The following is a 57,671-nucleotide window of genomic DNA, read 5'->3' on the forward strand; positions in this document are numbered from 1 at the left end:
CGCCGCCGCGCCCGCCGAGGTGTGGCTTTCGCACCGGCCCTTCCTGCCCGCGCTCGGCTGGCCCATGCTGGCCCTCGTCCTGCTGGCCCAAGGGCTGCGCTGGTGGTGCATCCGCACCCTCGGGCACCGGTGGAACACCCGCGTCGTCGTGGTCCCCGGCCTGCCGCTCGTCGACCGGGGGCCGTACCGGTGGTTCCGGCACCCCAACTACGTGGCGGTGGTCGCGGAGGGCATCGCGCTGCCCCTCGTCCACACCGCCTGGGTGACCGCCGCGGCGTTCACCGCCGTCAACGCGGCGCTGCTCGCCGTGCGCATCCGCGTCGAGGAGCGGGCTCTGGCACTCTGAGGTGCCATGAACGACGTGCTGACCATGATGCGCGAGGCGGCGGGACGCACCGCCGACCTCGTCGAGAGCGTGACCGGCGACGAGCTGTCGCTGCCCACGCCCTGCTCCGACTACGACGTCAAGGGCCTGATCAACCACCTGGAGTGGGCCATGACCCTCTTCGAGTCGGTGGGCGAGGGCGGCGGGTTCCCGCCGCAGAAGGAGTACACCGGCGACTTCCGCGCGCGGGCCGAGCGCATGCTCGCCGTCTGGGAGCGTCCCGAGACGTGGGAGGGCGCGTGCGAGGCCATGGGCGGCCTGCCCAAGGCGACGCTGGCCCGCATGGCGCTGACCGACCTCGTCGCCCACGGCTGGGACCTCGCCAAGGCGACCGGCCGCGACTTCGAGGCGTCGCAGGAGGCGGCCGAGCTGCTGGCGGAGTTCGCCGCGCGGCAGGCGCCGACGGGGCGGAAGATGGGGGCGTTCGGGCCCGAGGTGAAGGTGCCGGACGACGCACCGGCGCTCGACAGGTTCCTCGGGCTCATCGGACGCGACCCGGCCTGGAAACCGTGACGTCCTGAGCGCACGGACCTCACCCGTCACAAAGCATCACGTGATGATCGCGGTTTGTGCTCGCTTGCATCACCGGCCCGGCCGGGCCGTGCGGCATTCCGTCGTACGGCTCGGAGGTGTTGAGATGAAATTTCGGCCTTTAGCGGCGAGCATCGGCCTGGTGGCGCTCTTCGGCCTGGCGGCCTGTGGCGGTGGCGGCGCCACGAGCAGCGACATGCCCGCGCCGGCCCGGCAGCCGGGCGTACCGGAGAGCCGGATGTCCGTCCCACCCGGCAAGCAGGCTGAGCGGGACGCCGAGGACACCACGACGGCGCAGATCTCCACGTTCGCGCTGGACGTGGACACCGCCTCGTACGGCTACGCCCGCCGCGCGCTCGAGGAGGGCCGCCGGCCCGCTCCCGCCGAGATCCGCCCCGAGGAGTGGGTCAACGCCTTCAGGCAGGACTACGCGCAGCCCTCCGACGACGGCTTCACCGTGCACGTGGACGGCGCCATGCTGCCCGGCCGCGACGAGGCCGTCATGCGGGTGGGCCTGCAGACCCGCGCCTCCGACCCGGCCGCCCGCCGGCCCGCGAACCTCACGTTCGTGGTGGACGTGTCCGGCTCGATGGCCGAGCCGGGCCGCCTCGACCTGGTGAAGTCGGCCCTGCTCAAGCTGCTCGACCAGCTCGCGCCCGGCGACCAGGTCTCCATCGTGTCCTTCAGCGACGACGCCGACGTGCTGGCCAGGATGACCCCGCTCACCGCCAGGGAGGAGCTGCGCGCCGCGGTCGACGAGCTGGCCATCGGCGGGGGCACCGACCTGGAGTCCGGCCTGGTCGCCGGCTACCAGGAGGCCGCGAAGGCGTACCGGCCCGCCGCGACCAACCGCGTCATCGTGCTCTCCGACGGCCTGGCCAACCAGGGCGACACGCAGTGGCGGTCGCTGCTCGACCGGGTCAAGGACTACGCGGCCAAGCAGATCACGCTGCTCACCGTCGGCGTCGGCCGCGAGTACGGCGACGAGCTGATGGAGCAGCTCGCCGACAACGGCGACGGCATGGCCGTGTACGTCAGCACCCAGGAGGAGGCCGACAGGCTCTTCACCACGCAGCTGCCCGCCACCATCGAGCTGCGCGCCCGCGACGCCAAGGCCCAGGTCGTCTTCAACCCCTCCGTGGTGGAGAGCCACCGCCTCATCGGCTACGACAACCGCACCATCGCCGCCGAGGAGTTCCGCGACGACACCCGCGACGGCGGAGAGATCGGCCCAGGCCACTCCGTCACCGCCCTGTACGCGGTCAAGCTCAAGCCCGGCGCGCGCGGCCAGGTCGCCCAGGCCACCGTGCGCTGGCAGGACCCCGACACCAGGGCTGCGTCGGAGGCGAGCGAGACGCTGGCCTCAGCCGACCTGGCCGGCGACCTGTGGACGGATGCGTCGCCGCGGCTGCAGGTGAACGTCGTGGTGGCGGGGTTCGCCCTCTACCTGCGCGACAAGAAGGCGTTCGGCATGGACCTGCCCGAGCTGGCCGAGCACGCCGGCAGGCTCGCGCCCGTGACCGAAGACCCGATGGTCTCCGAGCTGGCGACGCTCATCGAGAAGGCCAGGTCGATCGCCTGATTCCGGGCCCGGGGTCCCGTCTCCGGCCGGGGCCCCGGGAAAAGGCGTGCAGAGAGGGTCTCAAAGTCGGATACACTCGTACCGGCACGCGGGGCTATGGCGCAGTTGGTAGCGCGCCTCCATGGCATGGAGGAGGTCTGGGGTTCGAATCCCCATAGCTCCACAGCGCGTGACGAGGCCGCTCCCGGGGTTCGGGAGCGGCCTTTTTCACGCCTTCTTGCCCGGCGGAGCCGTGGCGGGCTTTTCACGCCTTCTCTTTCGGAGCCGTAGCGCGTCCGCGCTGTTTCGAAGCCGCGGCCTGGACGTGGCCGGCGGCGCGGAACGTGCGGCGGTAGGCGAGCGGCGCGACCCCGACGGCCGCGTGCAGATGCTGGCGCAGCGAGACCGCGGTGCCGAAGCCCGCCCGCCTGGCCACCTCCTCCACGCCGAGGTCGGTCGTCTCCAGCAGGTGCCTGGCGTGGCGGATCCGCTGGCCGGTCAGCCACTTCGCCGGGCTCTGCCCGGTCTCCTCGCGGAAGCGCCGGGTGAACGTGCGGACGCTCATCTTGGCGTGCTCGGCGAGCGCGGCCAGGTCGAGCGGGGCGTCGAGGTTGGCGAGCATGTACTCGCGGGTGGCCGCCGTGCCGCCGCCGGGTTCGTCGGGCAGCGGCCGGTCGATGTACTGCGCCTGGCCGCCCTCGCGCCACGGCGGCATCACGCACCGCCGGGCCGCGGCGTTGGCCACCTCGCTGCCGTGGTCACGTCTGATCACGTGCAGGGACAGGTCGAGCCCGGCCGCCACGCCGGCCGACGTCAGCACGTCGCCGTCGTCCACGAACAATACGTCGGGGTCGAGCTCGACCTGCGGGAAGAGCCGGGCGAAGCGCGGCGCCTCGGCCCAGTGCGTGGTGGCGGGACGGCCGTCCAGCAGCCCGGCCGCCGCCAGCACGAACGAGCCCGTGCAGATCGACATGACGCGTGGCCGCCCCTGCAGCGCGGCGCGGAGCGTGCCGGAGATCGTGCCGTCCCGCAGCACCGGGCCCCCGTGGACGCCGGGCACCACGATGGTGTCGGCGGTGTCGAGCACGTCGAGGTCGTGGTCGGGCAGTACGGTGTAGCCGGCCGCGCAGCGCACCGGCATGCGGCCTTCCGAGCAGGTCACCACCTCGTACAGACGCTCGCCCGACGGCGCGCGCGCCGCAGGGAAGACCTGGCCGGGCACCCCGAGGTCGAGCGGCGCGAAACGGTCGAGCACCAGGACGGCGATGCGATGAAGCATGGCCGGATTCTTGCACATATTGGCTTTCCGGCCACTCGTGGCGATGAGCGGCGATCCTCCAGGATGTCCGCATGACTGTGCGCACCACCCCCGCCACCCGCCGCAGGGTGCACCGGGCCTGGTACGTGGCGGCCGTCGCGTTCGTGGCCATCCTGGGCGCGGCCGGCTTCCGCGCCACCCCCGGGGTGCTGATCACCCCGTTGCAGGAGGAGTTCGGCTGGTCCGCGGGCACGATCTCGTCGGCCGTCTCGATCAACCTCGTGCTCTACGGGCTGACCGCCCCGTTCGCCGCCGCCCTCATGGACCGCTTCGGCATGCGCCGCGTGGTCGCCGCCGCCCTGCTGCTGATCGCCGCGGGCAGCGGGCTGACCGTGCTCATGACGGCGAGCTGGCAGCTCCTGCTGTTCTGGGGCCTGCTGGTGGGCCTGGGCACGGGGTCGATGGCGCTGGTGTTCGCCGCGACCGTGGTGGACCGCTGGTTCGTACGGCACCGCGGGCTCGTCACGGGCGTGCTGACCGCCGCGGGCGCCACCGGGCAGCTCATCTTCCTGCCCCTGCTCGCGCACCTCGCCGAGGGCCCAGGGTGGCGCGTCGCCTCGCTGACCGTGGCCGGGGCGGCGCTGGCCGTGGTGCCGTTCGTGTGGTGGCTGCTGCGCGACCGCCCCGAGGAGGTCGGCACCACCGCGCTCGGAGCCGAGCCGGGCGCCGCGCCTCCCGCGCCGCCCACCGGGGTCAACGCGGCGGTCAGGGCCGTCACCGTGCTCGCGAGCGCGGCGCGCACCCGCCCGTTCTGGCTGCTCGCCGGCGGCTTCGCGATCTGCGGCGCCAGCACGAACGGCCTGGTCGGCACCCACTTCATCCCCGCCGCCCACGACCACGGCATGGCCGAGCCGGTCGCCGCGAGCCTGCTCGCCGTCATCGGGATCTTCGACATCGTCGGCACCGTCGCGTCGGGCTGGCTCAGTGACAGGATCGACCCCAAGGTGCTGCTCGGCGTCTACTACGGGCTGCGCGGCCTGTCGCTGATGGTGCTGCCCGGCCTGTTCGCCGCCACCACCGAGCCCAGCATGCTCATCTTCATCGTCTTCTACGGCCTCGACTGGGTGGCCACCGTGCCGCCGACCGTCGCCCTGTGCAGGAAGATCTACGGCGCCGACGGTGCCGTGGTGTTCGGCTGGGTGTTCGGCTCGCACCAGGTGGGCGCCGCCATCGCCGCCGCCGGCGCCGGCCTGACCCGCGACCACCTGGGCGCCTACGACCTCGCCTGGTACGCCGCGGGCGCTCTGTGCCTCCTCGCCGCCGGCATGTCACTGGCCATCGGGCATGCTAGAGGGCGATGAACGCCGAGCTTTATGTGTTGCCGCTGGTCGTGCGGATCGAGCGCGCCACGCCCCCCGAACGCACCGACGCCCTCGAGGCCGCCGCCAAGGCGGTGCTCGACCTGCTTGCCGACCCGGGGGAGTGGGCCGCCGAGGTGCACGCCTGGGAGGCGACAGGAAAGATCCGCAAGGTGGTGCGCAGGGCCAGGGGCGCCGAGTGGCGCCGCGCCGTCGCGCTGCCCGGCCGTACGATCGAGCACCGCACCGCCGAGGTGCGCGTGCACCCGCCCGTGCCGCTCGACGGCTGGCCCCGCGACCTCGCGAGGCTCCAGGTCAAGGGCACCGAGCTGACCGACACCGCACCACCCGGCCCCGCCGAGCCGCCCACCCTGTGGGAGAACCCGGCGCTGGAGATGTCCGCGGGCAAGGCCATGGCGCAGGCCGGGCACGCCGCCCAGCTCGCCTGGTGGGCCAGCGACGAGGGCGAGCGGGCGGCCTGGCGGGAGCAGGGGTTCCCGGTGACCGTGCGCAGGGCGGAGAGCGCGGCCGCTTTCGAGGCCATGGCGGCGGCCGGGCTGCCGGTGGTGCGGGACGCGGGCTTCACGGAGATCGAGCCGGGCTCGTGCACGTTCGTCGCCGACGCGCCGTGGCTGGCCGGCCGGGTGGCCCGCTCCTGATCGGCCCTTGACCGGCCGGGCGGCCTGCCCTGAGGGGACCTGGGCCGGCCGGGAAGTGGCCGTTTTCGCCCCGGTCGGACCGAAAAGGCGCATTTCCGGAAACGCCAAGATTGCACTTCGGTAGCTTCGAGGGCGCAATGCCGGGATATGTCGTACGCTCCCGTCGTGCTCCATGGGGAAGATGAGGTCAAGGGTTCCCAAGTGAGACCGCCCGTGCGTCGCGGGATCCCGGCTTCTCCCCCCAAACGCTCCCGCATCGGTGACATTCGGATGCGGGTGGTGTACCGGGGGCTGGCCGTGGCCGGCGCCGTCGTGGTCGTCGCCGCGACGCTGGCCGTGGTGCTCCCGTCCGAGCCGGACGAGGTCGCGGCGGGGCCGGTTACCGCGCCGCCGGCCGCACCGTCCTCGTCCGGCTCCGCACCTGTGCCGTCGGTCACCGCCTCGCCGTCGGTCACCGCCTCGCCGTCGGTCGCTCCCGCCACGGAGCGGGCGACGCCGCGTCCCGGCACCTCGCTCGCGCCCGGCTACACGGCCATGGAGGCCCTGTACGCCGACCCGCGCGTGCCCAGGCTGACCCGATCCGTCAAGCGCATGCCCCTGCGCTCCCCGGGCAAGCGCTTCATCAAGGACCGCAGGGCCGGCCTGCGGGTGCCCAAGCTGCCCCGGCCGTGGAAGAGGTACGGGGCGGCGCCGTTCACCACCAAGCAGGTGCTGCCCAAGCAGCGCGGCACCGCGCTACGCGGCGTCTTCGTCACCTGCCCGCTTCCGATCATGAAGCAGAAGTCCCCGCGCGACACGGCGCTGCTGGCCGCCCGCTGGACGCTCAACCACCACCCCAAGGGCTCGCGCATCACCTGGCTGGCCTCCCAGCCGGTCAAGCGCGGATGGATGCTCGCCTACCGCGTCACGTACGGCAAGCACAGCTCTCGTGCCGCCGTCGTCGTGGTCGACGGGGGAATGAGCAAGCCGGGACTTGCGTTCGTCTCAGTGCCGGATTCGCAGCGCAAGTACTGGCGCGACATCGGCCGCGTGGCCTCAGGGGTGCGTGTTCTAGGCTAGAAAGATCATGGAAGCGGCGATGTTGGGGAGTGACGCCGTGGAACGCTCTGGACCGCCGCAGGCGCCGAATAAGGGCAAGGGGAAACCGCCCTGGCGTTCGGAGGGCCTGCCCGGCACGCCCGGAGGCCGGCCCAAGATCAACTGGTGGCGCTTCATCGTCACACTGCTCGTGGTGTACGCGGGTTTCTTCGTCGTGTCGTCGTTCGTCGACAGCGGCTCGGTCGAGACGATCTCGTACACCGAGTTCACCAAGCAGGTGAACGCCAAGAACGTCAAGGACATCTACGCCCAGGGCCTGTCGGTCGAGGGCGACCTGCGCACGCCCGCGAAGAACCCCGACGGCGGCGCCACGTACACGCGCTTCGCCACCGAGATCCCCGCCTTCGCCAACACCGACCAGCTCGACGAGCAGCTCGCCAACGGCCAGGTGGAGATCACCTCCAAGCCCATCACCCGCGGCTTCTTCTCCAACCTGCTGCTGTCGCTGCTGCCCGTGCTGCTGCTGGCCGGCCTGTGGATCTGGATCATGCGGCGCGGTGCCAGCATGATGGGCGGCGGCCTCGGCGGGCTCGGCAAGTCGAAGGCGGCCAAGCCCGTCGACGCCAACCAGGTGCGGGTCACGTTCGAGGACGTCGCGGGCATCGACGAGGTCGAGAACGAGCTCGTCGAGATCGTCGACTACCTCAAAGACCCCGCCAAATACCGCAGGCTGGGCGCCAAGCTGCCCAAGGGCGTGCTGCTCGCCGGTCCTCCGGGCACCGGCAAGACGCTGCTGGCCAGGGCGGTCGCCGGTGAGGCCAAGGTGCCGTACTTCTCCGCCAGCGCCTCCGAGTTCATCGAGATGATCGTCGGTGTGGGCGCCTCACGGGTGCGCGACCTGTTCGAAGAGGCGCGCAAGGTGGCGCCGTCCATCGTGTTCATCGACGAGATCGACGCCATCGGCCGCGCCAGGGGCGGCGCCGGCGGCATCGGCGGCCACGACGAGCGCGAGCAGACGCTCAACCAGATCCTCACCGAGATGGACGGCTTCTCCGGCGCCGAGGGCGTGATCGTCATCGGGGCCACCAACCGTCCCGAGATCCTCGACCCGGCGCTGCTGCGTCCGGGACGCTTCGACCGTACGGTGCAGGTCGGCCTGCCCGACGCGGCCGGGCGCACCGCGATCCTCGCCGTTCACACGCGCGGCGTGCCGCTCGACGGCGAGGTCAGCCTCGAACAGATCGCCAAGACCACGCCCGGCATGACCGGCGCGGACCTGGCCAACCTCGTCAACGAGGCGGCGCTGCTCGCCGCCAAGCGCGGCCGCGAGAAGGTCACCATGTCCGACTTCGCCGACGCGCTGGAGAAGCTGCAGCTCGGCGCGGCCCGCAGCATCGTCATGCCGGAGGAGGAGCGCACCCGCACCGCCTACCACGAGGCCGGTCACGCGCTGCTCGGCATGCTCCAGCCCGGCGCCGACCCGGTCAGGAAGATCTCCATCATCCCGCGCGGGCGGGCGCTCGGCGTCACGCTCTCCACCCCCGACACCGACCGCTACGCCTACGACGAGCAGTACCTGCGCGGGCGCATCACCGGCGCGCTCGGTGGCATGGCGGCCGAGCAGGTCGTGTTCGGCGTCATCACCACCGGTGCCGAGAACGACCTCGAACAGGTCACCATGATCGCCCGCGGCATGGTGGGCCGGTGGGGCATGTCGGAGAAGGTCGGCCCGCTGACCATCCTGCCCAACGACGGCCAGCAGCCGCAGGCCTCGCCCGCCACGCTCGCCATGGTCGACGAGGAGGCGCGGCGGATCGTGGACGAGTGCTACGAGCGGGCCATCCAGATCCTCACCGACAACCGCGACAAGCTCGAGGCCATCGTGGCGGCGCTGCTCGAGCACGAGACGCTGGACGAGACCGAGGCGTACGCGGCGGCCGGGCTGCCGAGGCCGGATGAGGACGGCAAGCCGGCTCCCGTCGAGGGCGGCAAGCCCGCCGCCGTCGAGAGCGGCAAGCCGGCCGCGCCCACCGGCGGGGATGGCCTGCCGACCGCCTCGTCCGGCGAGGGCGGGAAGCCGGCCGCGTCGCCCAACGGTGACGGCCGGCCGGCCGCGCCCGCCGACGGGAACGGCAAGCCGGCCGCGCCCGCCGGTGAGGAGGGGAGTACGGCCGCCGCGCCGCGCCCGCCGGCCTCGCCGCAGCGCCCGCCCGCCGAGGTGCGGCGCGCGGCGGCGGAGGGCCGCTGACGACTCCGCGAAGCCCGTGCCGACGTCTCGCGCAGAGCCCTGCCGCGTTGCGGCGGGGCTCTGCTGACGATCACCGCGCGGCTTGTCGCCGCTTTCCGCAGGCATGGCCCCGCCGATGCTTACCGCAGGGCGTGGCTCGGCTGATGCTTCTCGCAGGGCTCTGAGCGACGGGGCGACGGCGTGTCCTTTCCCAAGAATTAGGACATTCCGGACGTTGCTTGGAGTCCGGCTCGGGAACGTCCTTCGAGACAAGTGTGATCGGGGGACCGTCGTGACACTTAATGACGAGCTTCTCGCCGGACTCGGAGCCCCAGGGCTGGAGCAGATCGCCGGGATGCTCGGTACCGACCAGCTCACGGCCCGCAAAATCACCGAAGCCGTGTCCGGAACGATCGTGGGCGGACTGGCGCACAACGCCTCGTACCCGGACGGCGCCGAAGCCCTGCGCGGAGCACTCGACGACCACTTGGACGCAGACCCCTTCAACGGCGACGTCGCCTCGCTGATCCGCGACGGGCACAGCATCCTCGGTCACATCTTCGGCGCCCAGGGCACCGAGCACGCCGCCGCCCGGCTCGCCCAGCTCGCCGGCGTCGGCTCCGCACGCATCATGAAGCTGATGCCCCTGCTCGCTCCCATGATCATGTCCCTGCTCGCCAACCGCGCCGTCGAACGCGCCATGGACTCCGCCGCCCTCGCCGACGACCTCGACCGGGAACGCACATCCCTCTCGGGCGGGCTGGGGCAGCTCATCGGCGAACTGCTGGGCGACGTCCTCGACGGCAGCGGCGTGCCCCGGCCGCCCGCGCCGTACCCGATGTACCGGACGGAACGGGAAGTGACGCCGGGGAGCACGTACAACGCCGACTGGTGATCTTCGCGCGCTGTTCGTTCCCCGGCCTGCCTCCGCTTCCCCGACGCCCACGGATCCCCGCACACCGTCCGGCTCATCGACGGAGATCGAGCATGCCCGCCGCCTCCTCGGCGGCGAGGACCGGCCGAACCCAGGCCATGGGAACGCTCGTCAAGTCCCCGCCATCCCCCACCACCTCTACCGCAGGCGCCCCCTCGGCGGAGCCTCAAGCGGCGCCGGCGCGCCCGCGTCATCACGCCGCGACCGGCCGCACGTGACATCGGCTGCTCGCGATGTACCTGACGTGCGGTCGCCTGGTCGTTCCGTGGCGGCAGCGATCGCCCGTCCCAGACCGCCGGCGGGGTGGAAGACATGGGCGACCCGCGCGGATGACCGCTTGACAACCGAGGCCGGGAGTGACATAGCGCCATCCTGCGGCCGGTAGGCTGTTATGGTGATCGTTCTGGCTTCAGCCTCCTCCGCACGCCTGGCACTCTTGCGCAGCGCCGGGCTCGACCCGAAAGTGATCGTCAGCGGCATCGACGAAGACTCCTACTCCGCCTATTCCCCCGCCGCGCTCAGCCTCGTGCTGGCCAAGGCGAAGGCGGAGGCGGTGGCGAGCGGGCTCGACGAAGGACTGGTCATCGGCTGCGACTCGATCCTGGAGCTCGACGGCCGCCCGTACGGCAAGCCCGCGACCCGCGAAGAGGCCATGGAGCGGTGGCGCCTCCTGCGCGGCCGCACGGGCCGTCTCGTCACCGGTCACTGCGTCATCGACGTCGCCGCGGGCCGCCAGGCGGCCGAGGTCGGCACCACGGTGGTGCGCTTCGCGCAGCCGTCCGAGGAGGAGATCGCCGCGTACGTCGCCACCGACGAGCCGCTCAACCTGGCCGGGGCGTTCAGCATCGAGGGGCGCGGCGGCTGGTTCGTGGACAGCATCGAAGGCGACCACGGCAACGTGCTCGGGATCTCCCTGCCGCTGCTGCGCGAGCTGTTCGCCGAGCTCGGTTACTCGATCACCTCGTTCTGGCGCTAGCCTGCCGGGCATGCGAGCAGTGCGTGACTTCACCGGCGGGGTCGGATTCTTCTTCGAAGGGCTCGGGTGGGTCGCCAGACACGGCAGATGGTGGCTGTTCGGGCTGATCCCGGCGCTGATCGCGTTCGTGGTGTACGTGGTCGCGTTAGTCCTGCTGGGGACGAACGCCTCCGACCTGGCCGCGTTCCTGACACCGTTCGCCGACACGTGGAGCTGGCGGGAGATCTTCCGCGGAGTGGTGGCCGTCGCGCTGGTCCTGGGCGGGCTGGCGGTGGCGGTGCTGACGTTCACGGCGGTGACGCTGACCATCGGCGACCCCTTCTACGAGCGGCTGTCCACCGAGGTGGACCCCCTGGAGTCGGAGGACGACCAGCCGTGGTGGCGTACGCTGCCGCGATCCATCCGCGACAGCCTGGTGACCCTGTTCTACATGCTGCTCTTCACGGTCCCGCTGTTCTTCCTCGGGTTCGTGCCCGTGGTCGGCCAGACCGTGGTGCCGGTCCTGGGTGCGATCGTGTCCGGCTTCTTCATGACCGTCGAGCTCACCACCTTGGCACTGGAACGTCGGGGCATGGAGCGCAAGGAGCGTTTCGCGTTGTTGCGGGCCAATATGGCGAGTGCGCTGGGGTTCGGGGTGGCGGTCTTCGTGCTGTTCCTGGTGCCGTTCGTGGCGGTGATCGCCATGCCGGCGGCGGTGGCGGGGGCGGCTCTGTTCGTACGGAAGCGGCTGGCGCCTGTCGCCTGACCCGCGTACGGCGCTGTTGTCGCGTAATCCGTGTTCGGTGCTCTGACTCGCGTGCGGTGTAGGTGCCGCGTGGCCTGCGTGCGGCGCTGTTGTCGCGTAATCCGTGTTCGGTGCTCTGACTCGCGTGCGGTGTAGGTGCCGCGTGATCCGCGTGCGGCGCTGTTGTCACGTAATCCGCGTTCGGCGCTGTTGCCCGTAATGCTCGTGCGGCGCGTTGTCGCGTGATTTGCGTGTGGCGTAGATGTGGCGATCTGCGTGCGGTGTGGACGTGGCGATCTGCATGGGAACAGGTGCCGCGTGATCTGCGTGCGGCGCCGGTGTCGGGGTCGCTACCGACTTATCCACAGGGTTGCCTGCCGTCTCCCTCACCGTCCACAGAACCGCGTTCGGTCGTTCGAAGGCCCCTCACCACCCGGCACCCTATGGGGCCATGACGACCAACCGCTCGCCCCGTTCGGCCCCTCGCACCTCCTTCACCTCCAGCTCATCGCCGGCGTACGTCCCGGCACCACGCCCGCCCATCGCTGGTCCCTCCACACCCACGACGGCAGTCACCGCCTCAAGCACCGCCACGTCAGACCCCGCGATCTCGGAGCTGAAGAGCCTGAGGTCCATGACCTCAGCGCTCGAAAGCACAGCCCCCGGCAAGACCGCTTCCGAGACATCAGCGCCAGGCTCCTTCAGCCCGACCGCCCTGTGCGCTGTAACGACCGACACCGTCGAGACCGACAGGAACAGACCCGACACTGATAGGCCCGACGCCGATGGGTCGGCTTCTGGCACGGACAGATCGAGCGCAGACGGGTTCGGCCAGAGCAGAACCGATGCGAACCCGATCGCCAAGGACGGCCAGAACGGCAGGACCAGCAGAGACACGAACGGATCAGAGAGAGACGGCAGGAATAAGGACGGATCAGAAAAGGGCGCCAGGAACGCGGACGGATCGGATAGGGAAGGACGGAGCAGGAGCGGAACGAGCAGGGGCGTCGGAGCGACGAAGGACACCAAGGAGTGCGCCTCGGGAACGCGCACCAGGAAGGATGCATCGGACAGGGACCCTACCGAGGACGCCTCGGACGGGGGCTCTAGCGTGGACGCCTCGGACGGGGGCTCTAGCGTGGACGCCTCCGACAGGGCCGTTAGGGAGGGCGCCTCGGACAGGGGCGCTGAAGAGGACGCCTGGGATTCCGACACCTCGGATCCCTTCAAGTTCTCAGCCGAGCCCTGCCTCACGCTCACCAGCCCCACCGACATCCTGGCCGCCGTTCCGTACCTGGTCGGCTTCCACCCCACCACCAGCCTCGTCGTGGTCGGCCTGGCGGACGGGCGCGCCAAGATGGTGGCCAGATGGGGCCTGCCCTTCCCGCCCGGCACCCTCAATGCGATGGCCGCGATCATCGACCGCGAGGCGATCACTGACCTGGTGATCGTCGGCTACGGCCCGGGCGACCTCGTCACACCGGCGGTCGACGAGGCAAGGAACCTCGCGGTGGCGACCGGCGTGCACGTGGGGGAGGCCCTGCGGGCACACGAGGGCCGCTACTGGTCCTACATCTGCGACGTACCGACCTGCTGCCCGGCAGAAGGCACCCCGTTCGACCTCACCACGAGCCCGATCGCGGCCCAGGCGACCGTACACGGGCTGGTGGCCCTTCCCAACCGCGAAGCGCTCGAACGTACCGTCGCCCCTGTGACGGGCCCCGAGCGGATGGCGATGCGCAAGGCCACGTCGAAGGCGATAACCGCGTTCAGAGCGGGCCTCATGGCCGCGACCGACCTCGACACCTTCACCCGGGACTTCGTCGCCGACGGCCTGGCCAGGGTCCGCTCCGCCCTGGAGATCCACACCGGAGGCGGCAGGCTCAGCGACGAGGAGGCGGCGAAGCTAGGCCTGGCCCTGGCGGTCATGAGAGTCCGCGACGAGGCGTGGACCCTCATGCACGACTCCCACGCCTCGCTCTGGAAGGACCTGACCTGCCGCCTGGAGCCCCGCTTCGTGCCCCCGGCCGCGACCCTGCTCGCCATGGCCGCCTGGCACACCGGCGACAGCGTCCAGGCCACGATCGCCCTCGAACGCGCCCTGACGACGGACCCCGGCTACTCGATGGCCAACCTGCTCATGCACGCCCTCCAAAACCTGCTCTCCCCGTCCGTCCTCCGCAACCGCCTCCCCACCCCCGAGGAACTGGACGCCGCCATGGGCCCCGTCAGCCCCGCCTGGCTCCTCCCGCTGATCAACCTTCTGGACGAAGAAGATCTGGACCCCACGGAGTAACGCACCTGGAAGGCCGCCACGGCACGCCTCGGAGCCATCCACCCCTCAACACTCAGCGTGCTCCCAAGACCCGGCTCACCCACCCTCAACTTCGGCTCAGACCTCATCGCCTGGCTCATCACTGGCGGGAGGACCCACGCAACCCGCCAGAGGAGGTCCCGGGCGGGTTTCGGGCATGGCGGCAGGCGAGACGGCGCCCGGCGGTGGAGAGGAGGTCAGAGGGAGCCTTCTTCTCTCTTGCGGCGCTCGTTGTAGGTGCGCATCCGCTGCGGGTACCCGGTTAACTGCACGTCGTACACCGGCAAGGCGAGATCGCGGGCGACTTTGTGGATCACGGCGGGGGAGCCGACCCTGCGCCTGGTCCACTCGCCGTCGTCGGCCACCGCTACGGCGGTGGTGTCGGTGGCGAACGTTTCAGGTTCGACGTAGAACTCGACGCCTCGCCGCGAACGGGCAAAGGCGATGAGCGCCTCGATGTCGGCGTCTGTCGCCTCACGGTCGAACTTCGCGATCTTGCGGCCGCGCAGCCGACGAATGCCGTAGCGGTCTCGCCATCTCATGAATCCTTTGTATACCGTCTCGGGCTCGAGCGCGTCGGGGATGATCTCGGGGGCGTATCCGGGATTCTCCTGATGCACGAACCGCTCGGGCGACGCAGTATGTCAGTGTCAGCTTGGTCATCAGAGGGAGAGGCATGGCGATTATGGCTGGGGTACCGAAAACCCCCGGGCCGGGACGGATGCCGCCAGCTCATCTGCGCGTCACCAACCAGGACCGCGAGCACGTGGTGGAGCACATCAAAGCCGCCTACGCGGACGGGCGCTATGACAAGCTCGAGTTCGACGACCGTTTGGAACGCGCGATGACCGCGCGTACGCACGGCGACCTCATGCCCATCATGGATGAGATTTACGGTCCGAACGCCGTGCCGCAGCTCGCCCCCGCGCCGTCCGCTCCGGTGCCGCAGGAAGGGCCGGCCGAGAGCCACGAGCGCCTCGGCGGCGCGTTCGCTCATCTGGTCCCGCTGCTCGGGTTCCCGATCGTCGGCCCGCTGCTCCTGCTGGTCACCGGCGCGAAAACCTCGCCTTTCATGCGCAGGCACGTTCTGGAATCGCTCAATTTCCAGATCACCGTCTTGGGGGCCACGATCGTGCTGTCCGTGACGGTCGTCGGGCTCCTGCTCCTGCCGTTCATCATGGTCGCGGCGTTCGTGCTTTCCGTGGTCGGCGGCGTCTCGGCCCTGAAGGGGGAAGAGTTCCGTTATCCGATGACTCTCCGTCTGGTGAAGTGACCGGGCCGGGGGCGCCGCCTTCGTTTCCGGATCTTTTTCGTACGTCGCCGAGCCGTCCCGACGAGGTGGCCGAACCTCGATGGGTTTACCGCTTTTGGTGCGATTCAGGGGTCGGGTGAGTCTGTGTCCCTGACATGTATCGGGGACGGTTTTCGGTAAATATCCTGAACGGGCCGTGATCGGGTCTTCTGTTGTGGCGGTGAGCGCTGCCCGGTGTGGATCGGCAGCATGTCGGTCGGCGGAGCGTTGATCGGCAGCGTGTCGGTCGGCGGAGCGTTGATCGGCGGAGCATTGATCGGCAGTACGTACGGGTTCACGCGCTCACGACACCCACGGGGTATGAACTCGCGACGCCTTGCGGCTCGCGTGCCGGCGAACGCGCGGGCTTGCAGCGGGGCGGGTCCGGAGGCGTTGTGCCGGATTCTGTGTTCTCCTTGGCCCCTCGCTGGGTTCCTTCTCCGGTGCAGCGCCGCCTTGCGTGTGATCACCGAGGCGGTGTCGCAGGCCATCCGCGATCTTTCGCGATCCGCGTCAGCGGCAAGTTCTCGCGCGGTCCCGCCGGTTGTCGTGTTCTATCGGCTGAGTTCTGGTGTGGCTCTGCCGGTTGTCGTGTTCTGCTGGCTGAGTTCTGGTGTGGCTCTGCCGGTTGTCGTGTTCTGCTGGCTGAGTTCTGGTGTGGCTCTGCCGGTTGTCGTGTTCTACCAGCCGAGTGCTGGCGTGGCTCCGCCGGTATTCGTGCTCTAACGGCCGCGCACCATGTCGGCCTCTGTCAGGCCGTACCGTGTCAGCGCTGCGCATGCCGGACCTTGCGGAAGGGTCTTGCCTCGCGAGCGTGACGTACTTTGCCCCGAGGCGTCGGCTGGTCAGGGCGGCGGGTGGGGCGTTCCGCGTGGGTGTGGGCTGTCGGCGCGATCGCTGGCTGCGGAGCCGGAACGTCCTGGTCAGCGGGCGAGGACCTCGTACCTGACCTGCATGACCCCCGCGCTGGTGTTGCCGATGGCGGCGAACGCGGCGGTGGAGAGGTCGAGGCAGCGGCCTCCGACGTACGGGCCTCGGTCGTTGATGCGGACCGTCACCGACTCGCCGGTCCTGGGGTTGGTGACGCGGACCCTGCTGCCCAGCGGGAGGGTCTTGTGGGCGGCGGTCATGGCGTTGGGGTTGAAGCGTTCGCCGCTGGCCGTCATCTGGGGCTCGCCGTAGTAGGAGGCGCCGCAGGTGCCGGACGAGATGACGCGGAGCTTCGGCTTCCTGGGCTTCGATTCTGCTGGTCGCTTTGCGGAGCTCTGCCTGGGGGAGGTGGTGCTCTGCCTGGGGGAGGTGGTGCTCTGCCTGGGTGAGGCGGTGCTCTGCCTGGGGGAGGTGGTACGGGTGCCGCTCGAGGTTCGCCGGGCGGTGGATGAGGACCGTGCGGGCGGCGAGGGGACTGCGGCCTTGGGGAGGGCGGTCGAGTTCTGATGGCCGGGGGTTGTCTGGGTAGCTCCGGTCGCGTCCTTACGGGTGGTCCCGGCTGCTGTGGGCGACTGGGGTGCTTTGGTGGCCGGGGAGGATGGTGCAGGGGCCGCTGCGGGCTTGGAGGAGTCGTCGGCGCCGATCGTGGCCCAGGCGGTGGCCGAGGCGGCTGCCGCGATGGCCGCGCCGGCTGCGATGGCGGCCCAGCGGCGCCGGCTCGGGGAGAGCTTGCGGGTCTGCGGGGACGGCTTGCGGGAGTGCTGGCCCAAGGTAAACCACGGTCCTGGATAGGGGATAGGGCGGTGAAAGGCCGGGCCGGCAGGGGGTGGATGGCGTACGGCGGCCGATCGACGGCGGGGCAGGGGCCCGCACGGACGGGCAAGAAGATATGCGACAAACAGCAGGTAAAGGCAACTTAATGGGACATTCAGTGATGTTTCTCACCGAGGTCAAGCCGGTGCCAAGGGGATGCGCGAAGGTCGCTCTCCGGTCGTGGGGTGCGGGAAGTCGTCCGATGGCCGCATCGTGAACGCGGGTGCCGTCGGCCTCGTCGCGTGGCTGGTGGGCTGAGCGTCGGCTGCGGTGATGGCTGCTCGAAGGCGCTCGTCGCTTGCCGAGGCGGGCAACACGGCCCGGGGCGGCCATGGGTGCGGGCGCTTTGAGCGGGTGGAGGTCCTGGCGCGCCTCTCACACGGCGGCCTGATCCTTAAGCAGGCTCCGCAGTCGGTGGGCTGAGTCTCGTGTGGGCTGCGCAGCTGGTGGGCTGAGTCTTACCTACGCACCACACTCGGTGGGCAGCTCTTGAAGTGCGTTCCGCACTCGACGGGCCGGTCCTGGAGCGTGGCGCTGACGAGGGTCCCCCGCGTGTTCAGAGGAGGAGGGAGCGGACCGTGTCGACGGTGTCGGCTTCCTCGGGGCGTTTGTCCGGGCGGTAACGCAGGACACGGGCGAAGCGGAGGGCCATGCCGCCGGGGTAGCGGGGCGAGCGCTGCACGCCGTCGAACGCGATCTCCACGACCAGCTCGGGACGCAGCCGTACGGTCCACGAGTCGGTGGGCCCCTCGGCGAGCTCCAGGAAGCGCTCGGTCTGCCAGGCGAGCAGCTCGTCCGTGAGCCCCTTGAACGTCTTGCCGAGCATCACGAACCCGCCCTCCGGGTCGCGGGCGCCCAGGTGGAGGTTGGAGAGCTTGCCCTCGCGGCGGCCGTGGCCCCATTCGGCGGCCAGGACCACCAGGTCGAGCGTGTGGCGGGGCTTGACCTTGATCCAGCCCGCGCCGCGCCGCCCGGCCGCGTACGGCGAGCCGAGCGACTTGACCACGAGCCCTTCATGCCCCGCCTTGACCACGTCGGTGAAGAACTTCTCCGCCTCCGCCACGTCCGCCGTCACCAGGCGCGGGGTCAGCAAAGCCGGTGGCACCGTACCGGCCAGGGCCTCCTGGCGCTGCGAATAGGGAAGATCGAGCAGGTCGGCGCCGTCGACGCGCAGCGCGTCGAAGAAGAACACGCTCAGCGGCGTGCGCTCGCGCAGCTGGGCGACGTTGGTCTTGGAGGAGACGCGGGCGGAGGTCACCTGGAACGGATGCGGGCGGCCGTCCGGGCGCAGGGCGATCACCTCGCCGTCGAGGACGAGGTCGCCGGACGGCATCTCCAGGACCGCCTCGACCAGCTCCGGGACCTGCGGGGTGATGTCGTCGAGCGTACGGGTGAAGACCCGAACCTCCGCGCCGGAGCGGTGGGCCTGCACGCGGATGCCGTCGAGCTTCCACTCCAGCGCGGCCGGGGCGCCGGCCTTGTCCAGGGCGGCGGCGACATTGGGGGCGCTGCCCGCCAGCATCGGAGAGACCGCCCGCCCCACCTCCAGCCGGAACGCACGCAGCGCCTCCACCCCGCCGCTCAACGCCGCCGCACCGACGGCGGGCAGCGAGCCGCGCAGGGTCAGTGCCCGGCGTACGTCGGCCGACGGCGCACCCGACGCCTTGGCCACCGCTTCGATCATGACGCCGTCGAGCGCCCCCTGCCGCAGCTCCCCGAACAGCAGCCGCCGCATGAACTGCTGCTCCTGGCTCGTCAGCCCCGCGAACAGCTCGGCCACCAGCGCCTTGCGCGCCGCCTGCGAACCCTGGCCCGACACCGCCTTGATCCGGCTGAGCAGCGCGTCGACCGACGTCAGCGTGGCGGTGGCGGCCAGCTTGGGCTGCGGGATCTCCTCCAGCGTGCGCCAGCCCACGCCCACCTGGCGCTGGGGCAGCTCGCCCGACAGGTACGAGATGGCGATCTCCGCCTCGTCCGGGCCGACCCGGCCCAGCAGCTCCGCCAAGTGGCCGATCTTGCCTAGTCGGGCGGATGTGCGCGCCACCGCCTCGGAAACCCGGACCACGTCGATCAGAAGCACACGCCTATGGTGCCTCACGAAGGTGACATTTCCCCACCTGATATCGGCATAACTGCAGAGTGTGTCGGTAAAGCGGGCAAAGGGCATGGATGTGGTGCTGTGCTGAAAAAGGGGTCTGGTCGGGGGTTGGGGCGTTAATACTCCGTTTCCGTGCTACTCCGCTTCCTGTGCGCGGGGGAAATGCAAGGGGAGGGTGGGTGGATACGGGGTGCCGTGGGCGGGCGAGGGCGGCGTCGTGTACGTGCGAGCGGGGCGCGGACGCCGCCACGGAGAGCGTCAGCGGCGAGACCGGTGTCGGTGACGGGGCAAGGGCCCGGGCGGGACGGAGTCGTGGGCGCGCGTGGTCCGATGCAGAGCGCTGGAAGGCCCAGTGCCCGGGAGATCAGCCCGTGGGAGTAGGTGCGCAGCCGGGCTGGGGCGCGAGAAGTGCAGATGCGCGACCAGAGCGGACGCGCAGGGGAGGGGGTCGGGTGCGCAGTGAGGGCGGTGGGCCGCGGGCAGGTGCGGGGTGTGTGCTGGGGCTGTGCGGGCCGGGGCGTCCTTGGGGTGAGGGCGCCCCGGCTCAGGCGGGTGTCAGTTCACGTCGAGCAGGTCGACGACGAAGATGAGCGTCTCGTTCGGCTTGATGCGCGGCGGAGCGCCGCGGGTGCCGTAGCCGAGGTGCGGCGGGATGACCAGCTTGCGGCGGCCGCCCACCTTCATGCCCACGACGCCCCGGTCCCAGCCGCTGATGACGCGGCCGGCGCCCAGCGGGAACTCGAACGGCTGGCCGCGGTTCCACGACGCGTCGAACTCCTCCCCGGACGAGAACGAGACGCCCACGTAGTGGACGCGTACCTGCTGGCCGGCCTTCGCCTCGGGGCCGTCGCCGACGGTGATGTCCTCGATTTCGAGGTCGGCGGGCGGGTTGCCACCGGGGAAGTCGATCTCGGGCTTTTCGAGTGCCACGAATAGGCTCCTGTTGTCGTTGAACACGGACCCGACGACTCTATGCGGTGGCGCGGCACGGTCGTGCAGAGCCACCCGCTCCCCGGACGCCTCCCGATCATGGACGCCGGACGCCTCGCGGCCCGGACACCACAGGTCCCGGACGATCGTCAGGTCCCGGACGGCGCCAGGCCCCCGGACGATCGTCAGGTCCCGGACACCGCCATGGTCCCGGACGATCGTCAGGCTCCGGACGATCGTCAGGCTCCGGGCGATCGTCAGGCTCCGGACGGCGCCAGGCCCCCGGACGACCGCCAGGTCCCCGAGCGTCGCCACGTCCCGGACGTCACCGGGTTCCCGCGGTCACCGGGGACCCTGGAGGTTCACCAGCTCTGGTGCAGCGGCATGCCCTCGGCGTACCCGGACGTGCTCTGGATGCCGACCACGGCCCGTTCGTGGAACTCTTCCAGGTTGGACGCCCCCGCGTACGTGCACGCCGACCGCAGCCCGGCCACGATGGAGTCGATCTGGTCCTCGACGCTGGGCCGCTTGGGGTCGAGGTACATGCGCGAGGTGGAGATGCCCTCCTCGAACAGCGCCTTCCTGGCCCGTTCGAAGGGGGTGTCGTCGGCGGTCCGCAGCCGGACGGCGCGCGCGGAGGCCATGCCGAAGTTCTCCTTGTACTTGCGGCCGTTGGCGTCGGTGTGGGTGTCGCCGGGCGACTCGTACGTGCCGGCGAACCAGGAGCCGATCATCACGTTGGAGGCGCCGGCGGCCAGGGCGAGCGCCACGTCGCGGGGGTGCCGCACGCCGCCGTCGGCCCACGCGTGCCGCCCGAGCCTGCGGGCCTCGGCGGCGCATTCGAGCACGGCGGAGAACTGCGGCCGGCCGACGCCGGTCATCATGCGGGTGGTGCACATGGCGCCGGGCCCGACGCCGACCTTGACGATGTCGGCTCCGGCGTCGATCAGGTCGCGTACGCCGCCGGCGGTGACGACGTTGCCGGCCGCGACCGGCACGCCGGGGTCGAGGGCTCTGACGGCGCGCAGGGCGGAGATCATCTTCTCCTGGTGGCCGTGCGCGGTGTCGACGACCAGGCAGTCGATGCCGGCGTCGAGGAGTTCTTTGGCCTTGGCGGCGACGTCACCGTTGACGCCGACGGCGGCGGCGATGCGCAGCCGGTTATGGGCGTCGACGGCGGGCTGGTAGAGGGTGGCGCGCAGCGCGCCGGTACGGGTGAGGATGCCGACCAGCCCCCCGTCGCCGTCGACGATGGGCGCGAGGCGGTGGCGGCCCTCGTGCAGCCGCTCGAACGCGGTGCGCGGGTCGAGCCCGGCGGGCAGCGTGAGCAACTCGCTCGACATGACCTGGGAGAGCTGGGTGAACATGTCGACGCCCTGGCAGTCGGCCTCGGTGACGACGCCGACGGGGCGGTTCTCCCAGTCGACCACGATGACCGCACCGTGCGCCCGCTTGGGCAGCAGCTGCAGGGCCTCGCCGACGGTGGCGTGCGGGGTGAGGGTGAGCGGTGTGTCGTGGACGAGGTCGCGCTTTTTGACCCAGTCGACCACGTTGGCGACGACGTCGAGGGGGATGTCCTGCGGGATGACGGCGATGCCGCCCCGCCGTGCCACGGTTTCGGCCATGCGCCGGCCGGCGACCGCGGTCATGTTGGCCACGACGATGGGGATGGTGGTGCCCGTGCCGTCGTTCGTCGAGAGGTCGACAGCGAGCCGCGAACCGACCGCGGAACGCGACGGCACCATGAACACGTCGCTATAGGTCAGGTCGTAATGGGGCTCGAGGTCGTTGAGAAATCTCACGTTCATCCATCTTATGTGCTGACTGGTCAACAGGGGTTTTCCCCCTTTCCGGGGGCCTTATGATCGGCCCGGACACTTTTGGGGGAGGGAGGGTCTGTGAACGTCACGGAAAGGGCCGAGCTGATCGTTGTCGGCTACGTCGTTCGCACCACCAATGCCGACGAAATGGATCCGGCGCGTGCCAAACTGCCGGCGGTCTGGCGGCGGGCGGGCGCTCCTGGGGCCTTCGCCCACGTGCCGGGCCGGGTGGACGAGAACCTGTACGTGGTGATCACCGACTTCGAGAGCGATCACCACGGGGCTTTCACGAAGATCGTCGGTACGGGTGTGCGCACGGTTCCGCGCCTGCCGGAGGGCATGGTCGCGGTCCGCGTGCCGGCCGGGCAGGCGATGAAGATCGAGGTGCGTGGGCCGATGCCGCAGGCGTTGATCGACACCTGGCAGCAGGTGTGGAAGCACACCGAGTCGGGCGGCGCTCCGGCGCGCGCCTTCACCACGGATCTCGAGGTGCATCACCCCGAGGGCGTGGATCTGTACATCGCGATCTGAAGGAACGGATCTCCATCGGTGCATCGCGGTCCGGCGGATCGGATCCGGGGGTGCACAGCGGTCTGACGGGACCGCATCCCGTCCGACCGAGGACGGGGTTCAGAGACCGAGCGCGGCGGCCGCCGCCTCGACGGCCGCCGGCTTGACCTCTTCCAGCGGCAGGTGGGCGTATTCGACCGCGCAGTCGGACAGCCCTCCCAGCGCCACCGTGGCCCTGATGTGCTGGGCCTGTGTGGGGTCGCCGCCCATCAACATGACGATCAGCTCGCGCCGCCACTCGAACATGCGCGTGCCGAGGTCGAGCTGGCTCAGGGTGGACAGCTCGCGGACCATCATCACGATGACGTCGCGGTGCCGCCAGATCATGTCGAAGTAGGCGTCGAGCAGCTCGTGCGGCGTGTAGCGGGGGGCGAGGTCGCGTACGAACCGCTCCATGTCGTCGATCATCGGCCGGACGATGCTGCGGACCAGGTCGTCGCGCGATGAGAAGTGGTAGTACAGCGCGGGCTTGGTGATGCCCAGGCGTTCGGAGATCTGGCGCAGGCTGGTGTTCTGCACGCCCTGCTGCACGAACAGCTCGCGGGCGACCGCCTGGATGCGCGCCTTGGTGTCACTGGGCATGAACCAAGATTACTCCTTACCTACCGTTAAGTCAGTCCTCGTGCTAGCGTCCTTACTTAACGATAGGTAAGGAGATGTCATGAGGGTCCTCATCTCGGGCGCGAGCATCTCGGGGCCCGTCCTCGCGTACTGGCTCGTCCGCCACGGCTTCACCGTCACCGTCGTCGAACGCGCCCCGGCACTGCGCAAGGCGGGCGGCCACGCCGTCGACCTGTTCCGGCCCGCCCTGGAGATCGTGGAGCGGATGGGCGTGCTGGATCGGGTGCTCGCCGCCAAGACCGGCACGGAACGGCTCACGCTGCACGTCGAGGGCGGCCGGCGCCCGGTCGGGGTGAGGATCAGCAGCATCGTGGACGCGTTCTCGGACCGGCACGTCGAGATCATGCGGGACGACCTCAGCGAGATCTTCTACGAGGCCACCCGACACGACGCCGAGTACGTCTTCGGCGACTCCATCACCTCGATCTCCGAGAGCGGCGAGGTGACGTTCGAACGCGGCAGGCCCGAGCGGTACGACCTGGTGATCGGCGCCGACGGCCTGCACTCCAACGTGCGCCGCCTGGTCTTCGGCCCCGAGGAGCGCTACACGAGGTGGATCGGCGCCTACCTGGCCGTCGCCTCGATCCCCAACTACCTGGACCTCGACGGCCACATGGAGGTCTTCGCGGGCATCGGCAGGATGGCGGGCGTCTACGGCGCGGCGCGCATGCCCGACGCGCGGGCGGTGTTCATGTTCAGGACGCCGGAGCCGCTCGACTACCACCACCGCGACACGGAGCGGCAGAAGGAGCTGCTGCGCGAGCGCTTCGCGGACGCCGGCTGGGAGGTGCCGAGGCTGCTGGAGGAGGCCGGGCGCGCGAGCGCCTTCTACTTCGACTCGATCACCCAGCTCCACCTCGGCACGTGGTCGCGCGGGCGGGTGACGCTCGTGGGCGACGCCGGCTACTGCCCCGGTCCCGCGGTCGGCGGCAGCACCAGCCTGGCCGTCGTGGGGGCGTACGTGCTGGCGGGGGAGCTGGCCGCGTACGGGGGCGACCACGCGCGGGCCTATCCGGCGTACGAGGCGGAGATCGCCCCCTACGCACTGCAGAGCCGCGCGTTCGCCGTCGGCGCGGCCCGGCGGCTGGTCCCGCAGGGCCGGTTCGACCTGTGGGCGCTCGCCCGCGCGGCGCGCCTGGCCGATCTGCTGCCCACGGCCGTCACCAGGGCCGCGGCCCGGCTGGGCGGCAAGAGCGCGCGGCTGCACGAGACGATCGCGCTCAAGGGCTACGCGCCCGCCGCCCGCGAGCACTCCGGCTGACGATCAGGCGAGCACCCCCTGTTCGCGGAGCTTGGCCGCCTGCTCGGCCGAGAGCCCCCAGCCGGACAGGTCCTCAAGGCGGGTGGCGGGGGACAGGTCGGGGGCCGGGACGCCGAGCAGGCGCGGCGCGGGCATCGGCTGGACGACGCCGCCGACGTCGGTGAACGAGCCGCGCGCGACGTTGTGCGGGTGCGCGGCCGCCTCGGCCATCGACAGCACGGGCGAGACGCAGGCGTCGGAGCCGTCGAAGACCTCCTCCCACTCGGCGCGGGTGCGCTTGCGGAACTCCTGCGCCAGCCGGTCGCGTAGGGCCGGCCACTGAGCGGGGTCGTCCCTGTCGGGGAGGTCGGAGTCGCCGTCCAGGCCCATGCGGCGCAGCAGCTCGGCCCAGAACTTCGGCTCGAGCGCGCCGACGGCGAGGTACTGCCCGTCGGCGGTCTCGTACGTGTCGTACTGCGGGGCCCCGGTGTCGAGCAGGTTGGTGCCGCGCGGCCCCCAGGCGCCGCTCTGGACGGCCTGGTAGAACATGGCGAACAGCACGGCGGCGCCGTCCACCATGGCCGCGTCGATCACCCGGCCCTTGCCGGTGCGCTCCCGCTCGTACAGGGCGAGCAGCACGCCGTAGGCGAGCATGAGGCCGCCGCCGGCGAAGTCGCCGAGGGTGTTGATCGGCGGGGTCGGCTTGCCGCCCGCGCGGCCGAGCATCGACAGCACGCCGGAGATCGCGATGTAGTCGATGTCGTGCCCGGCGGTCGGGGCGAGCGGGCCGTCCTGGCCCCAGCCGGTCATCCGGCCGTAGATCAGCCGTTCGTTGACCGCGTGCAGGTCCTCGGGGCCGATGCCGAGCCGTTCGGCGACGCCGGGCCGGAAGACCTCGATCACCACGTCGGCGTTCTTCGCCAGCTCCTTGAACGCGGCCACGCCCTCGGGCGACTTCAGATCGAGCCCGATCGTGTGCTTGCCGCGGTCCATGACGTCTCTGCGGGGAGCGTCGCGCACGGCGCCGACCCGGTCGACGCGCAGCACGTCGGCGCCGTGGTCGGCGAGCATCATGCCGGCGAACGGTCCTGGAGCGAGCCCGGCGAGCTCCAGCACGCGCACGCCGGTCAGCGGACCTCGGCTAGTCTCGGGCATCAGCCTCTCCTTGGTCGGGACATCTGACCAAGTAGAACAACATTCGGTGATCTTCTGCAAGCGGCCTTGCCGACCTCCCCGCGAAGTCCGGGCAGGTATGGGAAACTTGCCCACTGTTCGGGTGGTCTACAGGCGGCCGTCGATGGCGGCTGCCTGCAGCAGGCGCACGCGCGCCGCTACAGGGGTAGGACATGGTTTCGGAGAGCAACCGGCTCATCGCAGGGCGCTACCAGTTACTGCGCGAACTGGGCCGCGGCGGGATGGGTGTGGTCTGGGAAGGCCGCGACACGCTGCTCAACCGGCAGGTGGCCATCAAAGAGGTGCTGCTGCCGGACAGCCTGTCACCGGCCGACAAGGAACGCCAGCTCCTGCGGACCGCTCGCGAGGCCCGTACGGCGGCCAAGCTCAACCATCCCAACGTCGTCGCCATCTACGACGTGGTCGAGGAGGGCGGCCGGCCGTGGATCGTGATGGAGCTGGTCAGCCACCCGTCGGTGGAGGAGGTCGTGCTCACCACGGGTGCGCTCCCGGTGCGGGAGGCGGCGAGCCTGGGCCGCCAGGTGCTGTCGGCGCTGCGCGCCGCCCATGAGGCGGGCATCCTGCACCGCGACGTCAAGCCCAGCAACATCCTGTGGTCGGAGAAGGACGGCCGCGCGGTGCTCATGGACTTCGGCATCGCGACCGTCGAAGGCGACGCCTCGCTGACCAGCACCGGCATGGTGACGGGCTCGCCGAGCTTCCTCGCGCCGGAGCGGGTGCGCGCCGAGAACGCGGGCCCGGCCTCCGACCTGTGGTCGCTGGGCGCCACGCTGTACGCCTGCATGGTCGGCCGCTCGCCCTTCGACCGCGGCGACGCGATGTCCACGCTCAACGCGCTCCTCACCGAGGAGCCCGACTACCGGCGCATCCCGCCGATCATGCACCCGATCCTCAAGGGCCTGCTGCAGAAGGAGCCCGAGGACCGGGTGGACGCCGACGAGGCCGACCGGCTGCTGCAGGCCATCATCGCGGCCAAGCCGGCGCCCGTGGACTACGACGATCCCGACCGCAAGAGCGGTGGTCGCGGCCGCGCCCTGCTCGCCGCCGCGGCGACGGTGGTGCTGGTGCTGACGGGCGGCGCGGTCGCGTACTTCAGGACGGCATCGCCCGCCGAGGGCACGCCGCGCGCCACCACGCAGCCGGCCGCGGCGACCAAGCCCATCACGCCGTCGGCCACGCCCACGGTGGCGCAGACGAGCGCGACGCCGACCCCCACGCCCAGCGCGACCAGGCGCGCCCCGCTCGTACGGGTGTGGAAGTCGCGCGACGGCTGGGCCATCCTGCGGCCCATCGGCTGGCGGGGTGCGCTCGGCGAGGCGTACACCGAGTGGACCCGCCGCGACCGCAACGCCCACCTCGGCGTGGAGGCCGTCTACGGGCGGCTCGACCCCCACGAGCTCATCCGCGACGCACAGGAGGTGTTCCGGCAGAACGCGCGCACGGTGGTCAACCGCGGGCAGCGGACGGTCATGCACAAGGGCGTCAAGGCCGTGGAGTGGGAGTTCACCTGGATCGCGGGCGAGCAGAACGACTCCCCCTGGGTCCGCCCCGGCATGCGCTACCACGAGATCCGCAGGGCCGTGCCGAGCGACGACGCCGCGTACGTGCTGTCGTGGACGGTCGCCGAGGACCAGTGGCTGCGCAACAGAGCGCTGATGCAGCGGGTGATCGGCAGCTTTACTGTGGGGGCATGACCCCCTGGAACCTGCTGGCCCTGCCTCCGCTTCCCGAAGAGCTGCTCCGCGGCCTGCTCGCGCCGCTCGGCGACCGGGTGGAGGTCAGGGTGCCCGCATCCCGCGACCGCGCGGCGCTGCTCGCCGCGCTGCCGGAGGCGGAGATCGTGCTGGGCGACTGGACCGGCGAGCTCGTCATGGACGCCGAGGCCGTCGAGGCGGCGCCGCGTCTCGCCTTCGTGCAGCAGCCGTCGGTCGGCGTCGACGGCCATGACCTCGACGCGCTGGCGGCGGCCGGGGTGCCGCTGGCCAACACGCCGGGCGTCAGCGCCGTGGCGGTCGCGGAATGGTGCCTGGCGGCCACGCTGGCGCTGCTGCGCAAGCTGGGCGAGGCCGACGCCGCCGTACGCGCGGGAAAGTGGCCGCAGCAGAGCCTGCAGCCGCGCGAGCTGCGCGGACGGCGCGTCGGCGTGGTCGGCTACGGCCCGATCGGCGCCGGCTGCGCCGCGATGTTCCGCGCGCTCGGCTGCGAGGTGTCCTACTGGACCCGCACGCCGCGCGAGGACCCCGGCTTCACCGACCTCGGCACGCTCGTGTCCGCCTCCGACGTCGTGGTCGTCGCGATCGCGCTGTCGGAGGAGACCCGCGGCCTCATCGACCCCGGCCGCATGAAGCAGGGCGCGCTGCTCGTCAACGCGGCACGAGGCGGCGTGGTGGACCAGAAGGCGCTGGTGGCGGCCCTGAGCGAGGGCAGGCTCGGCGGCGCCGCGCTCGACGTGTTCGACGTCGAGCCGCTGCCGCCCGGCGACCCGCTGCGCGAGCTGCCGAACGTGCTGCTCTCCCCGCACGTGGCCGGCGTGACCGCCGAGTCGACCGGCCGCCTGCTCACCGTCACCCTCGGCAATCTCACCGCCGCCGTCGAGGGCCGCGAGGTGGACGGCGTGCTGAACGGCGTCCACCCGGTGATCTCGCGAAAACTTCCGCAATCACCTACCAATTAGGTGATTCACCTGGCACGATGAAGTGTTTTCGTGTCTTTAACGCACCCCGGTCTGTTCGGGCCGGGCGGGTGGAGATACCGTGCTACGGACGATCTCTACCAGCTCAAGGGGGTGCTACGTGAACGAGCGACGCGTGCCTGGAGGGCGCGGCGCCGGCACGGCACCGACGGAGGAGGGGCCGTGACGACGACGATGTCGACACACCGACGGGCAGTAGAGCAGATCCGGCAGTCGTACGCCGAGATCCCGGGCGACGCGGCGCCCCGGCTGGCCAAGGCGACGTCCAACCTCTTCAGGTTCCGCGACGGCGGCAGGACGGCCAAGCTCTCGGCCAAGGACCTCGACGAGGTCATCAGCGTCGATCCCGAGACGCTGACCGCCGAGGTGCAGGGCATGACCACCTACGAGCACCTGGTGGACGCCACGCTGCCGTACGGGCTCATGCCGTACGTGGTGCCGCAGCTCAAGACGATCACGCTGGGCGGCGCCGTGACCGGGCTCGGCATCGAGTCCACGAGCTTCAGGGACGGCCTGCCCCACGAGTCGGTCGAGGAGCTGGAGATCCTCACCGGCGACGGTCGCATCGTCGTCGCCCGCGACGACAACGAGCACCGCGAGCTGTTCCGCGCCTTCCCCAACTCCTACGGGACGCTGGGCTACGCGCTGCGCATCAGGATCAAGTTGCGCAAGGTGCAGCCGTACGTGCACCTCACCCACGTCAGGTTCACCGACGCGGGCAAGTGCATGCTGGCCATGCAGGAGATCTGCGACAGCATGGTGTACGAGGGCGAGAGCGTCGACTTCGTCGACGGCGTCTACTTCTCTCCCGGCGAGATGTACATCACGCTCGGCCGCTTCGCCGAGCGCGCCCCTTACGTCTCCGACTACACCGGCATGCGCATCTACTACCAGTCGATCAGGCAGCGCAGCCGCGACTGGCTGACGATCCGCGACTACCTGTGGCGCTGGGACACCGACTGGTTCTGGTGCTCGCGCGCGTTCGGCGTGCAGAAGCCGGTGGTGCGCTCGCTCATGCCGCGCCGCTGGATGCGCTCCGACGTCTACCGCCGCCTGGTCGCGCTGGACAGGAAGTTCGGCCTGACCGCCCGCATCGACCGCTGGCGCGGCAAGCCGGTGAGCGAATCGGTCATTCAGGACGTCGAGACGCCCGTCGAGCGCGGGGCCGAATTCCTGGAGTTCTTCCACGAGAAGGTGGGCATGACTCCCGTGTGGATGTGCCCGCTGCGCGCCGGGTCACGGTGGCCCCTCTACCCGCTCGAGCCGGGCAAGCTCTACGTCAACTTCGGATTCTGGGGAATGGTGCCGCTGCCAAAGGGCCAGTTCGACGGTTACTACAACCGGCTCATCGAGCGTTCCGTGCACGATCTCGACGGCCACAAGTCGCTCTACTCGACCTCGTACTACGCGCGTGAGCAGTTCTGGCAGCTGTACAACGGCGACGCCTATTGGCCGGTCAAGCAGGCATACGACCCCAACGGACGCCTGCTCGACCTGTACGAAAAGTGTGTGCGGGGAAGGTGAGCAGATGGCTCTGGCAACCATCTTTGAGAAGATCGTCGGCCCTGAGGCGAACATCGCGTTCACGGCCTACGACGGCAGCAAGGCCGGGCCCGACGGCGCCGACCTGGCCATCGAGGTCAAGTCGCCGATCGCGGTGGCGCACCTGGCGCACGCGCCGGGCGAGCTGGGCCTGGCGAGGGCGTACATCTCGGGGCACATCGACGTCCAGGGCGACATGTACACGCTGCTGGACCGGATGTGGAACATCACCACCAACGACCTGACGACCGCCGAGAAGATCGCCGCCGTCCGCTCGCTGGGCATCAAGCCGCTGCTCATGCGGGTGCCGCCGCCTCCGCAGGAGATGCGGCAGAGCACGCTGGCCAGGCTCGGTTCCCGGCACGCCAAGCAGCGTGACGCGGAGGTCATCCACCACCACTACGACGTCTCCAACCGCTTCTACGAGTGGGTGCTCGGCCCGTCCATGGCCTACACCTGCGCCTGCTTCCCGAGCGAGGACGCCACGCTGGAGGAGGCCCAGTTCGCGAAGTTCGACCTGGTGGCGCGCAAGCTCGGGCTCGAGCCGGGCATGCGCCTGCTGGACGTCGGCTGCGGCTGGGGCGGCATGGTCATGCACGCCGCCAAGCACTACGGCGTCAAGGCGCTCGGCGTCACGCTGAGCCGCCAGCAGGCCGAGTGGGCGCAGAAGGCCATCGCCGACGCGGGGCTGCAGGACCTCGCCGAGGTCCGCCACATGGACTACCGCGACGTCCAGGAGACCGGCTTCGACGCGGTCAGCTCGATCGGCCTGACCGAGCACATCGGCAAGGCGAACGTGCCGCGTTACTTCGAGTTCCTGTACGGCAAGCTCAAGCCGGGCGGCCGCCTGCTCAACCACTGCATCACCCGGCCCACCGGCAAGGAGAAGGCGATCAACAAGGGCGGCTTCATCAACCGCTACGTCTTCCCCGACGGCGAGCTGGAGTCGGTGGGCTGGCTGATCCGGCAGATGGAGGACCTCGGCTTCGAGATCCGCCACCAGGAGAACCTCCGCGAGCACTACGCCAAGACGCTGCGCCACTGGTGCGACAACCTTGACGCGAACTGGGACGACGCGGTCGAGGAGGTCGGCATGGGCACCGCCCGCGTGTGGGCGCTCTACATGGCCGGCTGCATCGTCGGGTTCGAGCGCAACAAGGTGCAGCTGCACCAGGTGCTCGGGGTCAAGCTCGACGAGAACGGCCGCTCCGGCGTGCCGCTGCGCCCCGCCCGCGACTGGCCCTGATCCTGATGTGAACCGGCATGGCGCCGGGCGTGCCGGCCGCGCGCCCGGCGCTGATCCGGTTCATGGCCCCGATCGCAGGACGGCTCCCGGGCCGTGTGGCCCGGGAGCCGCGGTGACGCCCCCGTGACGTCAGGAGACGGCGGCCTGCTCGCCCGTCGTCGCCGTGCAGCGGTGCCGGTCTTTGGCGTGGCGCTCTTTCGCGTGCCGCCCCCGGCTCGGAGGGAGCTCCTTCTGGGCGTCCTCCAGCGTCTCCTGTGGCTGCTCCTTCGGGTTGTGGGGCTTAGCGTGCCTGCCCACGTGCTGTCTCCTTCGTTGTCCCCCAACTGCTTAAAGTGACCGTATGGCTACCCTCAGCGCCGGGGCAAGGGGGTTATCCGGTAAAGGAGAAGTCGTTACCGACAAGCGACCAAGCCCTGCGCACGTCCGCGCCGGTCAGGAGGAGCAGGCGGTGCCGTTCAGGGTGAAATCGGTGGGCTTGCCGGTGTCGCCGCTGTGCGTGGCCTGGAAGCCGAACGACGCCGAGCCGCCCGGTGCTATCGATCCGTTATAGGAGACGTTGCGCGCCGTCACCTGGCCGCTGTCCGGCGTGATCGTGGCGTTCCACGCCGACGTGATCGTCTGACCCGCGGGCAGGGTGAAGCCCAGCGCCCAGGACGACAGCGGCGACTGGCTGGTGTTCGTCACCGTCACCTCGGCGGTGAAGCCGGTGTTCCAGGTGTTCATCGTGTACGTCACCTGGCAGTCGCCCGGCGGCTCCGGCGTGATCGTCGGATCCGGGTCCGGGTCGGTACCGGGGTCGTCGTCGGAGAGGCCGAAGAAGTCGATGACCATGGCCGCCATCCCGCTCTGCGGCAGGGTGTGGCCGACGCCCTGCACGCTGATCGCTTCGACCGGGGCCATCGTGCCGGTGCCGCCGTAGCGCGTCCTGGTCCAGCCCGAACGCGGCTGGTCGGTGGAGCTGGGCGTCTGGCTCAGGCCGTGGACGTCGGTCCACTGCTTGATCTGCTCCTGGAAGTTGGGGTAGCGCAGCGTGTCGTCCTCGGTGCCGTGCCAGATCTGCATGCGCGGGCGGGCGCCGCTGTAGCCGGGGTAGGCCGCGCGTACGAGGTCGCCCCACTCCTGCGGGGTCTTGATGATCTGGCCGTTGGCGCAGGCGCTGTTCCAGCTCGACCCGTCGGTGGTGGCGAAGCAGCCGAACGGCACGCCGCTGAACGCCGCCCCCGCCGCGAACACGTCGGGGTAGGCGCCCAGCAGCACGTTCGTCATCATGGCGCCGGAGGAGGCGCCGGTGACGAACGTCCGGGCCGGGTCGGTGTTGTAGTGCTGCTGGACGTACCTGACCATGGAGACGATCCCGACCGGGTCGCTGCCGCCGTCGTGCCGCAGCGCCTGCGGCGACGAGACGTCGAAGCAGGCGCCGCTGCGCGTCGCCGACGGGTAGATGACGATGAACTTGTGCTGGTCGGCGAGGCGGGCGAACTCCGTGCCCGAGTAGAAGGCGGGGCCCGACCCGGTGCAGTAGTGCACGGCCACCAGCAGCGCGGGACGGGAGGGGACGCCGTCGGGAACGTACAGGTGCATGCGGAGGTTGGTGGGGTTCGTCCCGAACCCGGTCACCTCGGTGAGCTGCGCCGAGGAGGCCGGGGGTGCGGTGATGAGGCCGGTGACCACGAGCGCCGCGAGGGCGATCAGGGCGCCGGCCAGTCGAGCTCTCAGCTTCATCGAGATCCTCTCGCAACTGTGGCCGAAATATTGCGAGTGTGATCCGAAATTTTCGGTGCCGCAATGGGCCTCGTGCGCACCGCCCGGCTGCGAGGCCGTGAGCTGCCGCGAGAGCGTCTCGAGAGCGAGAACGTTATGAAACTTTCGGCCGTCAGTCCTCGCCGGCCAGCTTCTCCAGCGTGTCCTTGAGCCCCTGCCAGGCCACCGCGGCGTCGGGAGTGCGGGCGTGCGGGCCACGGAACCACCGGACGAAGTCGGCCACGTCGTCCAGCGCCCAGCGCAGCCGGTAGAGCGTCATCAGCCGCTCGTCGGGGATGTGGCCGGTGGCCTCGGCGTACCGCGCGCGGTCCTCGGCGGTCTTCGCGACCAGCCACAGGTCCCGCTCGGGGGCGGCCAGGCCCACGGTTTCCCAGTCGACCAGCAGCAGCCGGCCGCGCGAGCGCAGCAGGTTGCCGGGATGGGGCTCGCCGTGCGTCACCACCGGCTCGCCCGGCTTCTCCGCCAGCAGATCGAACTCCTCCAGCGCGCGCCGCAGCGTCGCCGTGTGGCTCGTGACCAGCTCCCTGGCAGGCTCGGAGTAGGGGCCGCCGAGCCAGGGCAGGTCGCCGTCCTCGCCTGAGGCCAGCCGCTCCAGCAGGGCGCGGCCCGGCGGCTGCACCGGGGCGGGCGGGGCGGACAGCGGCGGCGGGGTGGCGTGCAGCGCGGCGAGCAGGTCGATCACGGCCGCGCGCTCGGCGTCGTCCTGCGCGTCGCCGAACTCTCCCGGGCGTCCCTCCACGTACGGGTACACGCTCATGGCGTAGCGGCGGCTGTCGAGCCTGCGCAGGGTGGCGCCCTCGTCGTCGCGCAGCGGCGACACCACGAAGTCCAGCCCTGCCTGCTCGCGCAGCTCCGCCGCCGTGTCCAGGGCGGCCCGCACCTCGTCGTACGCCCGCCGGCGCACGTCGACCACGGTCACGAACCAGGGCCCGCCCCGGCCCTGCGCCACCCAGTGGTAGTCGCCGAACCCGACGGGTGCGTACTCGAGCGTCGTCGCATCGGCGCCCCACGCCTTCAGCGCGGGCCGCAGCATCGCCTCATCGAAGTCCTGTGGCCGATCCCGCATGCCCAGCAAGCTACCGGGACCGGCCCTGCGCCTTCATCCCGGTTGTTCGGATCGTTCGATCAGCTCGATGGCGGCGAGCACGTCCGTGACGGCGTGATCGGCCTCGGCGGGCCGAGGGGCGTGCCCGTGGTCGATCCAGATCGTGGTCAGGCCCGCGCCCCGGCCGCCCGCGATGTCCTTCTCCGGGTCGTCGCCGACCATCCACCCGCCGCCGTCCGGCGACGCCCCGCAGGCGGCCGCGCCCGCGGCGAACAGCCGGCCATCCGGCTTGGCCACGCCCTCCACCCCCGAGATCACCCAGCCGTCCACGCATCCGCGCCCAGGCGGTGTCGCGCGGCGAACTCCGCGGTCCCCGGGCCCGAGGGCGACCCCCGTCGAGCGCCCTGGAAGCGCCCGGAGCGCCGCCCGCACATACGGGCGGCGCCCCGCACGCATGGCGCGGTCAGCCGATCAGGCAGGGGAGCGCAGCTCGCGCTTGAGGATCTTGCCGGTGGCCGTCATCGGCAGCGAGTCGCGGAACTCGATGATGCGCGGGTACTTGTAGGCCGCCATGTTCTCCTTGCACCAGGCGATCAGCTCGTCCTCGGTGATCGTCGAGCCGGGGGTGCGGATGACGTACGCCTTGATCTCCTCGCCGTGCGAGTCGTGGGGGACGCCGACGACGGCGGCGAGCGAGACGTCGGGGTGCGTGACCAGCACCTCCTCCAGCTCGCGTGGGTAGACGTTGAAGCCGCCCCGGATGATCATGTCCTTGGCGCGGTCGACGATGGAGTAGTAGCCGTCGGCGTCGCGGGTCGCGATGTCGCCGGTGCGGAACCAGCCGTCCCGCATGACCTCGGCCGTCGCCTCGGGCCTGCCGTAGTAGCCCTTCATGACGTTGTGGCCGCGGATGGCGATCTCGCCGGGCCCCTCGCCCTCGATCGTCTTCCAGTCGCCGTCCACCAGCTTCATCTCCACGCCCCAGATGGGGGTGCCGATGGTGCCGGGCTTGGCGGGCCTGCCGGGCTGGTTGAAGCTGGCGACGGGCGAGGTCTCGGAGAGCCCGTACCCCTCCAGGATGCCGACGCCGAAGGTGCGCTCGAAGTCGTTGAGCACCTCGACGGGGGAGGCCGCGCCGCCCGCGACGGCGACCCGCAGCGAGCGCGGCACCTCCATGCCGTCGGAGTGGATCTTCGTCAGCATGCCCCAGTACATGGTGGGCACGCCGGCGAAGAACGTCACCTTCTCCTTCACCATCGTCGCCAGCGCCTCGGCAGGGTCGAAGCGCGGCATCAGCACGACGGTCGCGCCGCGCAGGAAGCCGGTGTTCATCACGACGGTCTGGCCGAAGGAGTGGAACAGCGGCAGCACCGCGAGGTAGACGTCGCCGCCCTCCTCGGCGGGGAACATCTTGTCGCTGACCATGGCGTTCATCACCATGTTCTGGTGGCTCAGCTCGGCGCCCTTGGGCTGGCCGGTGGTGCCGGAGGTGTAGAGGATCACCGCCGTGTCGTCGGGGGCGGTCTGCACGGTCTCGAACTCGGTCGGCAGCCCGTCGAGCGCCGCCCAGATCGACTCGCCGTACGGAGACTCGGTGGCGAACGGGGTCGCGGGCAGCACGAAGAAGTGCTCGCAGCGCTCGGCCGCCTCGAAGCCCGCCTTGCCGCGCTCGCCGAGCGGCAGTTCGGGGTTGCCTTCGAAGCAGAACAGCGCCTTGGCGTCGCTGTCGTCGAGGTGGTAGGCGATCTCGCGCGACTGCAGCAGCACGTTGAGCGGTACGACCGTCGCGCCGGCCTTGAGGATGCCGAAGTAGACGAAGGGGAAGTACGGCAGGTTCGGGCAGGCGAGGGCGACCTTGTCGCCCTTGGTGATACCGCGCGCCACCAGCAGGTTCGCGACCTGGTTGGCCACTGTGTCGATCATGGAGTACGGCAGCCGCATGTCGCCGAAGACGATCGCGGTGCCGTCGGGGGTGTTCCTGGCGCTGTCCTCCAGGACGATCGACAGGTTGAGCATGACGCCTCCCTCTAGAACGGCTTCGCGGTCATCTTGTCAGGACCTCCATACCGACCGGTAGGTAGCGCGGGTCACAAGTGGATATGGACGCCTTCCCCGGCCGTGGAGTAAGCAAGGGGCAGGTGATCGAGCCCCGTGGAGGAGACCAATGGAGTACGACTACGTCATCGTCGGGGCCGGCTCTGCGGGGTGTGTGCTGGCCAACCGGCTCTCTGCGGATCCGGGGCTGTCGGTGGCGCTCATCGAGGCCGGCGGTAAGGACGACAAGCTGGAGATCCGCATGCCGGCGGCGTTCTTCAAGCTCTTCAAGACCGAGTACGACTGGAACTACTCCACGGTCAAGCAGGGCGAGCTGTCCGGCCGCGAGCTCTACTGGCCGAGGGGCCGGGTGCTGGGCGGCTCGTCCTCGCTCAACGCCCAGATGTGGGTGCGCGGCTGCCAGCAGGACTACGACCAGTGGGGCATCCCCGGCTGGGCGTACGACGACGTGCTGCCGTACTTTCACAAGGCCGAGCACCGCGTCGGCAGCAACCGCGGCGGCGTCTACGGCACCTCCGGCCCGCTCTACATCTCCGAGCTGCGCAGCCCCAACGAGACCACGGCCGCCTTCCTGCGGGCCTGCGAGGAGCTGGGCATGACCCGGCTGCCCGAGCTGAACGGCCGCTCCAACGAGGGCTACAGCCCCACCCCGGTCACCCAGCTCAGGGGCCGCCGGTGGAGCTCGGCCGACGCCTACCTGCGCCCGGCGGGCAACCGGCCCAACCTGCACGTCCTCACCGGCGCCACCGTGTCGCGGGTGACGTTCGACGGCAGGCGGGCGACCGGCGTCGAGCTGAGCGGCGGCCGCACGGTCAAGGCCAGGCTGGAGGTGGTGCTGGCGGCCGGGGCCATCGGCTCGCCGTACCTGCTGATGCGCTCGGGCGTGGGTGCGGCGGGCGAGCTGCGCGACGCCGGGGTGCCGGTCGTGCACGACCTGCCCGAGGTCGGCAAGAACCTCCAGGACCACCTGGTGACCGGCGTGTACGTCGAGTGCCGCAAGCCGGTGACGCTGACCAAGGCGGAGTCGCTGCCCAACCTGCTGCGCTACCTCGTGCTGCGCTCCGGCATGCTCACCACGAACGTGGGCGAGGCGGTGGCGTTCATCAGGACCTCGCAGGACGAGCCGGCGCCGGACATCGAGCTGCTGTTCGCGCCGGTGCCGTTCAAGGACCACGGGCTCACCCCGCCGACCGGACACGGCCTGACCGTCGGCGTGGTGCTGCTGCAGCCGGACAGCCGCGGCAGGGTCGGGCTGAACGGCCGCGACGTCGTCATCGACCCCGCCTACCTGACGGCGGAGGCCGACCTGCGGCGGCTGGTCGCGGGGATGAAGCGGGCCAAGCAGGTGGTCGCCGCGGAGGCGATGAAGCCGTACGCGGGCGGGCCGATGGAGCCGTACTGGGCGCCGGAGACGGACGAGGAGCTGGCCCGGTGGGTACGCGAGAGCGCCGAGACCCTCTACCATCCGGTCGGCACATGCCGGATGGGCACCGACGACGGCTCGGTGGTGGACCCGGCGTTGCGCGTGCGCGGCGTGGAGGGCCTGCGGGTGGCCGACGTGTCGATCATGCCGAGGCTCAACCGCGGGCACACCCACGCCCCCGCCATCATGATCGGGGAGAAGGCGGCCGACCTGATCAGGGGGCATAAGGCCTGAGCCGTCCACCCTGCGGCCGGGCATCGACACGGCTGTGATGTCGCTCTTCGCCGGCGGGCTGTCCCGCCGGTCGGGTCGCGAGAAGCCCGGGTCGGGCGGCAGGTGGCGTGCTAGGTTTCGCTCTCATGGAGATCAGGACGATCCACGCCAACGGTGTGGAGTTCGCGTATCTGACACTGGGGGAGGGGCCGCTGGCGCTGTGCCTGCACGGCTTCCCCGACACCGCGCACACCTGGCGGCACCTGATGCCCGCGCTGGCCGAGCGCGGCTACCGCGCGGTCGCGCCCTTCATGCGCGGCTACGCGCCCACGGAGGTCCCCGCCGACGCCGCGTACGAGGTCGCCGCGCTGGTCGCCGACGTGCGCGCCCTCCGCGAAGAGCTCGGCGGCGGCGAGGACGACGTCGTCATCGGCCACGACTGGGGCGCCTTTCCCGTCTACGCCACCGCAGGCCGCTTCCGCCGCGCCGTCGCGCTCGCCGTGCCGCCGCCCGGCGCGATGGGCGCCGCTTTCCTCGACTACGAGCAGCTCAAGCGCTCGTTCTACATCTATCTCTTCCAGACCCCGATGGCCGAGCGGGCCGCCGCCGTGCCCGGCTTCTTCGAGAACCTGTGGCGCGACTGGTCGCCCGGCTACGACGCGAGCGAGGACCTCGACTTCGTCCGGCGCAGCATCGGCGAGCCCGCCAACCTGTCCGCCGCCATCGGCTACTACCGCGCCATGCTCGGCACCACGCCGCCGTCCGGCCGCTATCCGGACGTCGAGCCCTCCGTCACCGGCCCCGTCCTCTACCTGCACGGCGCCCAGGACGGCTGCCTGGCCGCGGGCCTCGCCAAGGACGCGATCAACCACCTGCCGGAGGGCTCACGGGCCGAGCAGATCGACGGCGCCGGGCACTTCCTCCACCTCGAACGTCCCGCCGAGGTCAACCGCCTCATCCTGGACTGGCTGGGATCCGCCTCCTGAAGACGCCCCTTCGACGCCGCCTGTCGCGGCCCGCCGGGTGTTACGTACGCCGTACGTACGAAGCATTGACGTAAGTGGATGCTTTTCTCATGATTGCCACATGAGCGTCCTGGACTTCGACCTGTCGGACCGCGACTTCTGGGCCCGGCCCATGAGCGAGAGGGAGGAGGCGTTCGCGCGGCTGCGCGGCCTGGACGCTCCCGCCTTCTTCGAGGAGATGGAGATCTCCTACGCGCCCAAGGGACCCGGCTACTACGCCCTGGTCAAGCACGCCGACATCCTGGAGGCCAGCCGCAACCCCGAGATCTTCTGCTCGGGCGACGGAGGCGCGACGAACATCCCCGACATGCCGGCGGAGTTCGCCGAGTACTTCGGCTCGATGATCAACATGGACGATCCCCGCCACGCGCGGCTGCGCAGGATCGTCTCCCGCGCCTTCACCCCGAAGATGATCAAGCAGTTCGAGGCCGACGTGGAGGCCGCCGCCGCGGGCATCGTGGACGATCTGCTGGCCAAGGGTCCGGGCTGCGACTTCGTGACCGAGGTGGCCGCCCGCCTGCCGCTGAAGATCATCTGCGACATGATGGGCATCCCCGAGCGGGACTACCAGTACGTCTTCGACCGCTCCAACATCATCCTCGGCGGCTTCGACCCCGAGTACACCGGCGGCGACATCGACCAGATCGCCGAGCGCCTGCTCACCGCCGGCATGGAGCTGCAGCAGCTCGTCCAGGACCTCGCCGCGCACCGCGCCGAGCACCCCACGGACGACCTCACCTCGTCGCTGGTGAACGCCAACATCGACGGCGAGCGGCTGACCATGCAGGAGCTGGGCTCGTTCTTCATCCTGCTGGTCGTCGCGGGCAACGAGACCACCCGCAACGCCATCTCCCACGGCCTGCACATGCTGACCGAGAACCCCGACCAGCGCGCGCTGTGGCTGGAGGACATCGACGGCCGCGCGCCCGGCGCGGTCGAGGAGATCGTCCGGCTCGCCTCCCCGGTGAACTTCATGCGCCGCAAGCTCACCAGGGACTACGAGATGAACGGCCACCTCTACCGCAAGGGCCTGAAGGTCGTGCTGTTCTACTGGTCCGCCAACCGCGACGAGTCGGTCTTCCCCGATCCGCTGCGCTTCGACATCACCCGCCACCCCAACCCGCACGTCGGCTTCGGCGGGCCGGGGCCGCACTTCTGCCTGGGCGCTCACCTGGCCAGGCGCGAGATCTCCGTGATGTTCCGCGAGCTGCTGCGCCGGGTGCCGCAGATCGAGGGCGGCGAGCCCGACCGGCTGCACTCCAGCTTCATCAACGGGATCAAGCACATGGAGTGCCGGTTCTAGCCGGCGTTGGTGAGCCTGATCTGGTTCATCACCGTACGGATGTCGGGCAGCAGCGACTTCTTGTCGGCCGGGATCGACATGAACACGATGGCCGGCTTGGCGGCCCCGGTGTTCACGGCGATCGTCGCGATCGTCGCCTTCTCGGTGTCGGAGGTCAGCGAGTACGCGATGAGCCGCCCGGTCCGGTCGCCCACCTTGATCGGCTGCTGGGCGATCTTGCGGACCTTGTTGTCGGTGGGGAAGAACCGCTTGCGCGCGTCCAGCACCACCTGCTTGATCACCGGCTCCAGGTTGTCCTCCTCGTAGTAGGAGGCCATCCGGTCCTGGAGCGGGCCCGCCATGATCACGGCGAAGCGCTGCGGCGCGACCTGCACGTACTGGCGGTGGGTGAAGTTGTAGGTGCCGTTGATGGTGGCGGCGGGGCGCTGGTCGAGCTGCCACTCGCCGCCCAGGCGCGGCACCGAGATGCCGGCCGAGGCGACCGCGAGCCGGCCGGTGACGGGGCTGGCCTTGCCGGGGTACTTCGGCAGCGGGCCGATGGACGTGGCGGTCTTGGTGGCGGTCGGCTTCTGCGACGCGGTGGCCGTCGCCGCCGTCTCGCCGGCGCTCGCCGCGTCGTCGGAGGCGAGCGGGCCCCACAGGAACGCCCACAGCAGGGCCGCGACCAGCGCGACCGCGGCCGAGCCGCCGAGCGCGTAGATCCACACCGGCTTGCCGGAGTCCTCGTCGAGCTCGTCCTGCTCGCCCATGGCCTGGTAGTTGTCGCCGAAGACCGTGTTCCACAGCTCCTGCTGGCGCTCTGGCGGCGGCGTGCGCGAGCCGCTGATCTGGCCGGCGGTGACGAACCGGTGCTCGGGGTCGGACGGGTCGCGGCTCAGGTTGGAACCGGGGCGGGCGGAGGCGTCTTCGGCGGCGGGCGTGCCGGTGTGTGTCGAATCCATGGAGGTGGAGGGGACCGCGCGTTCGTTGAGGAGGTTCTCGGTGTGCTGGGCGTAGGTGACCGTACGCTCGTCGGCCGGATGAGACGAGTGCCGCGGAGGCTGGTCTTGGGTCTCGGGAGGCGGCAGGTCGTGCCGCGGGGTGCCGCTCTTGTCGTACATCACCGTGCGTTCGGCCGGCGGCGGGTCCGCCGGCGCGTCGGCGGGCGGCCACGTGGCGGGGCCGGACAGGTTGGACCCGGACAGGTTGGACCACGCGTCGTTCGACGGCGCGGGCGGCTGCGCCCAGGCGGGCACGGGGTCGGCGGGCTGCCCCGGAGGCGGGGCGCCCTTCGGGGAGACCTCGGGCCAGCCGCCGGGGCCCCCGGGGCTCTGCGGCGGCGGCACGGGCTCGGGCCACGACGTCTGCGTGTCGTGCGGGTTCGCCTCGGGCCATGAGGTGATGGGCCCGCTCTGCGGGGACGACTCGGGCCATCCGCCGCCGCGCGGCTGCTCGGGCCACGACGGCTCGGGGCCGCCGTCGCGCGGGCCGCCGCTGTGCGGGCCACTGCTCTGGGGGCCGCCGCTGTGCGGGCCACTGCTCTGGGGGCCGCTGCTGTGCGGGCCGCTGTTGTGGGGGCCGCTGTCGTGACGGCCGCTCTCGTACCGGCCGCTGCTGGGACGGCCGTCCTCGAAACGGCGCTCTATGAGCCCGCCGTCGTGCCGGCCCGGCTGGGGGCGGGCGGATTCGGGGCGGACGGGCTCGATGAGGTCGGGCCGCGTGTTGTCGGGGCTCGTGGACGCGGGCTCGTAACCGCCGGCGTCCCTGCGCGCGCCCCGGGGGCGCGGCGCGGCGGGCGGCTCGGGCCACGAGGGGTCCTTGCGCGGCGGCTCTGGCCAGGACGGCTCCGGCGTCCGCCGCGGCGGCTCAGGCCAGGAGGTGGGCGCCTCGGCCGCGGGCGGCTCGGGCCAGGCGGGCGCGGGAGGCGTCTCGCGCCTGGGCGGCTCGGGCCAGGACGAGGGCATATGAGGTCCGGAGTTCTCCGTTGCCATTGCCGCCGGTCCTCCCGAGTTCGTGTCCGGATGTCCCGTTATATCCGGATTTGACGTGTCACGCATGATCCCATGGGATTTTCCAGGAGACCCCGGTGGTTCCGCAGCGAAACGAGCGAAGCCATGCGGATCGGTAGGCGGATCCTGCAGGGGCAGGTCGTTCTCCGGTCTATCTCGCTCAGCTGGGTACACCACGGCGACAAGGCTATTCTTACGGGAAGAATGAGGTCACAACGGATACATCACCATCAGGTCTCGCCGGACCTGAAGGATCCATTGTGCCCGCAGAGCCCTGCCGAGTGCCTGCAATCAGCCGAAGACGTGCGCTAGGCTTGACACATGCGTTCCGCGACCCTGCTTCTTAGCGGGCCGCGACGGCCCTGAAGTTCTCGCCGTCGCGGCTCCACCCCTCGTTGTGTGCACGAGGGGTTTTCTTATGGGTCCGAATCAAGTCCAGAAGGGCAGTAGCCGTGAGTGAGTATGACCCGCAGGCGCTGCAGGCCAAGTGGCAGCAGCGATGGGAGGAACAAGAACCCTACCGTGCCAGCGAAGACCCCGCGGACCCCCGCGAGCGCCGCTACATGCTGGACATGTTCCCCTACCCCTCGGGTGACCTCCACATGGGCCACGGCGAGGTGTTCGCCATCGGCGATGTCGTAGCCCGCTATTGGATGCAGAAGGGCTACAACGTCCTGCACCCGATCGGCTGGGACTCCTTCGGCCTGCCCGCCGAGAACGCCGCGATCAAGCGCAACGCGCACCCCGCCGAGTGGACCTACGCCAACATCGAGACGCAGGCCAACTCGTTCCGCCGCTACGCCGTCTCCTTCGACTGGTCGCGCCGCCTGCACACCAGCGACCCCGACTACTACCGCTGGAACCAGTGGCTGTTCATCCGCTTCTTCGAGCGCGGGCTGGCCTACCGCAAGGGCGGCCTGGTCAACTGGTGCCCCAACGACCAGACGGTGCTGGCCAACGAGCAGGTCGTGGGCGGCAGGTGCGAGCGCTGCGGCGCCGAGGTCGTCAGGCGCGAGCTGACGCAGTGGTACTTCAAGATCACTGACTACGCGCAGCGCCTGCTGGACGACATGGACCAGCTGACCGGCTGGCCCGAGCGGCTGCTGACCATGCAGCGCAACTGGATCGGCCGCTCCGAAGGCGCCGACGTGCAGTTCGAGATCGAGGGTCGCGACGAGCCGGTCACCGTCTACACCACGCGCCCCGACACCCTGTACGGCGCCACGTTCTTCGTGGTCGCCGCCGACGCGGCGCTGGCCGACGAGATCGTCACCGACGAGCAGCGCCCGGCGTTCGAGGCCTACCGCGCCGAGGTGGCCAAGCTGAGCGACATCGAGCGGCTGTCCACCGAGAAGGAGAAGACCGGCGTCTTCCTGGGGCGCTATGCGATCAACCCCGTCAACGGCGAGCGCATCCCGGTCTGGGCGGCCGACTACGTGCTGTCCGACTACGGCCACGGCGCCATCATGGCGGTGCCCGCCCACGACCAGCGCGACCTGGACTTCGCCCGTAAGTTCAACCTGCCGGTGAAGGTCGTCGTCCACACCGGCCTGGCCGATCCCGGCGAGACCGGCGTGGCCACGCCGGGCGAGGGCACGCTGGTCAACTCCGGACCGCTGGACGGCCTGTCCAAGTCCGAGGCCATCCGGAAGATCATCGAGATCTTGGAGGCCGAGGGCAAGGGCCGCGGCGCGGTCAACTACCGGCTGCGCGACTGGCTGCTGTCGCGCCAGCGGTTCTGGGGCACGCCGATCCCGATCATCCACTGCCCCGACTGCGGCGAGGTGCCCGTCCCCGACGAGCAGCTGCCGGTCACGCTGCCCGACATGCGCGGCGAGGCGCTGGCGCCCAAGGGCGTCTCCCCGCTGGCCAGCGCCACCGACTGGGTCAACGTCGAGTGCCCCAAGTGCTCGGGTCCCGCCAAGCGCGACACCGACACCATGGACACCTTCGTCGACTCGTCGTGGTACTTCCTGCGCTACTGCTCGCCGGGCTACACCGAGGGCCCGTTCGACCCCGAGCAGGTGCGCAAGTGGGGGCCGGTGGACCAGTACGTCGGCGGCATCGAGCACGCGGTGCTGCACCTGCTGTACTCCCGCTTCTTCACCAAGGTCCTCTACGACATGGGCATGGTCGACTTCACCGAGCCGTTCATGCGCATGCTGAACCAGGGGCAGGTGATCAACGGCGGCAAGGCCATGTCGAAGTCGCTGGGCAACGGCGTGGACCTGGGCCAGCAGATCGACGAGTTCGGTGTCGACGCCGTACGCCTGACGATGATCTTCGCCGGCCCGCCGGAGGACGACATCGACTGGGCCGACGTCTCCCCGGCGGCCTCGCAGAAGTTCCTGGCCAGGGCGCTGCGGGTGATGTCCGACGTCACCAGCGAGCCGGGCGTCCCGTTCGAGAACGGTGACGTCGAGCTGCGCAAGGTGACCCACCGCACCATCGATGAGGTCACCAAGCTGATCGAGGCCCAGCGCTTCAACGTCGCCGTGGCGCGCATGATGGAGCTGACCTCGGCCACCCGCAAGGCCATCGACTCCGGCCCCGGCCCCGCCGACCCGGCGGTGCGCGAGGCCGCCGAGACGCTGGCGATCATGCTGTCGCTGGTCACCCCCTACACCGCGGAGGAGGGCTGGGAGCGGCTGGGCCGCACCGGCTTCGTGACGTTCGCCGGGTGGCCGGAGGCCGACCCCGCGCTGCTGGTGCAGGAGTCGGTCACCTGCGTGGTGCAGGTGGCGGGCAAGGTGCGCGACCGGCTGGAGGTCTCGCCCGACATCACCGAGGCCGAGCTGCGCGAGCTGGCCCTGGCCTCGGAGAAGGTCGCCGGCTACCTGAACGGCGCGCCGCGCAAGGTCATCGTGCGGGCGCCCAAGCTGGTCAACATCGTCCCGTAGGTCAGATCTCGCGCAGGGCCGGCAGCAGCTCCTTCTCGGCCCAGTCGAAGAACCGCTGCTGCCGGTCGTGCCCGATCTGCACGAGCGCCACGTGGGTGAACCCGGCGTCGGCGAACGTCCTGATGCCCTGCACGACGGCGTCCACGTCGTCGCCGCACGGCACGCTCGCGGTCACGTCCTCGGGGCGGACCGTGCTCGATGCGGCGGCGAAGCTCACCGGGGCGGGCAGCTCGGCCATGACCTTCCAGCCGCCGACGCTCGACCAGCGCCACAGCTCGTGCGCGCGCCGGATCGCGGCGTCGCGGTCGGTGTCGTACGAGATCGCGAGCTGGCCGTAGACCGGCCTGCCCTCGCCGCCCGCGGCCTTGAACTGCTGCACCACCTCGGCCAGCGGCTCGTTGATGACCAGCACGTCGCCGTACTGGGCGGCCAGCTCGGCCGACTGCCCGCCGGACGCGGCGATGCCGATCGGGACCGGCTCGTCCGGCAGGTCGTACAGCTTGGCCGAGTCCACGTCGTAGAACTCGCCCTGGTGGGTGACGTACTCGCCGCTGAACAGCTTCCTGATGATCAGCACGGCCTCGGCGAACATGCGGTGCCGGGTGTCCACCGGCGGCCAGCCCTCGCCGATCACGTGCTCGTTGAGGTTCTCGCCCGCGCCGAGCCCGAGCGTGAAGCGCCCCTTGCTCAGCACGCCCATCGTGGCGGCCTTCTGCGCCACCACCGCCGGGTGGTAGCGCATGATCGGGCAGGTCACGTACGTCATGAGCGGCAGCCGCTCGGTCACCTGGGCCGCCGCGCCGAGCACCGACCAGCAGTAGGGCGAGTGCCCCATCTCCTCAAGCCAGGGGAAATAGTGGTCGGAGATGACGGCGAAGTCGAAACCGACCCGCTCGGCCGCGGCGGCGTAGTCGACCAGCTCGCGGGCCGGCGTCTGCTCGGACATCAAGGTGTAGCCGATATGTACCATGCGTCCCGGCTACCCCGCTTCGCTCGCCTTAGCGGCGGCGAAGCGGAGATCAATGATGGTCGCGCTCGCACAGTTCCTCGATCACCAGGCTCAGCCCGATGCCCAGCAGCCACACGTCCTTGACCACGCCGAGGCCCTCCTGGCTCGGGCGCAGGCTGCCCTCCTTGCGCATGCTCGGCGTGCGAAGGTAGAGGCCGAGCAGGCCCGCCGCGAATCCGGTGAGCGCCGCCCCGGCCAGCAGCGACGGCACGAACGGCGCGAGCAGCGCCGCCCCGAGCGCGACCTCGCCGCGCGCCAGCAGCCGCACGAACGCCGACGGCTCCATCTTCCCCAGGAACGGATACGTCGCTGCCGCCATGCCGTGCAGGCCGGCCGCGGCCTGCTCGTCGGCCTCGATCATGTCGAGACCCGAGTTCAGGATGACGGCCCCGGCGGCCAGGCGGGTGGGCAGGTGGTGGGCGCGAGTGAAGATCCTCATCGGTGCCTCGCAAGGTCGGGAAACCGGGCAGGCGTCCCCTTCCCGCGGGGTCCGCGTGCATCCCGACCTTGGGATTTCCCAGGACGTGCCGTGGGCGCGCGTGTGAGAATTCTTGGGCTTCGCTTGGCGTCGGCGATTAATGTGCAGGGGTGACAAATGGCGCATACCTGAGATACCCGCACCTGCACGGTGACCTGGTCACCTTCGTCGCCGACGACGACGTCTGGCTGGCCCCGCTGGAGGGAGGGCGAGCCTGGCGCTTCACCGCGGACCGCGTGCCGGTCTCCCATCCGCGATTCTCCCCCGACGGCGGCCGGATCGCGTGGACCAGCACCAAGGAGGGCGCCGCCGAGGTGTTCGCCGCCGAGCTCGACGGGCCGGAGGGCGAGCGGCTCACCTACTGGGGCGGGGCGGCCGCCACTTCGGTGCGCGGCTGGACCCCCGGCGGTGACGTGCTGGCGGTCAGCGCGGCCGGGCAGGGCTCGTTCGCGCGGCGCTGGGCGTACGCGGTGCCGCTCGACGGCGGTCCGGCCACGCGGCTGCCGTACGGGTGGGTCAGCGATGCCGCCGTGGACGGATCGCGGGTCGCCACCGTGTCGTCGCTGTGGCGCGAGCCCTCGCACTGGAAGCGCTACCGGGGCGGCACCGCCGGCAAGATCTGGGTGGACGCCGAGGGCAGCGGCGAGTTCGTCCGGCTGTTCGCCGACAGCGCCGCCCAGTACTGGGCGGTGAACTGGGTCGGCGACCGGCTGGTGTTCCTCGCCGACATCGACGGCACCGGCAACGTCTACTCGTCCCTGCCCGACGGCTCCGACCTGCGCAAGCACACCTCCCACGAGAAGTTCTACGCCCGCCACGCCACCAGCGACGGCCGGCGGGTGATCTACTCGCACGCCGGGGACCTGTGGCTGCTGGAGAGCCTGGACGCCGAGCCGCGCCGGCTGGACATCCGGCTCGGCGGGCCGCGACCCGGGCGCGCCAAGCGGCCCGCGCCGCTGCGGGTGGGCTCGTACGCGCCGGACGCCACCGGCCGGGCCAGCGCCGTCGAGATCCGCGGCACCGCCCACTGGGTGACCCACCGCGACGGCCCCGCCGGCGTGCTGCGCGCCGAGCCCGGCGTCCGCGTCCGGCTGCCCCGCGTGCTCGACGCCGACGGCAAGGCCGTGTGGGTCTCCGACGCCACCGGCGAGGACGCCCTGGAGATCGGCACCCCCGGCGGCGAGATCAGCACGCTGGCCGCGGGGCGGCTCGGCCGCGTGCTGGAACTGGCCGCCGCGCCCGACGGCAAGCACGTCGCCGTCGCCTCCCACGACGGGCGGCTGCTCGTCGTGGACGTGGAGAGCGGCACCATCAGGGAGCTCGACCGCACCGACCAGGGCGACATCTCCGGCCTGACGTTCTCGCCCGACTCCGCCTGGCTCGCCTGGGAGTTCCCGCACGACGAGCTGCTGACGCAGATCAAGATGGGCCGCGTGGACGGCAGCTCGGTCATCGAGGCCACCCCTCCCAGGTTCGCCGACTACGACCCCGTCTTCACCAAGGACGGCAAGCACCTCGCGTTCCTGTCCGCCCGCACGTTCGACCCCGTCTACGACACGCACGTCTTCGACGTGTCCTTCCCGTACGGGGTCCGGCCGTACATCCTGCCGCTGCAGGCCACCACGCCCTCGCCGTTCGACCCCTCGCTCCAGGGCCGCGGCTTCAACGGCGAGGACGACAAGCCCGCCAAGGGCGACGACAAGCAGAGCGACGACGCGCCGCCGCGCACCGAGGTGGACGTCGAGGGGATCTTCGACCGTGTGGTCCCCGTGCCGGTGCCCGCCGCCCGCTACGGCAACCTGCGCGCCGCCAAGGACGCGCTGCTCTGGCTGCGCTACCCGGTCGCAGGGCGCCTCGGCGACGGCACCGACGAAAGCCCCGAGATCGTGCTCGAACGCTACGACCTCAAAAAGCGCTCCAAGTCCGAAGTGACCAGGGAGGTGCGCTCGTTCGAGGTCAGCGGCGACGGCTCCCGGCTCGTCACCAACGGCAAGAACGGCCTGCAGACCAGGGCGGCGAGCGACGGCGACGAGGCCGTCACCATCGACCTCGACCGGATCAGCGTGCAGATCGACCCGGTGGCCGAGTGGCGGCAGGGCTTCCGCGAAGCCGGCCGCCTCATGCGCGACCACTTCTGGCGCGAAGACATGAGCGGCGTCGACTGGCAGGGCGTGCTCGACCGCTACGAGCCGCTCGTCGAGCGCATCGGCGCCCACTCCGAGCTGATCGACCTGCTCTGGGAGACGCAGGGCGAGCTGGGCACCTCCCACGCCTACGCCATCGGCGGCGGGCACTCCTCCGACTCGCGCCGCCGGCAGGGCCTGCTCGGCGCCGACCTGACCAGGGACGACGACGGCGTCTGGCGCGTCACCCGCATCCTCCCCGGCGAGACCTCCGACCACGCCGCCCGCTCGCCGCTGCTCGCCCCCGGCGTCGCGGTCCGTCCCGGCGACGCGATCATCGCCGTCGGCGGACGCCCCGTCGATCCGGTACGCGGCCCGCTCCCGCTGCTCGTCGGCACCGCCGGCCACCCCGTCGAGCTGACCGTCCGGCCCGCCGCCGGCGGGGACGTGCGCCGGGTCGTGGTCACCCCGATCGACGACGAGACCCCGCTGCGCTACCACGACTGGGTGGCCGGCCGCCGCGCCTACGTCAAGGAGGCCTCCGGCGGGCGGCTCGGCTACCTGCACATCCCCGACATGCAGGCGCCCGGCTGGGCGCAGTTCCACCGCGACCTGCGTACCGAGATCGCCTGCGACGGACTCATCGTGGACGTGCGGGAGAACGGCGGCGGGCACCTGTCGTCGCTGGTCCTGGAGAAGCTGTCGCGCCGGGTCACCGGATGGGGACTGGCCCGCGGATACCGGCCCATGCGTTACCCCGAAGACTCGCCGCGCGGGCCCGTCGTCGCCATCGCCGACGAGTTCGCCGGGTCCGACGGCGACATCTTCAGCGTGGGCATCAAGAACCGCGGCATCGGGCCGCTCGTCGGCGTCCGGACATGGGGCGGCGTCATCGGCATCGACTCCCGCTACTCCCTCGTGGACGGCACCGTGGTGACCCAGCCGCGATACTCGTTCTGGGCCGAGGGGCCGGGATGGGGAGTCGAGAACCACGGCGTGGACCCCGACGTCGAAGTGGTGATCACGCCGCAGGACCGGGCCGCCGGACGCGACCCGCAGCTCGACAAGGCGATCGAGCTGGCGCTCGCGGCCCTGGAAGAGAACCCGCCCGCCACCCCGCCCGAGCTCCCACCCCTCCCCACCACCTGACCCACCCCCCGTCCGGCCCATCAGCCACCCGCCGCCCGGCCCGGCTTCGGGCCGGGATGGCCGGTTGTCCGTGATCCGGCCCGGCTGTGGGCCGGGTGGCCGGTTTGCCCGCCACCCGCCCCCGAGAGCGCCGCGCTGGACCGCCCCTTCGGCCCGCGCGTTGCATGGCCGGGCCGCCTTGTCCGGCCGGGTCCGCATTCTTCCGGCCGGCAGGCCCTTCCTTCTCCCGGGGTCGTTGTGCGGGCGGTCGGTCTCTTGGGGACGGCTCGCCCCTCCTTATCCGGGAGGGTCGTTGTGCGGGTGGCAGGTGTCTCCCGGTCGGCCCGCCCCTTCCCTCAGGTCGCTGTGGCCGGGAGGTCAGCGGATGGTGGACAGGCGGGTGAGGATCTCGTCGAGGATGGCCTCGGTGGTCGCGAAGTTGAGCCGTACGCAGTGCTCGCCACCGGGCCCGAAGGCGGCGCCGTCGTTCAGCTTGACCTTGGCCTCGCGCTCGATCACCTCCGCCATGCCCGGCCTCCCCACCTCCAGCCAGGCCAGGTACGTCGCCTCCGGCATCCGGTAGCGGAACGTGCCGGGCAGGCGCTCGGCGATGGTGCGGCGGTTGCGGTCGAGCAGGGCCAGGGTCTCGGCCAGCCAGGCGTCCCCGTGCCGCCAGGCCGCGACCGTGGCCTCGACACCGAACACGCTGGGGGAGCCGTACACGAAGGGTGGCTGCGCCTCCAGGGCCGCGCGGACGCCCGCGTGCCCGACGTGGGCGACCGAGCAGCGGATGCCGCCCAGGTTGAACGCCTTGGTCGCCGAGGTGAGGGTGACCGTGCGTTCCGGAAGGATGGTGGCGAACGGGATGTGCCGGTGCGGCTCGTACACGAGGTCGGAGTGGATCTCGTCCGCGATGACCAGCAGGTCGTGGCGCTCGGCGCACTCGGCCAGCGTCTCCAGCTCGGCGCGGGTGAAGGCGCGGCCGGTCGGGTTCTGCGGGTTGACCAGTAGGAGCACCCGGCAGCCCGAGAGGTCGGGGACCTCGAAGCGCCAGGTGTCGCCGTCGGGTTCGAGGCGGATGGGGTGGAGGGGCCGGTCCATGACCTGCAACGTGGTCAGGAACGGGTGGTAGGCGGGGGTGTGCAGGGCCACCCCGTCGCCGGGCCGCGTCCAGATCTGGAGCAGCACCTGGAGGGCCTGGTTGAGATCGTTGAACGGGCGGACGAGCGTGGGGTCGGGCTGCCAGCCGTACCGGGTGGACATGCGCTCGGCGAACGCCTCGGCCAGGGGGCCCGCGGACGGGTCGAGCAGCCAGGCCGGGTAGCCGAGGTCGCCGGCCGCACGCCTGGCGAGGACATCTTGGACGGCGGGGGCCGTGGGCAGGTCCATGTCGGCGACCCAGGCGGGTATGACGCCCGGTTCCACCGCTGCCCACTTCAGTCCATCATGTACGGATTTAAGGTCTATTGGGGGATATGCGTCCTCCACGCGGCCATTCTAGGATCTTTGAATGTGATGAGGCGGTGGCGCCGCTTATGGCAGGCTGGGCGGCCATGACTCCCCACCCGAAGATCGACGCCATCGTCGAGACGTACCTTTCCGTGGCCGACGCGGAGGCCCCCGGGCTGGTGGAAGGGCTCTACCTCGAAGGTTCGGCGGCACTCGGCGACTACCAGCCCGAGACCAGCGACGTCGACTTCGTGGCCGTCACCACCGAGCCGCCCGCGACCGGCGTGCTCGAACGCATCCACACGCGCCTCGGCGCCCACCCGTTCCAAGGCATCTACCTCACCTGGGACGACCTCGGCCGCGACCCCGCCGAGCTGGGCGAGCGCCCCCAGGCCGAGGGCTGCCGGCTCAACCGGCGTGGCGAGCCGAACCCGGTCACCTGGCACACCCTCGCCCGCCACGGGCTGACCTGCCGGGGGCCGAAGCCCGAGGAGCTGGAGATATGGAACGATCCCGGCGCGCTGGCCGCGTGGATCGACGGCAACCTCGACGGCTACTGGCGCCGGCTCGTCACCCGCGCCTCCCGCCTCGTCTCGCCGTGGGGGATCACCTGCCTCGGCGGGTACGGCACGGTCTGGGTCGTCACCGGCGTCTCCCGCCTGCACTACACGCTGGCCACCGGGGAGATCGCATCCAAGACGGCCGCCGCACTGCACGCGCTGGAGGCGTTCCCCGAGCGGTGGCACCGGGTGGTGAACGAGGCGCTGCGGCTGCGCCGCGACGACTCCGCCCAGCCGTCGCTGTCCGGGCTGGTCTCGGGTCTCGGCGAGCACTTCGGCACGCCGCGCCGCTCGCTCTACGGCTCGCCGTTCGAGCGGCGGCGGGACGTGCTGAACTTCGCCGATCAGGTCATCACGGCGGGGCACCGGCTGTACCAGGCACGAGGGGACTGACCGGGCCTCAGCGCCCTGCCGGCACACCAACCCCATCGCTGCGCCGGCCTCGGCAGCAGGGAAGGACCCGGCGTGCCGCAGCGCAACGGGCGGATCTCGTACGCAGCGAGCGTCACCGACGCCACCTACCGCAGCGGCCCGCGCGCCGACGGCACCGTCCCACTTCGTGGCGGCCGGCGGCACCATAACGCGGAAGAGCAGCGACACCAGGAACCGCGAGGAACCACCGCCCCGGACACCCGCATGACATCCTGACCACGAAGCCCCGGCCAGACGCGTGACATCAGGCCCACGAACATGTGCGACAGGCGAAGGCGCGAGGAGGACGTGCGCCGGCGAGCGACGGGAACCGGTCCTGTGCCGCCCGCCACCGCCCGCCCGGACCGGCTGTGAACGTCCCGACACCCGACCGTCCCAGCCCCGCCGCCAGACCGGCACCGCAGCCGCGCTCATGGTGTCGCGGTGCCGCCGCACTCGCGCCGACAACGCCGACGGGACCGTCACCTCACCTGCACCGATGGCGTGACTGGACTGTCGCCACAGCAGGACCCGCACCCGCACCCAGACCGGCACCGCGCCCGGACTGACGGCGTACCCGACTGGCGGCGTACCCGGAGCGACGGTGCACGCGGTCCGGCGGCGCGCCCGAAGCGGTGGTGCACCCGGTCCAGCGGCGCACTCGGACCGGCGGCGTACCTGGAGCGACAGCGCCTCCGGACCGACGGCACCTTGAGAGAGCGCAGGTGCCGCCGGCCTGCGGGCGTCCAGCATCACGGACCCGGACGGCAGGACGGACGCACCGGCGAACCCGCCGGACCGGACGTGCCGCCGCCCGGCTACCGACGCCAGGAAGGCGCTGACCGCGGGGAGGCGAAGACGCCGCCCCGCGTCGGGAAGGCGCTGACCGCGGGGAGGCGAAGACGCCGCCCCGCGTCGGGAAGGCGCTGACCGCGGGGAGGCGAAAGCGCCGCCCCGCGCCAGGAAGGCACTGGACGGGGGAACACGACGACGCCCCCCGGTGTCGGGAAGGCGCTGACCGCGGGAAGGCGAAAGCGCCGCCCTGCGTCAAGAGGCACTGGCCCACTGGCCGCGGGGCGGACGAAGGCGCCGCCCCGCGCGTGGAGACACCGCCCCGTTAGGGGGCACGCCACGAGACTCTTCCCGCGAAGAATCACGCGAAGAGTCGGATACGAGCGGGACCCGAGTGAGGAGAGGTCGAGACCGACAGGCTAGAGGCGGCGGAGTACCGCTACGACCTTGCCCAGCACGCTGGCTTCGTCACCGGGGATCGGCTCGTAGTTGGGGTTGTGGGGGACGAGCCAGACGTGGCCGTCCTTTCGCTTGAAGGTCTTGACCGTGGCCTCGCCGTCGATCATCGCGGCCACGATGTCGCCGCTCTCCGCGACGGGCTGCTGGCGTACGACCACCCAGTCGCCGTCGGCGATCGCGGCCTCGATCATCGAGTCACCGGTGACCTGGAGGAGGAACAGCGTGCCCTCACCGACGAGCTGCTTGGGCAGCGCGAAGACGTCTTCCACGCTCTCCTCGGCGAGGATCGGGCCACCGGCGGCGATGCGGCCGACGAGCGGGACGTAGGCGGCGGTCGGGCGGTTGACCGTGGGCTCCTCGGTGCCCGCGTCGGGGTCGACCCACAGCACCGGCTCGCCCGGGAGGCGGACCTCCAAGGCGCGCGGGCGGTGCGGGTCGCGCCGCAGGTAACCCTTGCGCTGCAGGGCGGTGAGCTGGTGCGACACGCTGGACGTGCTGGTCAGCTGCACCGCCTCGCCGATCTCGCGCATGGAGGGCGGATAGCCGCGCTGCTGTACCGAGTCGCGGATCACCTCGAGGATCTTGCGCTGCCTGGGCGTCAAGCCCAGGGCGTCTCGTCGGCGCACCGCGAGGTCATTGACCCCGTTCGTGCCATCCCGCTCGGTCATGCTCTTCCTCCTCGCCTGGCGGCCCGCTTCACCGGCGGACCTCCCGGTGTGTGGTCCTGATGTCGCACACAGCGACCGTATCGCTGTTGAAGATCATCTTCAAACAATTGTTCGAGTCTTCCTCGAAATTGTCGCCAGTGTGGTGTACAACATCGTACGGGAGTTCGATCGACACCGTGTTCGATTCGCCGATCTATTTTGGCCTTTTCCTCGGGCCGCACGGCAGGAGGTCAGCCATGCGAACGCCCGCAAACACGGACACGACCAGCGAAGACGTCAACCGGCTCACCTTGATCGCCGAAGCGACGCGGAGTGACGATCGACGGACAGGCAATACGCGGGCGGGGGGAGTGTTCGCGTGAATTCCGGCAAGAGGTTGGGGTCCCGTGCGAGTCGCGGGGGGAGGCCCCATTTGTACCTCGTACCGCCGCCGCGCACCGGCGAAGACGCCGAGCGGCAGGCACAAAACAACGGGATTCCGGACGAGATAGGCATTACGGGAAGGCGCCGGTCGCCGCGAAGCCGCGACACACCCGAAGAAGTCGGCGCCCCTCTTCGAAACCAAAGACGCCCGGCCGGCGCGGGCGGGGAGCCGAAAAACCGCACACCGTCCAGAAGCGGGCAAGCGGTCACGGGTACCGCGGGAGCGACCGCCACGCCGACCGATCGGGCCATGGCGGCCCCCGGCGACCCACGGCGGCGGCAACGCGCCGCGGACGGTCTGCGCGACGGCGCGTCTCTCGCAGGCACATCACGCCGGCGGCAGCGCGACGCGGACGGATCGCGCGACGGTGTGTCCTTTCCCGGCAGGTCGCGTCGGCGGCAGCGTCGGGCGGATGGGCCGCGTGAGGGTATGGCGGGGGTCGGCGAATCGCGCTGGTGGCAGCGCGATGCGGATGATCTGCGCGGCGGTGCGCTTTTCCCAGGCGCATCACGCCGGCGGCAGCGCGACGCGGATGGGTCGCGTGAGGGCGTGCCGAGGGCCGGTGGGGCACGCCGGCAGCAGCGCGACGGGGGTATGGCGGGGGCTGGCGGGCGTCGGCGCCAGCGCGACGCGGACGGGTTGAGCGATGACGCGCCCCTATCGGGCAGGCCACGCCGACGCGGGACGAACGCCGGCGGCCTACCCCCCGGCCCCAACCCTCCGCGGGCTCGCGTTGGCGAGGCCCGCCCCACCTCCACGCCCGCTACCGGACGCGGCGACACTCCCGGCGATCTCCAGCGAGGCGTCCACGCGGGAGGCGAGCCCTCGGCGGCCGGCGCGGGGAACGGCGACGCTCCTGCGGCTCTCCGGCGTGGCGGTGGAGCAGGCCGCGCGTTGCCGGGGGCCGCGGATGAGGGCGGGGTCGGTCCTGTGCCTTTTCGTCGTGGTGACGGTGTGGGCCGCCGTATTCCGCCTGGGGCTAGGGGCGGGAGCGGTTCTGTGCCATTCCGGCGGGGTGATGGCGGCGGTCGTACTGTGCCGCCGTCATCCGTCGGACGGAACGACGCTGCTGCTCGCTCCCGGCGCGGTACCGGCAGGGGGCGCATCTCCCCGGCGGGGGCCGAAGGTGGGGGCGGCGTGCCCGCACGCCTGCGGCGCAGTGGTGGCGTGGGCCGCGTTCCGTCACCGGCCTTTGCTGGGATCGATGACGTTTCCGGGCCGTTCCGGCGTGGTGAGCGTGGGCCCGACACCCCGCTCGGCCGTCTCCTTGCTTCCCGGAGCGGGCGCGGGAAGGCCGTCAGCGGCATCGCCCTCTTCCGGCGCTTCTGGAAGCGAGCCGGCACAGGTGAGGTCGGTGGCGTACCCCAGCGGGCTCGGCTGACTCTCATCCAGGGAGAGGCAGGGGCGTCCGGGCCGGAGCGAGCCGGTGGGTCCGGGCGACGTTCTGTGCAGGTCGCCAGGGGGCGCGGCGATGTGCTCTCAGCGGGCCGAAGCAGCGGGTTCTCGGCGGCGGCGAGCGCGACCAGGCGTGGGACGGCGACAGGTCGCCAGGCGGCGGCTGAGCCCGGGGCGGCATCAGAGCGCGAAACGACCGGCGGACGTGGGGAGGCGGCCCTGGCCTCCCGCCGCGGCGGCGTAGTCCGGCGGCGTAGCGGGATCCTGCGGGGCGGCACGCCTCAACAGGAGAGCGTCCTCGGACGCGGGAACCTGGCCGGGCGGAGCGGCGGTGCGGTCTGGCGGGGGAGTGCGGGTGCGGGGGATGGCGTGGTTCGGCGGGAGCGTATGGCCGGGGGTGGCGGCGCGGTCTGGCGGGGGAGCGGCGTCGGACAGGACAGTGCAGCCGGGCGGGGGAGTGTGAGCGGGCGGCGGGCCGGTGCCGGGCGGGATGGTGAGCCGGGGCGGGGTGGCGTGATCGGGCGGGGGAGTTCGGCCGGGCGGCAGGGCGCCGGAACGCACGTGAGCAAGGGTGGGCGGGAGCGAGGCTGTGCGACTGGCCCGGGGAGGGCCGAGGCGGGGCGGCAGGCGGCTCCTGTGCGGTTGACGCGGCGCGGGCGGATCGTGCTGGTCGTCGCGGCGGCGTTGCTGTCGCTGGGCGGCTTCTGGCTCGGTACGCGGGCCGCCGGTTACGCGGCGGTGCAGGTGGTGGTGACCGACCATGCCGGGCTGCCGTGGGTGGAAGTGCACAAGGGGGACACGTTGTGGCAGATCGCTGACGCGCTCGCGGAAGGGGAGGATCCCGCCGCCCTGGTGGAGGAGATCAAGCGGCTGAACGGCCTGCCCGACTCCTTCATCCAGCCCGGCAGCCGCCTGTACGTCCCGAGGGACGCGGCGGCGTTACGGTGATCGGCGCCTCCCGGTGATCGCGTCACGGAGTCCTGATTGCGCTCCTCGGATGCGGCAGATCGTGGGTCCTCTCCAAATGAGTGCGCCTCGGTAAGCGGTGCGCCGGCAGCGGGTGCGTCGCGGTGGTCCGTAGTCCGCTTCCGGGAGGGCGCATGGGAGGTGGAGGAGGGGGGAGTAGGGGCGTGGCATGCGTTGGCGGGTGTGACTGGTCGGTCGGATGAAACGGGGGTCGTCGCGGTGGGCGGGAGCGTGGCGGGTGTCGGTCGATCTCGCTGTGAGATTCGTTCACGTGCGGGCCCGTACACAACCGATGTGACGCTCTCACCTGCGAGAAGTTCGCCGCGGCGGTGCGACACGCCCGGGACGGGTGAGCCGGGTGGGCTGATCAGCGACTTCGGCGGAAACAGTCGGCTCGAGTTGCGTTCATGGCGGCACGCTTCTACGGTTGGACCACAACATCTAGTAGTTACACCGATGTAGTTCACCACACCTTGTGTTTCCGTGACCGCTCCATGGGGTGCCGTGGAGCGTGCGTCAGCGTCCTGTCACGGGGGTCTCTGCGGCGTGTGGTGGCCGCAGGTCTTGGAGGCGAAAAAGCGTGCACTGTCCGTTCTGTCGCCACCCTGACACCAGGGTCATCGACAGTCGCTCGACGGACGACGGTGCGGCCATCCGGCGCCGGCGGACCTGTCCCGAGTGCGGACGCAGGTTCACCACGCAGGAGACCGTACTGCTCATGGTGAGCAAGCGCAGCGGAGTGACGGAGCCGTTCTCGCGTGACAAGGTCGTCGCGGGCGTACGGCGGGCCTGCCAGGGCAGGCCGGTCAGTGAGGATTCGCTGGCGCAGCTGGGGCAGCGGGTCGAAGAGGCCATCAGGGCGAAGGGTGCGGCCGAGATCCCGTCCAACGAGGTAGGGCTGGCCATCCTCGGGCCGCTGCGCGAGCTGGATGAGGTGGCGTACCTGCGGTTCGCATCGGTGTATCGCGGTTTCGAGAGCCTGGCGGACTTCGAAGCCGAGATCAAACAGTTGAAGGCGGAGAAGGGGGAGTCATGACGGAGACGGCCAGCGGTTCAGTGGCGCGCGGGGGCAAGCGTCCGCGTAAGGGCCTGAAGATGAAGCGGATCTTCACCAAGCCCGGTGTGCACCCGTATGACGAGATCA

The 57,671-nt window shown here is 71.0% G+C and carries 48 protein-coding genes and 1 tRNA gene (2 of these 49 running past the window's edge); 30 read left to right on the forward strand and 19 right to left on the reverse strand.

Annotated elements, in window-relative coordinates:
* The 4 genes from ACGFIM_RS25475 to ACGFIM_RS25490 all read left to right on the forward strand — a co-directional run.
* Positions 1–346 carry the 3' portion of an isoprenylcysteine carboxyl methyltransferase family protein gene (locus tag ACGFIM_RS25475; RefSeq protein WP_393204325.1) on the forward strand. It extends 158 nt beyond the left edge of the window, so only the last 346 of its 504 coding nucleotides appear in the window; its start codon lies beyond the left edge, outside the window; it ends in the stop codon at positions 344–346.
* A gap of 6 nt (positions 347–352) precedes the next feature.
* The gene (locus tag ACGFIM_RS25480; RefSeq protein WP_393204328.1) at positions 353–898 is read left to right on the forward strand and encodes a TIGR03086 family metal-binding protein; all 546 of its coding nucleotides are present in this window, start codon (positions 353–355) and stop codon (positions 896–898) included.
* A 124-nt stretch (positions 899–1,022) separates the two neighbouring features.
* Positions 1,023–2,498, forward strand: a complete 1,476-nt coding sequence (locus tag ACGFIM_RS25485) for a von Willebrand factor type A domain-containing protein (protein ID WP_393204331.1) — start codon at positions 1,023–1,025, stop codon at positions 2,496–2,498.
* 90 nt (positions 2,499–2,588) lie between these two features.
* A tRNA-Ala gene (locus tag ACGFIM_RS25490) sits at positions 2,589–2,661 on the forward strand.
* Positions 2,662–2,742: 81 nt separating this feature from the next.
* Here the strand turns inward: ACGFIM_RS25490 and ACGFIM_RS25495 are convergent.
* Entirely contained in the window at positions 2,743–3,756 is a 1,014-nt protein-coding gene (locus ACGFIM_RS25495; RefSeq protein WP_393204334.1) for a GlxA family transcriptional regulator, read from the reverse strand.
* Between the two features lie 71 nt (positions 3,757–3,827).
* Here ACGFIM_RS25495 and ACGFIM_RS25500 point away from each other — a divergent pair, with 71 nt between their 5' ends.
* From ACGFIM_RS25500 to ACGFIM_RS25530, 7 genes are all read left to right on the forward strand, one after another.
* Positions 3,828–5,096, forward strand: coding sequence for an MFS transporter (locus ACGFIM_RS25500; protein WP_393204337.1), 1,269 nt, complete (start codon positions 3,828–3,830; stop codon positions 5,094–5,096).
* Positions 5,093–5,752 carry a peptidyl-tRNA hydrolase gene (locus ACGFIM_RS25505; protein ID WP_393204340.1) on the forward strand — a complete coding sequence of 220 codons (660 nt, stop codon included), beginning with the start codon at positions 5,093–5,095 and terminating at the stop codon, positions 5,750–5,752. The genes ACGFIM_RS25500 and ACGFIM_RS25505 overlap by 4 nt, the downstream gene beginning before the upstream one ends.
* Positions 5,753–6,022: 270 nt before the next feature.
* A complete protein-coding gene (locus ACGFIM_RS25510; RefSeq protein ID WP_393204343.1) occupies positions 6,023–6,811 on the forward strand; it encodes a hypothetical protein in 789 nt (262 codons plus the stop codon).
* A gap of 19 nt (positions 6,812–6,830) precedes the next feature.
* Entirely contained in the window at positions 6,831–9,038 is a 2,208-nt protein-coding gene (gene ftsH / locus ACGFIM_RS25515; RefSeq protein ID WP_393204346.1) for an ATP-dependent zinc metalloprotease FtsH, read from the forward strand.
* Positions 9,039–9,309: 271 nt separating this feature from the next.
* Positions 9,310–9,912 carry a DUF937 domain-containing protein gene (locus tag ACGFIM_RS25520; RefSeq protein WP_393204349.1) on the forward strand — a complete coding sequence of 201 codons (603 nt, stop codon included), beginning with the start codon at positions 9,310–9,312 and terminating at the stop codon, positions 9,910–9,912.
* Positions 9,913–10,342: 430 nt separating this feature from the next.
* The gene (locus tag ACGFIM_RS25525; protein WP_393204352.1) at positions 10,343–10,927 is read left to right on the forward strand and encodes a Maf family protein; all 585 of its coding nucleotides are present in this window, start codon (positions 10,343–10,345) and stop codon (positions 10,925–10,927) included.
* A 10-nt stretch (positions 10,928–10,937) separates the two neighbouring features.
* The gene (locus ACGFIM_RS25530) at positions 10,938–11,672 is read left to right on the forward strand and encodes an EI24 domain-containing protein (protein WP_393204355.1); all 735 of its coding nucleotides are present in this window, start codon (positions 10,938–10,940) and stop codon (positions 11,670–11,672) included.
* Between the two features lie 420 nt (positions 11,673–12,092).
* On the opposite strand, the gene ACGFIM_RS25535 is transcribed toward ACGFIM_RS25530, so the two are convergent.
* Positions 12,093–12,548, reverse strand: coding sequence for a hypothetical protein (locus tag ACGFIM_RS25535; protein WP_393204358.1), 456 nt, complete (start codon positions 12,546–12,548; stop codon positions 12,093–12,095).
* A gap of 241 nt (positions 12,549–12,789) precedes the next feature.
* On the opposite strand from ACGFIM_RS25535, the gene ACGFIM_RS25540 reads away from it, so the two are divergent.
* A complete protein-coding gene (locus tag ACGFIM_RS25540) occupies positions 12,790–13,947 on the forward strand; it encodes a DUF4192 domain-containing protein (RefSeq protein ID WP_393204361.1) in 1,158 nt (385 codons plus the stop codon).
* Between the two features lie 215 nt (positions 13,948–14,162).
* Here the strand turns inward: ACGFIM_RS25540 and ACGFIM_RS25545 are convergent, their stop codons facing one another.
* Positions 14,163–14,507: a hypothetical protein gene (locus ACGFIM_RS25545; RefSeq protein WP_364067057.1), complete on the reverse strand. Its 345-nt coding sequence runs from the start codon at positions 14,505–14,507 to the stop codon at positions 14,163–14,165.
* A 134-nt stretch (positions 14,508–14,641) separates the two neighbouring features.
* Here ACGFIM_RS25545 and ACGFIM_RS25550 point away from each other — a divergent pair, with 134 nt between their 5' ends.
* Positions 14,642–15,238 (forward strand): DUF1707 and DUF4870 domain-containing protein, encoded by a 597-nt coding sequence (locus ACGFIM_RS25550; RefSeq protein ID WP_393204364.1) that lies wholly within the window; start codon positions 14,642–14,644, stop codon positions 15,236–15,238.
* 941 nt (positions 15,239–16,179) lie between these two features.
* Here ACGFIM_RS25550 and ACGFIM_RS25555 read toward each other — a convergent pair.
* Complete coding sequence (locus ACGFIM_RS25555; RefSeq protein ID WP_393205869.1) at positions 16,180–16,467, reverse strand: septal ring lytic transglycosylase RlpA family protein; 288 nt, start codon at positions 16,465–16,467, stop codon at positions 16,180–16,182.
* On the opposite strand from ACGFIM_RS25555, the gene ACGFIM_RS25560 reads away from it, so the two are divergent.
* Complete coding sequence (locus tag ACGFIM_RS25560; protein ID WP_393205945.1) at positions 16,454–16,693, forward strand: hypothetical protein; 240 nt, start codon at positions 16,454–16,456, stop codon at positions 16,691–16,693. The two genes, ACGFIM_RS25555 and ACGFIM_RS25560, sit on opposite strands and share 14 nt — an antisense overlap.
* A gap of 862 nt (positions 16,694–17,555) precedes the next feature.
* On the opposite strand, the gene ACGFIM_RS25565 is transcribed toward ACGFIM_RS25560, so the two are convergent.
* The 3 genes from ACGFIM_RS25565 to ACGFIM_RS25575 form a co-directional block, all read right to left on the reverse strand.
* A complete protein-coding gene (locus tag ACGFIM_RS25565) occupies positions 17,556–19,079 on the reverse strand; it encodes an ATP-dependent DNA ligase (protein WP_393204367.1) in 1,524 nt (507 codons plus the stop codon).
* Between the two features lie 573 nt (positions 19,080–19,652).
* A complete protein-coding gene (locus tag ACGFIM_RS25570) occupies positions 19,653–20,027 on the reverse strand; it encodes an FKBP-type peptidyl-prolyl cis-trans isomerase (protein ID WP_393204370.1) in 375 nt (124 codons plus the stop codon).
* Positions 20,028–20,389: 362 nt separating this feature from the next.
* Positions 20,390–21,829 carry a GuaB1 family IMP dehydrogenase-related protein gene (locus ACGFIM_RS25575; protein ID WP_393204373.1) on the reverse strand — a complete coding sequence of 480 codons (1,440 nt, stop codon included), beginning with the start codon at positions 21,827–21,829 and terminating at the stop codon, positions 20,390–20,392.
* Between the two features lie 96 nt (positions 21,830–21,925).
* On the opposite strand from ACGFIM_RS25575, the gene ACGFIM_RS25580 reads away from it, so the two are divergent.
* A complete protein-coding gene (locus ACGFIM_RS25580) occupies positions 21,926–22,378 on the forward strand; it encodes a GyrI-like domain-containing protein (RefSeq protein WP_393204376.1) in 453 nt (150 codons plus the stop codon).
* A gap of 99 nt (positions 22,379–22,477) precedes the next feature.
* On the opposite strand, the gene ACGFIM_RS25585 is transcribed toward ACGFIM_RS25580, so the two are convergent.
* The gene (locus ACGFIM_RS25585; protein WP_393204379.1) at positions 22,478–22,999 is read right to left on the reverse strand and encodes a TetR/AcrR family transcriptional regulator; all 522 of its coding nucleotides are present in this window, start codon (positions 22,997–22,999) and stop codon (positions 22,478–22,480) included.
* A gap of 79 nt (positions 23,000–23,078) precedes the next feature.
* Here ACGFIM_RS25585 and ACGFIM_RS25590 point away from each other — a divergent pair, with 79 nt between their 5' ends.
* On the forward strand, positions 23,079–24,299 hold the full coding sequence (locus ACGFIM_RS25590) for an FAD-dependent monooxygenase (protein WP_393204382.1): 1,221 nt from the start codon (positions 23,079–23,081) through the stop codon (positions 24,297–24,299).
* 3 nt (positions 24,300–24,302) lie between these two features.
* Here the strand turns inward: ACGFIM_RS25590 and ACGFIM_RS25595 are convergent, their stop codons facing one another.
* The gene (locus ACGFIM_RS25595) at positions 24,303–25,433 is read right to left on the reverse strand and encodes a CaiB/BaiF CoA transferase family protein (RefSeq protein ID WP_393204385.1); all 1,131 of its coding nucleotides are present in this window, start codon (positions 25,431–25,433) and stop codon (positions 24,303–24,305) included.
* 191 nt (positions 25,434–25,624) lie between these two features.
* On the opposite strand from ACGFIM_RS25595, the gene ACGFIM_RS25600 reads away from it, so the two are divergent.
* The 4 genes from ACGFIM_RS25600 to ACGFIM_RS25615 all read left to right on the forward strand — a co-directional run bounded on the left by ACGFIM_RS25600 (position 25,625) and on the right by ACGFIM_RS25615 (position 30,952).
* Positions 25,625–27,166 (forward strand): serine/threonine-protein kinase, encoded by a 1,542-nt coding sequence (locus ACGFIM_RS25600; protein ID WP_393204388.1) that lies wholly within the window; start codon positions 25,625–25,627, stop codon positions 27,164–27,166.
* Positions 27,163–28,146 carry an NAD(P)-dependent oxidoreductase gene (locus ACGFIM_RS25605; protein WP_393204391.1) on the forward strand — a complete coding sequence of 328 codons (984 nt, stop codon included), beginning with the start codon at positions 27,163–27,165 and terminating at the stop codon, positions 28,144–28,146. Before ACGFIM_RS25600 ends, ACGFIM_RS25605 begins: the two co-directional genes overlap by 4 nt.
* 192 nt (positions 28,147–28,338) lie before the next feature.
* Complete coding sequence (locus tag ACGFIM_RS25610; RefSeq protein WP_393205872.1) at positions 28,339–29,688, forward strand: FAD-binding oxidoreductase; 1,350 nt, start codon at positions 28,339–28,341, stop codon at positions 29,686–29,688.
* 4 nt (positions 29,689–29,692) lie between these two features.
* Entirely contained in the window at positions 29,693–30,952 is a 1,260-nt protein-coding gene (locus ACGFIM_RS25615) for a class I SAM-dependent methyltransferase (protein ID WP_393204394.1), read from the forward strand.
* A gap of 129 nt (positions 30,953–31,081) precedes the next feature.
* On the opposite strand, the gene ACGFIM_RS25620 is transcribed toward ACGFIM_RS25615, so the two are convergent.
* The 5 genes from ACGFIM_RS25620 to ACGFIM_RS25640 form a co-directional block, all read right to left on the reverse strand.
* Positions 31,082–31,249, reverse strand: coding sequence for a hypothetical protein (locus ACGFIM_RS25620; protein WP_364067042.1), 168 nt, complete (start codon positions 31,247–31,249; stop codon positions 31,082–31,084).
* A 135-nt stretch (positions 31,250–31,384) separates the two neighbouring features.
* Positions 31,385–32,674: a PHB depolymerase family esterase gene (locus ACGFIM_RS25625; RefSeq protein ID WP_393204398.1), complete on the reverse strand. Its 1,290-nt coding sequence runs from the start codon at positions 32,672–32,674 to the stop codon at positions 31,385–31,387.
* Between the two features lie 151 nt (positions 32,675–32,825).
* Entirely contained in the window at positions 32,826–33,779 is a 954-nt protein-coding gene (locus ACGFIM_RS25630) for a phosphotransferase (RefSeq protein WP_393204401.1), read from the reverse strand.
* 33 nt (positions 33,780–33,812) lie between these two features.
* On the reverse strand, positions 33,813–34,088 hold the full coding sequence (locus tag ACGFIM_RS25635; protein WP_393204403.1) for an HAD family hydrolase: 276 nt from the start codon (positions 34,086–34,088) through the stop codon (positions 33,813–33,815).
* Positions 34,089–34,229: 141 nt separating this feature from the next.
* A complete protein-coding gene (locus ACGFIM_RS25640; protein ID WP_393204406.1) occupies positions 34,230–35,774 on the reverse strand; it encodes a long-chain fatty acid--CoA ligase in 1,545 nt (514 codons plus the stop codon).
* 148 nt (positions 35,775–35,922) lie between these two features.
* On the opposite strand from ACGFIM_RS25640, the gene ACGFIM_RS25645 reads away from it, so the two are divergent.
* From ACGFIM_RS25645 to ACGFIM_RS25655, 3 genes are all read left to right on the forward strand, one after another.
* Complete coding sequence (locus ACGFIM_RS25645; protein ID WP_393204409.1) at positions 35,923–37,470, forward strand: GMC family oxidoreductase; 1,548 nt, start codon at positions 35,923–35,925, stop codon at positions 37,468–37,470.
* A gap of 107 nt (positions 37,471–37,577) precedes the next feature.
* Positions 37,578–38,435, forward strand: coding sequence for an alpha/beta fold hydrolase (locus tag ACGFIM_RS25650; RefSeq protein ID WP_393204412.1), 858 nt, complete (start codon positions 37,578–37,580; stop codon positions 38,433–38,435).
* 100 nt (positions 38,436–38,535) lie between these two features.
* A complete protein-coding gene (locus tag ACGFIM_RS25655) occupies positions 38,536–39,777 on the forward strand; it encodes a cytochrome P450 (RefSeq protein ID WP_393204415.1) in 1,242 nt (413 codons plus the stop codon).
* On the opposite strand, the gene ACGFIM_RS25660 is transcribed toward ACGFIM_RS25655, so the two are convergent.
* Positions 39,774–41,720: a hypothetical protein gene (locus tag ACGFIM_RS25660; RefSeq protein WP_393204418.1), complete on the reverse strand. Its 1,947-nt coding sequence runs from the start codon at positions 41,718–41,720 to the stop codon at positions 39,774–39,776. The two genes, ACGFIM_RS25655 and ACGFIM_RS25660, sit on opposite strands and share 4 nt — an antisense overlap.
* Positions 41,721–42,193: 473 nt before the next feature.
* Here ACGFIM_RS25660 and leuS point away from each other — a divergent pair, with 473 nt between their 5' ends.
* Positions 42,194–44,665 (forward strand): leucine--tRNA ligase, encoded by a 2,472-nt coding sequence (gene leuS / locus ACGFIM_RS25665; protein WP_393205875.1) that lies wholly within the window; start codon positions 42,194–42,196, stop codon positions 44,663–44,665.
* 1 nt (position 44,666) lies between these two features.
* On the opposite strand, the gene ACGFIM_RS25670 is transcribed toward leuS, so the two are convergent.
* Both ACGFIM_RS25670 and ACGFIM_RS25675 read right to left on the reverse strand, forming a co-directional pair.
* Positions 44,667–45,635, reverse strand: a complete 969-nt coding sequence (locus ACGFIM_RS25670; protein ID WP_393204421.1) for an LLM class F420-dependent oxidoreductase — start codon at positions 45,633–45,635, stop codon at positions 44,667–44,669.
* A 49-nt stretch (positions 45,636–45,684) separates the two neighbouring features.
* A complete protein-coding gene (locus tag ACGFIM_RS25675) occupies positions 45,685–46,113 on the reverse strand; it encodes a hypothetical protein (RefSeq protein WP_393204424.1) in 429 nt (142 codons plus the stop codon).
* A 149-nt stretch (positions 46,114–46,262) separates the two neighbouring features.
* Between ACGFIM_RS25675 and ACGFIM_RS25680 the strand changes: the two genes are divergently transcribed.
* Positions 46,263–49,424, forward strand: a complete 3,162-nt coding sequence (locus ACGFIM_RS25680; RefSeq protein WP_393204427.1) for a PDZ domain-containing protein — start codon at positions 46,263–46,265, stop codon at positions 49,422–49,424.
* 357 nt (positions 49,425–49,781) lie between these two features.
* Here ACGFIM_RS25680 and ACGFIM_RS25685 read toward each other — a convergent pair whose 3' ends face one another.
* Positions 49,782–50,828, reverse strand: a complete 1,047-nt coding sequence (locus ACGFIM_RS25685) for a MalY/PatB family protein (RefSeq protein WP_393204430.1) — start codon at positions 50,826–50,828, stop codon at positions 49,782–49,784.
* Between the two features lie 128 nt (positions 50,829–50,956).
* On the opposite strand from ACGFIM_RS25685, the gene ACGFIM_RS25690 reads away from it, so the two are divergent.
* The gene (locus tag ACGFIM_RS25690) at positions 50,957–51,805 is read left to right on the forward strand and encodes an aminoglycoside adenylyltransferase domain-containing protein (protein WP_393204433.1); all 849 of its coding nucleotides are present in this window, start codon (positions 50,957–50,959) and stop codon (positions 51,803–51,805) included.
* 1,229 nt (positions 51,806–53,034) lie between these two features.
* Here ACGFIM_RS25690 and lexA read toward each other — a convergent pair.
* Positions 53,035–53,742, reverse strand: a complete 708-nt coding sequence (gene lexA, locus ACGFIM_RS25695; protein WP_364067022.1) for a transcriptional repressor LexA — start codon at positions 53,740–53,742, stop codon at positions 53,035–53,037.
* Positions 53,743–53,828: 86 nt separating this feature from the next.
* Between lexA and ACGFIM_RS25700 the strand changes: the two genes are divergently transcribed.
* From ACGFIM_RS25700 to ACGFIM_RS25715, 4 genes are all read left to right on the forward strand, one after another.
* Entirely contained in the window at positions 53,829–54,104 is a 276-nt protein-coding gene (locus ACGFIM_RS25700; RefSeq protein WP_393204437.1) for a hypothetical protein, read from the forward strand.
* 2,093 nt (positions 54,105–56,197) lie between these two features.
* On the forward strand, positions 56,198–56,509 hold the full coding sequence (locus ACGFIM_RS25705) for a LysM peptidoglycan-binding domain-containing protein (RefSeq protein ID WP_393204440.1): 312 nt from the start codon (positions 56,198–56,200) through the stop codon (positions 56,507–56,509).
* 598 nt (positions 56,510–57,107) lie between these two features.
* On the forward strand, positions 57,108–57,563 hold the full coding sequence (gene nrdR / locus ACGFIM_RS25710) for a transcriptional regulator NrdR (protein ID WP_043614619.1): 456 nt from the start codon (positions 57,108–57,110) through the stop codon (positions 57,561–57,563).
* A protein-coding gene (locus ACGFIM_RS25715) for a vitamin B12-dependent ribonucleotide reductase (protein ID WP_393204443.1) crosses the window boundary here: on the forward strand, positions 57,560–57,671 show its start. It continues 2,732 nt past the right edge of the window; 112 of the gene's 2,844 nt are visible here — the first part of the coding sequence; the start codon lies at positions 57,560–57,562; its stop codon lies off the right edge, out of view. The genes nrdR and ACGFIM_RS25715 overlap by 4 nt, the downstream gene beginning before the upstream one ends.

Origin of the sequence: Nonomuraea sp. NPDC049309 (genome assembly GCF_043196965.1) — a bacterium.
Classification (GTDB): domain Bacteria; phylum Actinomycetota; class Actinomycetes; order Streptosporangiales; family Streptosporangiaceae; genus Nonomuraea; species Nonomuraea fastidiosa.

Coding starts and splice junctions, on each gene's coding strand:
- ACGFIM_RS25525 (WP_393204352.1), top strand. CDS start 10,343: ATGGTGATCGTTCTGGCTTCAGCCTCCTCCGCACGCCTGGCACTCTTG.
- ACGFIM_RS25545 (WP_364067057.1), bottom strand. CDS start 14,507: ATGAGATGGCGAGACCGCTACGGCATTCGTCGGCTGCGCGGCCGCAAG.
- ACGFIM_RS25690 (WP_393204433.1), top strand. CDS start 50,957: ATGACTCCCCACCCGAAGATCGACGCCATCGTCGAGACGTACCTTTCC.
- ACGFIM_RS25585 (WP_393204379.1), bottom strand. CDS start 22,999: ATGCCCAGTGACACCAAGGCGCGCATCCAGGCGGTCGCCCGCGAGCTG.
- ACGFIM_RS25660 (WP_393204418.1), bottom strand. CDS start 41,720: ATGCCCTCGTCCTGGCCCGAGCCGCCCAGGCGCGAGACGCCTCCCGCG.
- ftsH (WP_393204346.1), top strand. CDS start 6,831: ATGTTGGGGAGTGACGCCGTGGAACGCTCTGGACCGCCGCAGGCGCCG.
- ACGFIM_RS25530 (WP_393204355.1), top strand. CDS start 10,938: ATGCGAGCAGTGCGTGACTTCACCGGCGGGGTCGGATTCTTCTTCGAA.
- ACGFIM_RS25625 (WP_393204398.1), bottom strand. CDS start 32,674: ATGAAGCTGAGAGCTCGACTGGCCGGCGCCCTGATCGCCCTCGCGGCG.
- ACGFIM_RS25655 (WP_393204415.1), top strand. CDS start 38,536: ATGAGCGTCCTGGACTTCGACCTGTCGGACCGCGACTTCTGGGCCCGG.
- ACGFIM_RS25595 (WP_393204385.1), bottom strand. CDS start 25,433: ATGCCCGAGACTAGCCGAGGTCCGCTGACCGGCGTGCGCGTGCTGGAG.
- ACGFIM_RS25485 (WP_393204331.1), top strand. CDS start 1,023: ATGAAATTTCGGCCTTTAGCGGCGAGCATCGGCCTGGTGGCGCTCTTC.
- ACGFIM_RS25600 (WP_393204388.1), top strand. CDS start 25,625: ATGGTTTCGGAGAGCAACCGGCTCATCGCAGGGCGCTACCAGTTACTG.
- ACGFIM_RS25670 (WP_393204421.1), bottom strand. CDS start 45,635: ATGGTACATATCGGCTACACCTTGATGTCCGAGCAGACGCCGGCCCGC.
- ACGFIM_RS25590 (WP_393204382.1), top strand. CDS start 23,079: ATGAGGGTCCTCATCTCGGGCGCGAGCATCTCGGGGCCCGTCCTCGCG.
- ACGFIM_RS25605 (WP_393204391.1), top strand. CDS start 27,163: ATGACCCCCTGGAACCTGCTGGCCCTGCCTCCGCTTCCCGAAGAGCTG.
- ACGFIM_RS25675 (WP_393204424.1), bottom strand. CDS start 46,113: ATGAGGATCTTCACTCGCGCCCACCACCTGCCCACCCGCCTGGCCGCC.
- ACGFIM_RS25505 (WP_393204340.1), top strand. CDS start 5,093: ATGAACGCCGAGCTTTATGTGTTGCCGCTGGTCGTGCGGATCGAGCGC.
- ACGFIM_RS25630 (WP_393204401.1), bottom strand. CDS start 33,779: ATGCGGGATCGGCCACAGGACTTCGATGAGGCGATGCTGCGGCCCGCG.
- ACGFIM_RS25500 (WP_393204337.1), top strand. CDS start 3,828: ATGACTGTGCGCACCACCCCCGCCACCCGCCGCAGGGTGCACCGGGCC.
- ACGFIM_RS25615 (WP_393204394.1), top strand. CDS start 29,693: ATGGCTCTGGCAACCATCTTTGAGAAGATCGTCGGCCCTGAGGCGAAC.
- ACGFIM_RS25610 (WP_393205872.1), top strand. CDS start 28,339: ATGTCGACACACCGACGGGCAGTAGAGCAGATCCGGCAGTCGTACGCC.
- ACGFIM_RS25480 (WP_393204328.1), top strand. CDS start 353: ATGAACGACGTGCTGACCATGATGCGCGAGGCGGCGGGACGCACCGCC.
- ACGFIM_RS25645 (WP_393204409.1), top strand. CDS start 35,923: ATGGAGTACGACTACGTCATCGTCGGGGCCGGCTCTGCGGGGTGTGTG.
- ACGFIM_RS25495 (WP_393204334.1), bottom strand. CDS start 3,756: ATGCTTCATCGCATCGCCGTCCTGGTGCTCGACCGTTTCGCGCCGCTC.
- ACGFIM_RS25640 (WP_393204406.1), bottom strand. CDS start 35,774: ATGCTCAACCTGTCGATCGTCCTGGAGGACAGCGCCAGGAACACCCCC.
- ACGFIM_RS25510 (WP_393204343.1), top strand. CDS start 6,023: ATGCGGGTGGTGTACCGGGGGCTGGCCGTGGCCGGCGCCGTCGTGGTC.
- lexA (WP_364067022.1), bottom strand. CDS start 53,742: ATGACCGAGCGGGATGGCACGAACGGGGTCAATGACCTCGCGGTGCGC.
- ACGFIM_RS25550 (WP_393204364.1), top strand. CDS start 14,642: ATGGCGATTATGGCTGGGGTACCGAAAACCCCCGGGCCGGGACGGATG.